33 protein-coding genes and 4 pseudogenes are annotated in these 44,919 nt (G+C 65.0%); 27 read left to right on the plus strand and 10 right to left on the minus strand.

What is annotated here, in order from left to right; genetic code table 11:
- Nucleotides 1–505: pseudogene (locus M3I56_RS33765) on the plus strand (amino acid:proton symporter); the annotation flags it as partial.
- Between the two features lie 61 nt (nucleotides 506–566).
- Here the strand turns inward: M3I56_RS33765 and M3I56_RS41440 are convergent.
- The 4 genes and pseudogenes from M3I56_RS41440 to M3I56_RS33780 all read right to left on the minus strand — a co-directional run.
- Nucleotides 567–944: pseudogene (locus tag M3I56_RS41440) on the minus strand (hypothetical protein); the annotation flags it as partial.
- 110 nt (nucleotides 945–1,054) lie between these two features.
- Nucleotides 1,055–1,825: a PP2C family serine/threonine-protein phosphatase gene (locus M3I56_RS33770; RefSeq protein WP_254357691.1), complete on the minus strand. Its 771-nt coding sequence runs from the start codon at nucleotides 1,823–1,825 to the stop codon at nucleotides 1,055–1,057.
- Nucleotides 1,822–3,165: a type VI secretion system-associated FHA domain protein TagH gene (gene tagH / locus M3I56_RS33775; protein WP_254357692.1), complete on the minus strand. Its 1,344-nt coding sequence runs from the start codon at nucleotides 3,163–3,165 to the stop codon at nucleotides 1,822–1,824. The genes M3I56_RS33770 and tagH overlap by 4 nt, the downstream gene beginning before the upstream one ends.
- 57 nt (nucleotides 3,166–3,222) lie before the next feature.
- Nucleotides 3,223–3,759: a TssQ family T6SS-associated lipoprotein gene (locus tag M3I56_RS33780; protein ID WP_254357693.1), complete on the minus strand. Its 537-nt coding sequence runs from the start codon at nucleotides 3,757–3,759 to the stop codon at nucleotides 3,223–3,225.
- 270 nt (nucleotides 3,760–4,029) lie between these two features.
- On the opposite strand from M3I56_RS33780, the gene tssJ reads away from it, so the two are divergent.
- The 18 genes from tssJ to M3I56_RS33870 all read left to right on the plus strand — a co-directional run bounded on the left by tssJ (nucleotide 4,030) and on the right by M3I56_RS33870 (nucleotide 30,679).
- On the plus strand, nucleotides 4,030–4,566 hold the full coding sequence (gene tssJ, locus M3I56_RS33785) for a type VI secretion system lipoprotein TssJ (RefSeq protein ID WP_254357694.1): 537 nt from the start codon (nucleotides 4,030–4,032) through the stop codon (nucleotides 4,564–4,566).
- An 8-nt stretch (nucleotides 4,567–4,574) separates the two neighbouring features.
- Nucleotides 4,575–5,978: a type VI secretion system baseplate subunit TssK gene (gene tssK, locus M3I56_RS33790; RefSeq protein WP_254357695.1), complete on the plus strand. Its 1,404-nt coding sequence runs from the start codon at nucleotides 4,575–4,577 to the stop codon at nucleotides 5,976–5,978.
- The gene (locus M3I56_RS33795) at nucleotides 5,975–7,330 is read left to right on the plus strand and encodes a DotU family type VI secretion system protein (RefSeq protein WP_254357696.1); all 1,356 of its coding nucleotides are present in this window, start codon (nucleotides 5,975–5,977) and stop codon (nucleotides 7,328–7,330) included. Before tssK ends, M3I56_RS33795 begins: the two co-directional genes overlap by 4 nt.
- Nucleotides 7,327–11,025: a type VI secretion system membrane subunit TssM gene (tssM, locus tag M3I56_RS33800; RefSeq protein ID WP_375541838.1), complete on the plus strand. Its 3,699-nt coding sequence runs from the start codon at nucleotides 7,327–7,329 to the stop codon at nucleotides 11,023–11,025. The genes M3I56_RS33795 and tssM overlap by 4 nt, the downstream gene beginning before the upstream one ends.
- Nucleotides 11,022–11,699 carry a type VI secretion system-associated protein TagF gene (gene tagF, locus M3I56_RS33805; protein ID WP_254357697.1) on the plus strand — a complete coding sequence of 226 codons (678 nt, stop codon included), beginning with the start codon at nucleotides 11,022–11,024 and terminating at the stop codon, nucleotides 11,697–11,699. Before tssM ends, tagF begins: the two co-directional genes overlap by 4 nt.
- Nucleotides 11,700–11,760: 61 nt before the next feature.
- Nucleotides 11,761–13,761, plus strand: a complete 2,001-nt coding sequence (locus tag M3I56_RS33810) for a serine/threonine protein kinase (RefSeq protein WP_254357698.1) — start codon at nucleotides 11,761–11,763, stop codon at nucleotides 13,759–13,761.
- 21 nt (nucleotides 13,762–13,782) lie between these two features.
- Entirely contained in the window at nucleotides 13,783–14,838 is a 1,056-nt protein-coding gene (gene tssA / locus M3I56_RS33815) for a type VI secretion system protein TssA (protein ID WP_254357699.1), read from the plus strand.
- A gap of 121 nt (nucleotides 14,839–14,959) precedes the next feature.
- Entirely contained in the window at nucleotides 14,960–15,523 is a 564-nt protein-coding gene (gene tssB, locus M3I56_RS33820; protein ID WP_254357700.1) for a type VI secretion system contractile sheath small subunit, read from the plus strand.
- 16 nt (nucleotides 15,524–15,539) lie between these two features.
- Nucleotides 15,540–17,060, plus strand: a complete 1,521-nt coding sequence (gene tssC, locus M3I56_RS33825; RefSeq protein WP_254357701.1) for a type VI secretion system contractile sheath large subunit — start codon at nucleotides 15,540–15,542, stop codon at nucleotides 17,058–17,060.
- A gap of 85 nt (nucleotides 17,061–17,145) precedes the next feature.
- The gene (locus M3I56_RS33830; RefSeq protein WP_254357702.1) at nucleotides 17,146–17,637 is read left to right on the plus strand and encodes a type VI secretion system tube protein Hcp; all 492 of its coding nucleotides are present in this window, start codon (nucleotides 17,146–17,148) and stop codon (nucleotides 17,635–17,637) included.
- Between the two features lie 85 nt (nucleotides 17,638–17,722).
- Nucleotides 17,723–18,211 (plus strand): type VI secretion system baseplate subunit TssE, encoded by a 489-nt coding sequence (gene tssE, locus M3I56_RS33835; protein ID WP_254357703.1) that lies wholly within the window; start codon nucleotides 17,723–17,725, stop codon nucleotides 18,209–18,211.
- 14 nt (nucleotides 18,212–18,225) lie between these two features.
- Entirely contained in the window at nucleotides 18,226–20,133 is a 1,908-nt protein-coding gene (gene tssF / locus M3I56_RS33840) for a type VI secretion system baseplate subunit TssF (RefSeq protein WP_254357704.1), read from the plus strand.
- Between the two features lie 23 nt (nucleotides 20,134–20,156).
- Entirely contained in the window at nucleotides 20,157–21,272 is a 1,116-nt protein-coding gene (tssG, locus tag M3I56_RS33845; protein ID WP_254357705.1) for a type VI secretion system baseplate subunit TssG, read from the plus strand.
- Between the two features lie 3 nt (nucleotides 21,273–21,275).
- On the plus strand, nucleotides 21,276–23,519 hold the full coding sequence (locus tag M3I56_RS33850; RefSeq protein WP_309249202.1) for a type VI secretion system tip protein TssI/VgrG: 2,244 nt from the start codon (nucleotides 21,276–21,278) through the stop codon (nucleotides 23,517–23,519).
- Between the two features lie 26 nt (nucleotides 23,520–23,545).
- Complete coding sequence (locus M3I56_RS33855; protein WP_254357706.1) at nucleotides 23,546–24,199, plus strand: hypothetical protein; 654 nt, start codon at nucleotides 23,546–23,548, stop codon at nucleotides 24,197–24,199.
- Nucleotides 24,200–24,218: 19 nt separating this feature from the next.
- Nucleotides 24,219–25,469 carry a tetratricopeptide repeat protein gene (locus M3I56_RS33860; RefSeq protein ID WP_254357707.1) on the plus strand — a complete coding sequence of 417 codons (1,251 nt, stop codon included), beginning with the start codon at nucleotides 24,219–24,221 and terminating at the stop codon, nucleotides 25,467–25,469.
- A complete protein-coding gene (locus M3I56_RS33865; protein ID WP_254357708.1) occupies nucleotides 25,470–30,014 on the plus strand; it encodes an RHS repeat-associated core domain-containing protein in 4,545 nt (1,514 codons plus the stop codon).
- Nucleotides 30,008–30,679 (plus strand): Imm5 family immunity protein, encoded by a 672-nt coding sequence (locus tag M3I56_RS33870; RefSeq protein ID WP_254357709.1) that lies wholly within the window; start codon nucleotides 30,008–30,010, stop codon nucleotides 30,677–30,679. Before M3I56_RS33865 ends, M3I56_RS33870 begins: the two co-directional genes overlap by 7 nt.
- 392 nt (nucleotides 30,680–31,071) lie before the next feature.
- Here M3I56_RS33870 and M3I56_RS33880 read toward each other — a convergent pair whose 3' ends face one another.
- A complete protein-coding gene (locus tag M3I56_RS33880) occupies nucleotides 31,072–31,983 on the minus strand; it encodes a LysR family transcriptional regulator (protein ID WP_254357710.1) in 912 nt (303 codons plus the stop codon).
- A gap of 106 nt (nucleotides 31,984–32,089) precedes the next feature.
- Between M3I56_RS33880 and M3I56_RS33885 the strand changes: the two genes are divergently transcribed.
- The 6 genes from M3I56_RS33885 to aroQ are packed head-to-tail and all read left to right on the plus strand — an operon-like array spanning nucleotide 32,090 to nucleotide 36,404.
- Nucleotides 32,090–33,040: a ketopantoate reductase family protein gene (locus tag M3I56_RS33885; RefSeq protein ID WP_254357711.1), complete on the plus strand. Its 951-nt coding sequence runs from the start codon at nucleotides 32,090–32,092 to the stop codon at nucleotides 33,038–33,040.
- Nucleotides 33,037–33,429, plus strand: a complete 393-nt coding sequence (locus M3I56_RS33890) for a VOC family protein (RefSeq protein WP_254357712.1) — start codon at nucleotides 33,037–33,039, stop codon at nucleotides 33,427–33,429. Before M3I56_RS33885 ends, M3I56_RS33890 begins: the two co-directional genes overlap by 4 nt.
- Nucleotides 33,430–33,431: 2 nt before the next feature.
- Nucleotides 33,432–33,890, plus strand: coding sequence for a MaoC family dehydratase (locus M3I56_RS33895; RefSeq protein WP_254357713.1), 459 nt, complete (start codon nucleotides 33,432–33,434; stop codon nucleotides 33,888–33,890).
- Nucleotides 33,890–35,101 (plus strand): CaiB/BaiF CoA-transferase family protein, encoded by a 1,212-nt coding sequence (locus tag M3I56_RS33900; protein WP_254357714.1) that lies wholly within the window; start codon nucleotides 33,890–33,892, stop codon nucleotides 35,099–35,101. The genes M3I56_RS33895 and M3I56_RS33900 overlap by 1 nt, the downstream gene beginning before the upstream one ends.
- Before the next feature lie 6 nt (nucleotides 35,102–35,107).
- Nucleotides 35,108–35,944, plus strand: coding sequence for a shikimate dehydrogenase (gene aroE, locus M3I56_RS33905; RefSeq protein WP_254357715.1), 837 nt, complete (start codon nucleotides 35,108–35,110; stop codon nucleotides 35,942–35,944).
- A gap of 19 nt (nucleotides 35,945–35,963) precedes the next feature.
- Complete coding sequence (gene aroQ / locus M3I56_RS33910) at nucleotides 35,964–36,404, plus strand: type II 3-dehydroquinate dehydratase (protein WP_254357716.1); 441 nt, start codon at nucleotides 35,964–35,966, stop codon at nucleotides 36,402–36,404.
- 321 nt (nucleotides 36,405–36,725) lie between these two features.
- On the opposite strand, the gene M3I56_RS33915 is transcribed toward aroQ, so the two are convergent.
- The gene (locus M3I56_RS33915; RefSeq protein WP_254357717.1) at nucleotides 36,726–37,538 is read right to left on the minus strand and encodes a class I SAM-dependent methyltransferase; all 813 of its coding nucleotides are present in this window, start codon (nucleotides 37,536–37,538) and stop codon (nucleotides 36,726–36,728) included.
- A gap of 892 nt (nucleotides 37,539–38,430) precedes the next feature.
- Between M3I56_RS33915 and M3I56_RS33920 the strand changes: the two are divergent.
- Nucleotides 38,431–39,080, plus strand: a pseudogene (locus M3I56_RS33920) (HAD family hydrolase).
- 388 nt (nucleotides 39,081–39,468) lie between these two features.
- Here M3I56_RS33920 and M3I56_RS33925 read toward each other — a convergent pair.
- Nucleotides 39,469–39,624 (minus strand): hypothetical protein, encoded by a 156-nt coding sequence (locus M3I56_RS33925; RefSeq protein ID WP_154671546.1) that lies wholly within the window; start codon nucleotides 39,622–39,624, stop codon nucleotides 39,469–39,471.
- 446 nt (nucleotides 39,625–40,070) lie between these two features.
- On the opposite strand from M3I56_RS33925, the gene M3I56_RS33930 reads away from it, so the two are divergent.
- Nucleotides 40,071–40,763: an alpha/beta family hydrolase gene (locus tag M3I56_RS33930; RefSeq protein ID WP_254357718.1), complete on the plus strand. Its 693-nt coding sequence runs from the start codon at nucleotides 40,071–40,073 to the stop codon at nucleotides 40,761–40,763.
- Between the two features lie 557 nt (nucleotides 40,764–41,320).
- Here the strand turns inward: M3I56_RS33930 and M3I56_RS33935 are convergent.
- The 3 genes and pseudogenes from M3I56_RS33935 to M3I56_RS33945 all read right to left on the minus strand — a co-directional run bounded on the left by M3I56_RS33935 (nucleotide 41,321) and on the right by M3I56_RS33945 (nucleotide 44,586).
- Complete coding sequence (locus M3I56_RS33935; RefSeq protein ID WP_254357719.1) at nucleotides 41,321–42,007, minus strand: hypothetical protein; 687 nt, start codon at nucleotides 42,005–42,007, stop codon at nucleotides 41,321–41,323.
- Between the two features lie 608 nt (nucleotides 42,008–42,615).
- A pseudogene (locus tag M3I56_RS33940) lies at nucleotides 42,616–43,689 on the minus strand (IS91 family transposase); the annotation flags it as partial.
- A gap of 21 nt (nucleotides 43,690–43,710) precedes the next feature.
- Nucleotides 43,711–44,586, minus strand: a complete 876-nt coding sequence (locus M3I56_RS33945; RefSeq protein ID WP_254357720.1) for a site-specific integrase — start codon at nucleotides 44,584–44,586, stop codon at nucleotides 43,711–43,713.
- Between the last annotated feature and the right edge of the window lie 333 nt (nucleotides 44,587–44,919).

The raw sequence follows: 44,919 nt of genomic DNA on the forward strand, positions 1-44,919 counted from the left end.
CGCGGCGGTGATCTCGGTGGCAACGGTGATTTCGTACCTCACGGGTCCGATCAGCCTGATGGCGCTCAAGCGTGCCGCCACGGACATCGAGCGCCCGCTCTCCGTGCCGTTCATGAAAGTGATCGCGCCGTTCGCATTCGTCTGCGCATCGATGATCCTGTACTGGGCGAAGTGGCCGCTGACCGGCGAAATCATTCTGCTGATGGTCGTCGCGCTGCCGGTGTACTTCTACTTCCAGCGCAAGCAGGGCTTTGACGGCTGGGGCCAGGATCTGAAGGCCGCATGGTGGCTGTGTGCATACCTGCCGATCATGGCGCTCCTCTCGCTGATCGGCAGCAAGCAGTTCGGCGGCGCCGGTCTGCTGCCCTACGGCTGGGACATGCTGGTCGTCGCGCTGATCGCGCTCGTGTTCTATTACTGGGGCGTAAATTCGGGCTACCGCTCGCCGTACCTCGCGGAACGCCAGGAGCACGACGAAGTCCTCGAAGGCATCGCAGTCCATTAAACTCGACCGCCTGTTGTACGCGCCGTACAAAGGCGACCTCAGCAGGCAGATTTGCTGGTCGGTTTTCCGTCAACGCACCCAGGCCTTGCGTCTGGGCCGGATAGTAGCCTTTGTCTCGGCGGTAGTTATTCGGTGCCAGCATGACTATGGCAATGTCGCGTTTCGCCTGGCCGCGTCGGGTTCCGTCATGATCTTCGCGACGATCAGCGCGCTCAGAAAAACGAGGAATCGCAACCCTCGACGACGACCTGACGCCCGTATCAGGCCGGTGCGGCGGCGTTCGTGCCATCGCTTCGCTCTGCGACTCATCGGCATAGTTTCTGTGCTCGCCGGTGCGGGAGGGACCGACGTCCCGTTGCGTCGTGCAAGAAGTAGATGTCAAAGAAGTATCGATATTCGTCTGGAATAGATAGATGCGTTTTGTCAATTTTGCATCCATCGGACGGCGTGCAAGCCTATGAAACCTCTATTGCGTCGTCACGAAGAGCTCAGCTGTACCACAGGATCGGGTGTCGCCGTTCCGGACATTGCACGCGCCCGAACCACGTCTCACCACGACCGGCGCGCCCTCACGCGCGCCAGCGTGACGTTCTGCGGGCTCCCGGCCCAGACTGCGAGCGCGGAGTAATTGTCGGCGTGCGGCGCGCTGCCCGAATGACGGATCGCCTCGTGCTCGATCAGCACAGCCCAGTCGTCGACGGTATGAACGACGCGCAAGCGATCTTCGAGTGCATCTTCCGCAACGGATTGCCAGAGCCCATCGGTGCAGAGCAAGAACACATCGCCATCTTCGAGCGCGTGCGGCGGGCTGATCGCGGGCGCGATCTGGCCGCGCATGCCGAGCGCCATATGCAGCCAGGCGGGATTGACGCCGTCGCCTGGCAGGCCCGCGTCCAGCAGTTGCTGCCGCACGCTATGATCGCGCGTCTGTTCGATCAGCGCGCCGCGTGCGAACCGATAGAGCCGGCTGTCGCCGAGATGGACCCATTGCGCAATGTCGTGACGCCGGTCGATGAAGAGCGCCACGACGGTCGCACTCATGCGGCCGCGCTCGCAGTCGCGCTGCTGCATCGCGAGAATCGCTGCGTGTGCTTCCTCGATGCACTCAAGCAAGGTCTGCGCGAGCGTGCGGCCGGTGTGCTGCGCCCGGTGGAGGATCCGTTCGACTGCGCAACGCGAGGCGATTTCGCTGCCAGGATCGCTGGAGACGCCGTCGCTCACGACAAAGCAGGCGTAGTCGTCCGTGATCGTGTAGCCAAGTGCATCCTGGTTGCTGTCCCGCTGTCCCGCACGCGAGAACTGGGCGCACGAGAGATTCATGCGTCGGCAGAACGCGCTGGGCGGCGTCGCGCATGATAGTTCCTCACCTCGTCGTCGTACGCACGCAGGAAGGCCCGGCCGAATACGGCGCTGAAGTCATCCTCCACCGCAAGCATCGTCTCGTGGTGCATGCGTTCGTAGCGATTCCACAAGCGCGCCTTGCGCAGCATCGGCAGGAGCTGTTCGTAGCGGGTTGGCTCGCTTCGTTCGGCGAGACGTGAGGGCGAGAATCGCTGCAGCAGGTCGTTCAGGGCGGCGCGCATGCCCGCGACCATGGCGATCTGGTGTGCCTGCAGGTCGTGGAACGCGTCTTCCACTGCGCCGGGCGGCGTCATGAAGCCGGGGAACGGCAGGCCGAACATCTGCCGCAGCGCCGCGCTGCCGTCGGGCAGCAGCTTCAGCGGGTTGTTCTCGCGGTCGAGCAGTACGGTCATGTCGGCTTTCACTTCGCGTTTGAGGATGCTGCGCGAGGAGAGGAGCTCGACAGTGCCATTGGTGAACAGCGCGAGCAGTTGCCCCGCCGTGTGCAATTGCTCGGTTGACCAGTCGCAGGTGGCCTTCTCGAGACCCGCGCCGCGCAGGAAGGCGGAAAGGAGGGCGTCGGCCGAGTCGGGCGCCGTCGAGGCAGTGTCCGCATCCGCTGAAGCGGTGCTGGCTGGTGGCGACACGCTTGCGCTTTTTGCATCGCTTTTGTCGTTCGTGCCAGCCGGCTTCTGGGGTGCCGGTCGTGGCACGCGCGGCAGCGCATCGCGCTCACGCCCGGCCTCCGGCTTTGCGAACGCGCTTGTGCGCAAAGGCGTATCGGCCGCACGCTCGATGGCGCCGCGCAACGCAAATTGCGCCACCTGCGTCGTGACGGGCTGCGCAATGGATGAGTCGGCACCGCCTGAGCGTGCGAAGAGCGCGAGGGGATCCGTGGGGATGGGCGGCGTGTCGTTGAGCACGGCGGTTGCCGTGCCTGGCCTCGCGACTTTTTGCGCGACAGGCGTAGCGGCCGCGCTTGCGGTCGTCGCGCCAGCGTTGCCGCCAACGCCCGCCTGCGCACGCAGCACATACGGGCCGATGCGGATCGCATCGCCGGATTCGAGCGCATGCTCCTCGGTGTATTCGAGTGGTGTGTCGTTGATCTCCACCACCGAGACGCTGCTCAGATTCTTCAGCACGCAGTGATCGCCGTCGATCTGCAGCAGCGCCTGCAGCCGCGAAACCTGACGCGTTTCGTCGGGCAGCACCATCTGGTTGTCGGCGTTGCGTCCGATCGTGCCACCTGGCGGACGAAACTCCACGCTGGTTTCGGCGTGGACCGGTTCTCCTGCGTACTCGATGACGGTCAATTGCATGATGCAGATTGAATCACATAAAGACGGATAAAAATGTGCGCGGAGCGGGACGGTCCATCAGGACGGTGCAACCTTGCGGCGCGCGGCGTCGAACGCGGGTCCCCAGATCGGGTGGCCCTTCTCCGCGGCGGACAATTCGAAATGCGGATCGATTCGCAGGATTGCCTCGAACTCCGAGCGGCACTGGGCAACGCGGTTCGTCACGCAGTAGCTGAACGCCATCAGCTTGTGCGCGTCAATCTGCGTGGAGCGGTCGCCGTCGACGAAGGCGTTGCTGTTGCGCAGTAGCTGGATGGTGCGCTGGTAGTCGCCCGCAGCGTACGAGTCCTGTGCGGCAGCAACGGCATTTGCCGCCGTGCGTTGCGCGGGCGACAGGCTCGTGCAACCGCTCGCAGCAAGAAGCGTCGCGACCAGGGTCAGTAAAAATGCGGCAGCGAGGGCAACTCGCGTGCGATTCGCGCGTAACAAGTTCCAGGTAATCGGCCAGGTCATTTTCGGCGATCCGGTATTTACTTCTTCATATGAGCCGTGAAAGTAATTTCTACGGCTCGTGAATTTTTTATAGAGGTGGCATTCGGAGAGCGTTGCGATCACGAATCGTACGAACTATAGTCTAGTCACATGGATTTTCATCATATGAATTATTACTCGTGAGACACGACCGGCGATAGATTAATTTAATTCCGGGAATATTCGAAAGGCATTGCCCCAATTCCGCTTGCTGACGCGGAAAATTTCGGGGCAAGCGTTCCGGGAGCAGCGACTTCCAACCCCTGAATTCAGGCTTGAATGCAGGGGCGTGGGACGCTTTTGCCTTTGCAATCGACAACGCGAATTCGCGCTGAATTAGAGGGTTTGGACGGTATGTACGGAGTATCATTTAAGCGCGTGCATAATCCACGCGAAGGGATATATTTTGCCCTTTTATTATTGTACGGGTGCGCATCGACAGAGAAAGATTTGCCGGTCCCTTATGCCGTCACCTTTCACGTGGCGGCTGACGTGAATCGCGACTCGCAAAACCGGCCGGCTCCTGTTGCATTGCAAACATTTCAACTCAAATCCGATAATAATTTCAGGAAGGCGGATTATTTCTCTCTGCAGAACAAGCCGGAAGACGCGCTGGGCCCGGAGCTGGCGGGCACGGACCGGATTGTCCTGAGGCCCGGGGAGTCGCGTACGCTTCACTACACCGGCGGCGAGACGGTGCGCAGTCTCGGCATCGTGGCGGGCTACCGCACCCTCGAAAAGCGCCGCTGGAAAATTACCGTGGCGTTGCCGCAGCCCGCCAGCACCAACCTGTTCAAGTTCTGGCAGGGCAAGCCTTCCGAAGCGCATTTCGTAATCGTGGTGCAGGGCGACGGACTCGTCGCGACGCCGGCCAGCGGTGACGCACGATGAACGACCGCATGAATCCTCCTGTCGCGCCTGCCACGGGCAGTGCCGGACTGCGCGACCGAGTGGTGTGGTCCGAAGGCATGTTTTTGCGGCCGCAACACTTCCAGCAGCTCGAGCGCTATTTCGAGCGCTATGTGCACTTGCGCTGCGCGCCGCTGCAGCGCTTTCTGTGGGGCTTCGCATCGCTGCAGATCGACGAGGAGGCACTCGCGCAAGGCAAGGTGATGCTGCGCGCGGCGAGCGGCATCCTGCCGGACGGCACGCCGTTCGACTTCTCGCATCTCGACGAGGCGCCCGAAGCGCTCGAGGTGAGCGCCGATGTGCGCGACGCCACGGTCGTGCTCGCGCTGCCTGCGTCGCGCAGCAGCAGCGCACAGGTGACGTTCGGCGGCGGCGCTCGCACGCCTGCGCGCTATGTGGCGCACGAAGCGGAGATTGCCGATGTCAACGAAGTCCGGCTGGAGCCCGCACTGGTTCAGTTAGGACGACTGAAGCTCAAACTCGCGCTCGCCGCCGAGCTGGACGACGACTGGTACGCAATGGGTGTGCTGCGCGTGGTGGAGCGGCGCGTCGACCGTCAGCTGGTGATCGAGGAAACGTATATTCCGCCGCTGCTCGATGCACATGCCCACCCGCAGCTTGCGGGCTATGTGCAGGAGCTCGACCGGCTGCTATCGCAACGCAGCGAGCTGCTGGCGGGGCGCCTCGCGCAGGCGGGGCGCGGCGGCGTGTCGGAGGTCGCCGACTTCCTGCTGTTGCAACTCGTCAACCGTTACCTCGCGATCGCGTCGCACACGGCGCAGACGCCGGGTATTCACCCGGAGCTGCTGTTTCGCGACTGGCTCAAACTGGCCGCCGACTTCGCCACCTTCACGGCGGCTTCACGCCGGCCCGAGGTGTTGCCGGTGTATCAGCACGACGACCTGCGCGCGACCTTCGGCGCGCTTTTCGCGGAGCTGCGCCGCTCGCTTGCGACGGTACTCGACCAGCACGCGCTGCAGATCGCGCTCGAAGAAGCGGGCAACGGCGTGCGGGTCGCCGTGATCGCCGACACCTCGCTGCTGCGCGATGCGGGCTTCGTGCTGGCCGTGCGCGCCGACATTCCCGCCGAGAGCGTGCGTGCGCGCTTTCCGTCCCAGATCAAGCTCGGCCCGGTGGAGCGCATTCGCGATCTGGTGCAACTGCAGTTGCCGGGCATTGCCGTGCGGCCGCTGCCGGTCGCGCCGCATCAGATTCCCTACCACGCGGGCCACAGCTACTTCGAGGTTGACAAGGGCGGTGACCTCTGGCGCCAGCTCGAACGCTCAGGGGGCCTCGCGCTTCATTTAGCGGGCGACTTCCCGGGCCTTGCGATGGAGTTCTGGGCGATCCGCGAGATGCGTTCAGGCGACACGCGTGAGCGAGACATCCGATGAATCCGCTCAACGATCCCGTCTCTGCCGAACGCGCTTCCGGACACGGCGCCTTCACGGCCTCGCGTTCCGGGTTCGGCCCGGCGCCTGGCGACGAGGCGTGGCAGGCGGACGCGCTTCACGAGCAGGCGAACTGGCTCCCGGGCCCGGCGGCTTCCGGGGATGGCGGCAATCCGCTCGTCGCCGCGGCCAACGCGCTGCTGAACCTGATCCCGCAGATCCGCTACACCGTGCACCACCCGAACCCGGCGTGGCTGCGCGAGCATCTCGCCAACGAGATCCGCCAGTTCGAACAGCGCGCGCGCGATGCGCTCGCCTCGCCCGAGCAGATCGGCGCGGCGCGTTATTGCCTGTGCACGGCCCTCGATGAAGCCGCGGCGCTCACGCCATGGGGTGGATCGGGCGACTGGTCGGCGAACAGCCTGCTCGTCGCGTTCCACAACGAAACGTGGGGTGGAGAAAAATTCTTCGAACTCCTCAATCGTTTGATGCAGCAGCCGCGCGAGCAGCTGAATCTGCTCGAACTGCTTTACTACTGCCTCGTGCTCGGCTTCGAGGGACGCTATCGCGTGCTCGACAACGGCCGCGCCCAGCTCGACGACCTGCGGCACACGCTTGCGCGCGCGATCCGCAGCGTACGCGGCGACTACGACGCGGCGCTGTCCACGCATTGGCGCGACGAGATCGCGCGCGAGGACCCGCAGCGCTTCGCCGTGCCGCTCTGGGCCTGCGCCGCGTTGACCGTGCTGGTGGGCTTCGGCGTCTATGTCGGACTCGATCTCGCGCTGGCTGGCCGCTCCGACAAGGCTTTCGCAATGATTGGCCGCCTCCAGGTGCCGGGCGTGCGCCTGCAGGCGGCCGAGCCGCAGGCAGTGCGCCACGTGCCGCCGCCGCGGCTTGCGGGCTTTCTCGCGCCGGAGATCGCCGAAGGTCTCGTGGAAGTGCGCGATCTCGCCGACCGCAGCGTGATCGTGCTGCGCGGCGACGGGCTCTTCGAGTCCGGATCCGCCACTGTGATCGACCATTATCAGCCGACGCTCGCGCGCGTCGCGGCGGCGCTCGCGCAGGTGCCTGGCGCAGTGGTCGTGGCCGGGTACACGGACAACGTGCCGGTGCACAGCGCGCGCTTTCCGTCGAACTGGGACCTCTCGGTCGAACGCGCGCAGGCCGTCGCGAGCATCCTTGCCGCGCGTCTTGGCGACAGCACCCGCGTGGGCGCCGAAGGGCGCGGCGCCATCGATCCCGTCGCGCCGAACGACACCGCGGCGAACCGCGCGCGCAACCGGCGCGTCGAGATCACCTTGCGCGCCGCGCCGCCGAAGCTCGCGACGCCGGGCTCGGGAGACGCTCCGTGAGCCGCGTCGCGAGTTCCGCGCGGCGCGGGGTGCGCGCGCTGCTGGGCGCGCGCGTCTGGGCCGTGATCGGGCTTGCTGCGCTCGCGGCGCTCATCTGGCTCGTCGGGCCGTTGATCGCGGTGGGTGCGTACCGGCCGCTCGACAGCGCCATGGCGCGCGTGCTCGTCATCGTCCTGCTGCTTGCGGTGTGGGCCGGCCGCGCGGGGTATCGGCACTGGCGCGCCGCGCAGCTCAACGCGCAGTTGCTGAGCCAGTTGCGCGAGCCCGTGGAAGCGCGCGCCGCGCATGCGGAGGAAGCGCCGCACACCCAGGAACTGCGCAGCCGCTTCGACGAGGCCGCGCGCCTGTTGCGCAACGCGCGGCTTGGCGCTGCGCAGGGCGGTCAGGGCGGTCAGGGCGCGCAGGTCGCTCAGGGTCTGCGGGGACGCACCCGGCGCTGGTTCGAACGGTTCACGCGCCAGTATCTTTATCAACTGCCGTGGTACGTCTTCATCGGCGCGCCCGGCTCGGGCAAAACCACGGCGCTCGTGAATTCGGGGTTGACGTTTCCGCTCGCCGAGCAGTTCGGCAAGGCCGCGATCCGCGGCGTGGGCGGCACGCGCCACTGCGACTGGTGGTTCACCAACGAAGCCGTCCTGATCGACACGGCCGGCCGCTATGCGACGCACGAAAGCAATCGGGCGCTCGATCAGGACGAGTGGTCGGGCTTCCTCTCGCTGCTCAAGAAGTATCGTGTGCGCCAGCCGCTGAACGGGGCGCTGCTCACGATCAGCGTATCGGATCTGCTGGGCGCGACGGAGGTCGAGCGCACCGCGCACGCCATGGCGCTGCGCAAGCGCCTGCAGGAGCTGCGCACGGAGCTTGGTATCCAGTTGCCGGTCTATGTGCTCGTGACGAAGGCGGACCTGCTCTCGGGCTTCAACGAGTATTTCGCGCGCTTCAATCGCACCGAGCGCGCACAGGTGTGGGGCTTCACGATCGCGCTCGCCGAGACCGAGGCTCGCGACTTCAGCCTGCGTACCGTGTTCGATCGCGAATACCGGCTGCTGCACCGGCGTCTGAACGACGCGCTGCCGGAACTCTTCACCGCCGAGCCCGACGCGCGCAGGCGCGAGCTCATCTACTCGTTGCCGCAGCAGTTCAGCGGCTTGCAGGAGTTGCTCGGACAGTTCGTCGAGCAGGTGTTTTCGAGCTCGCACTTCGATTCGATGCCGCTCCTGCGCGGCGTTTATTTCACGAGCGGCACGCAGGAGGGCACGGTCTTCGACCGCGCGATGGGCAGCATCAAGCGCTTCCTGAAGATCGACGGCGTGCCGCCGGCGCCTCATGCGGCGGCGAGCGGGCGCAGCTTTTTCCTCAAGGACCTGCTGCAGGAACTCATCTTCAAGGAGGCGCGGCTCGCCGGCACCGATCTGCGCTGGTACCAGCGCCAGCGCATGCTGGCGCTCGTGGGCTACGCGCTCCTCGCACTCCTGCTGGCGGGCGCGCTGGCGGCGTGGGTGGGCAGTTATGCACGCAACCGCGTGTACCTCGCGGCGATCGAGGCGAACGTGCCGCAGATCGATCACGCGCTCCAGGGCGTGACCATCACCGACGCCGAGAACATTGCGCGCGTGCTGCCGATGCTCGACGCGATTCGCAACATCGCGCACGTGGATGGCGTCGATCCGGCCAACCCGTCGCTCGCGTACCGCTGGGGCCTCTTCCAGGGTGACAAGGTGCAGTCCGCCGCTGAGAACGTCTATCACCGCGCGCTCGACGAACTGCTGCTGCCGCTCGCGGCGCGGCGTCTCGAAACGGCGGTGCGCGACGCGCCACCCGACGACCCGGCCTATCTCTATGCGGCCCTCAAGGCGTATCTGATGCTGTACGACAGCGCCCATTACGATCCGGATTTCGTGCAGGCGGTCCTGGATCTCGAGATCGCCTCGGCGCCGGGCGCGAATCTCACGCCCGCGCAGCGCAACGATCTGCGCGCGCACATGGCGGCGCTGTTCGCGGGCCGCGTGGTGGTTTCGCCATTTGCCCGGAACGAGCAGATGGTGGCCGGCGCGCGCGAGAAACTCACTCGCCTGACATTCGCGCAGCGCCTCTATGCACAGCTCGCGCGCACGCTGCGGCCCGCCGCGGCGGCCTGGGACGTGAGCGCGGCGCAGATGGCGGGCCCCTCGGGCGCGCTGGTGTTCCGGCGCGCGAGCGGCGCGAGCCTGAGCGACGCCGTGCCGGGCCTGTTCACCTACGACGGCTACTGGAAGGTCTTCGACCGGCGGCTCGACGCGGCGGTCGATGCGTTCGGCCGCGACGAAGTCTGGGTGCTCGGGCTGAGCGCGCCGGAAGCCGCGACGCCAGCGGAGGTGAGCGCGCGGGCGAAGGACGTGCGCTCGCTCTACTTCGACGACTACATGCGCCGCTGGGACGACTATCTCGGCGATCTGCGCTTGCAGAGCACGTCGACGCTTGCGCAGACGACGCAGATCGCCCGCATTCTCTCGTCGCAGGACTCGCCGCTCGCGCGACTCGCCGATGCCGCCGCGCGGCAAACGACGCTTTCGCAGGGCGCGAACACGGCGAGCGGCGCGAGCGGACTCGCCGCGAGCGCGCAGGACAAGGTGAACCAGGCGCGTGAATCGCTGGCGCAGATCCTGGGTCAACCGCAGGGCGGCGGCGACGCAGCCGGCGAGCCAAGCCGCCCCGAAGCGGTGGTCGACGCGCACTTCGCGGACCTGCGCGAGTTCAGCAGCCTCGCGGCGGGCGGCGCCGGCGGCGCGAACGGCGCACCCGGCACGAGCGCGGCGCTGGCGGGCGTCCTCAAATCGATCGACGGACTCTACACCTGGCTCACGGCAGCCGACGCCGCACTGCGCGGCGGCGGGACACCGCCGCAGTCGGACAACGCCGACCAGATCCGCGCCCAGGCGGGCCGCATGCCCGCGCCGTTCCGGCAGATGCTGGGCGACCTCGCGAACGCCGCGCAGAGCAATGTGACGCGCAACGTCGACCAGAATCTCGCGCAAAACGCGTCGGTCAACATCGGCGACTTTTGCCGCCAGGCTATCGCGGGGCGCTATCCGTTCGCGCGCGGTTCGACGCGCGACGTGGCGCCAGGCGACTTCGCGCGCGTGTTCGCGCCGGGCGGCCTGATGGACGACTTCTTCCAGAAGAACCTGCAAAGCCGCGTGGACGCGAGCGTCCAGCCGTGGCGTTTCATCGGTGGATCCGGCGCGTCCGCTGACAGCGCGCTGCTAGCGTCGTTCGAAAAGGCCGCGGTGATACGCGACGCGTTTTTTGCCGGCAGCGCGCGCGAGCCGACCATCAAGGTGGAGATCAAGCCGCTCGACATGGACCCGGAAATCTCCGAGTGGACGCTCGACGTGGACGGCCAGCAGGTGCGCTACGCGCATGGGCCGCAGGCCCCCGTCACGGTGCAGTGGCCGGGGCCGCGCGGCATGAACCAGGTGAGCCTGCAGATCACCGAGCAGTCGGGGGCGACCGACGGCTTCACGATCCAGGGGCCGTGGGCGTTGATGCGCCTGTTCGATCGCGGCGCGGCGGCGCGCGCTCAGGCATCGGAACAAATGGTGGTTGGCTTCAACGTGGATCATCACGCGCTCGCCATGCAGGTGACGGCGGACAGCGTGCGCAATCCCTTGCGTCTTACCCAACTGGAGTCGTTCTCGTGTCCGGGGAAATCATGAACGGTCCCTGCATCGGCGCTGAATTCGGGTTGCCCGCGTGGTATGGCAAGTTGCCGGGCGCGGGCGACTTCGTTGGCCGCCGCATGCCGGGCCAGCTCGCGCGCACCTGGGAGCGCTGGCTCGCGCAGGGCATGGCCTCCGCTCGCACGGGCCTCGATGTGCGTGCGCCGGTCTGGCGCTTCGCGATTCCCGCCGGCAGCGGCGACGGCTGGGTGCAGCTCGGTTGCGTCGCGCCGAGTCACGATCGCGTCGGGCGGCGCTATCCGATCGTCGTCGCGCAGGCCATTGCACCGTCCGCCCATGCGGGCTACGGGAGACCCGGCGGGCCGGCGCTCGCTTGCGCCGACGCGCGCATCCGGGCGATGGACGCCATCGTTCAGGACGCGATCCGCCGCGCGCATGGACCGGAGGAGTTCGATCTCGCGCTGGCCGAGGGGCTGCGCGACGATGCGGCGCGCCCCCCGGGAGAAGGCGCGCGCGACGGCGCCCGCGAGGCCACGGCCGCGGACGGGGGCTGGCCGAACCTGTGGGAGTACTTCGACCCGAACGGCATGACGAGCTTCTGGTGGACCGATGCCGGAGACGGCGCGCCGCGCACCGACGTCCACACGGGCGGGCTCGACACCGCGCTGTTCCAGCGGCTCTTCGGCGAGCCGGGCAGAGGCGAGCGATGACAAACGCCGCCCCGAAAAACGTGCGGCGCGGCGGCGCGCGCGCCGCGCACGGAGGAGGGACATGACCGAATCGCACTACGCCGAAGCGGCGGCGCACGCCGCGCCGCCTGGCGCCGATGGCGTGCGGCCGTTGCCGAACGGCCACCGCCTCGCCGGGTTCGAGCTCGACTCGGTGCTGGGCAAGGGCGGCTTCGGCATCGTCTACCGCGCGTTCGACCGCACACTGCAGCGCGCGGTCGCGATCAAGGAATATATGCCCGCGATGCTCGCTTCGCGCGCCGGCGACTTCACGGTCGCGCTGCGCGCGGCACGTTTTTCGCAGGCATTCGACGCGGGCCGCGCCGCGTTCCTGAATGAGGCGCGGCTGCTCGCGCAGTTCGACCATCCGGGGCTCGTGAAGGTGCTGCACTTCTGGGAGAGCCACGGCACCGCCTATATGGTGATGCCGTTCTACGAGGGCCAGACGCTCGAGCAGCTCCAGAAGCGCGGCAAGCCGATGAGCGAAGCGGCGCTGCGGCGCATGCTCGCTTCGGTGCTGGGCGCGCTGGACGTGCTGCATCGCGCGCAGTGCTTTCACCGCGACATCTCGCTCGACAACATCCTCATGCTACCCAACGGCAACCCGGTGCTGCTCGACTTCGGCGCGGCGCGCAAGCTGATCGGCGACATGGTCGACGAGACCGCCATGATGCTCAAGCCCGGCTACGCGCCGATCGAGCAATACACCGACGATCCCGCATTCAGGCAAGGACCCTGGACCGACATTTATGCGCTGGGTGCGCTCGCGTATGCGCTGATGACCGGCGAACTGCCGCCGGCGGCGGTGGTGCGCAGCATTCAGGATCAGTACCGGCCGCTGGCGGGCCGTGAAGCCGCTGGCCATGACGCGGAGCACTACGGCGAGCGCCTGCGGGCCGCGATCGATCACGCGCTCGCACTGCGCATCGAGGACCGGCCCGAGTCGGTCGGCGCATTCGCCCAGGCGCTCGACTTGCACGAGGTTTCGCCAAGCGTGTTCGTGCCAGCGGGGTATGACGCGCCCGCCCGCACGGCAGGCGTTGCCGCTGACGTCGCGGGGGCGAGCGCGCAAGACGACGCCACGCACGAAGCGCCCGCGCCGCGAGGAGCAACACCCGCCGTAGAGGCGGCGCCTGCGCCTGTCGATGCCACTGCCACGAACGAAGGTGAGGGAGCGGAAACACCGCCGTCCGCCGAGGCCCCGTCGCATGACGGCGCGGCGCCGCAAGCGCAAAACGCGTCACCGCGAGAGGCCGCTCACGAGCAAGTTGCTCCAAAACTGGCCGCAGAAGTCTCCAGGGAGACTGTGGAACGCCACGAAAGTACGGTATCCGAAGCTTCACATCGGCAGTTCAGTTGGCGCATGTTGCGCATCCCTGCGCTGGTCCTGCTGCTCATCCTCGTAGTGGGTGTTCCCGTTCTGCGCTTCGCGATTCATGCGCCGCCCGTTCCGCGGCCGGCGGTCGCGAGCCGCAGTGCGCCACCCGCGCCGGCGAGCCATGCGCCCGCACTCGCGCAGGCGCTTCCCGGCGCCAACGCGCCGGGGCAGTCGTCCGCGCAGGCGCAGCAGCAGCCGGGCGCGTCGGGGTTGATGCCCGCCGCGCCTGCGATGACCACGGACACGACGGTGGTGGCAGTGCAGGCGGGCAAGGACAAACCCCTCAACGCGACCGATGCAGCCACCGTCGCAGCTGCCGCGGTGCAGCCAGCCCAAACGAACGCAGCGGCCCAGCCGCCCGCTGAAGCGCAAGGCTTGCCTCCGGTATCCGGCGCATCCGCGCCGGTTGTCGCGCAGGCCCCGCATTCTTCGGTGCGCATGCCCGCGTCGCTGCCGCCCGTGCGTGTGCACTTCCAGATCATTCCGTGGGGCGAGGTCTATGTCGATGGCGTGCGGCGCGGTATCAGCCCACCGTTTCGCACGGCGAGTCTGGCGCCAGGCACCCATCGCATCGAGATCCGCAACGGCACGTTGAAGCCGTACGTGCGCATGGTGACGCTCGATGCGGGCAGCGCGCCGCTCGAAATCAGCCATACGTTCGAGTAATTTCAGCAAGGAGACCGCACGATGATCGACACCCTGCTCGCACCGATCAGCGCCGACGCGCCGTGCGGACCGGACCTCGAATACGACGCCGACTTTCTGGCGCTTCAGCGCAGCGCGGCCGGCAAGCCGGACGAACAGTACGGCGAGACCCGCATCGCCGCGCAGCCGCCCGCATGGCGCGATGTGGAGCGCATCGCGCTCGCGCTGCTCGCGCGCACGAAGGATCTGCGCATCGTCGTGGCGCTCACGTATGCGTGGATCGACCGACGCGGTCTGGAAGGCTATGCGGACGGGCTGCGTCTCACGACGTCGCTGCTCCACACGTACTGGGAGCCGCTGCATCCCATGCTCGCCGTGGACGGCACGCCCGATCCGCTGCCGCGCTTCAATGCTCTCGCCGAGCTTGCGGGTCCGCGGGGCTGCGCGCGCGCCGCGCGCGAGCAGCCGCTTCTCGGCGCGCTGAGCGTGAGCGCGGCGCTCAACGTGCTCCAGCAGGCCGAGGGTGCCGATGGCGCTCATGCAGACGCCTACGCTGGCGGACGCGAGCGACTCGTGCGCGAGTGGCGCGACGCGCTCGAGTCGGCCAGCCCGGCTCTGCGTGCGGGGCTCACGATTTGGGAGCATCTCGCGCATTTGCGGCGCATCGTGAGCGAGCGTCTCGGCGACGCGTGGACGCTCGATGCGAGCGCGCTCGAGCGACAGCTCGCCATCCTGGCGACGGCGCTGCCTTCCGGCAGGGCGCAGGAAGCCACGCCGGAAGCGGGCGGCCAAGCACCGCAACCCATGCCGCAGCAGCGGGGCGTTGCGCCGCCGCGCGCCGCTAGCACCGCCAATGGCGCAAACGGCGCCGCATGGCGCGACGCCGAGATATCGAGCCGGTCCGACATCGACGTCGGGCTCGAAAAGATGTGCCGCTACTTCGAGCTGCACGAGCCGAGCCATCCGGCGCCGATCTTTTTGCGCCGCGCGCAACGCCTGCTCTCGCTGAACTTCTACGAGATCTTCCGCGACATCGCACCGGAGAGCGTGCGCGAGCTCGACCATCTGAGTGGTCATCGCAACGAATCGCCGCAGTGATGCGCGGCGATGCAAGACGGCGCGCGGCCCCGGATGCGCAAGGGCCGCACAGGGATCAACGCAGGGATCGATACGGTAATCGATCCCGTGAAGCGCACGGGTTGCGCGGGAGCTGAATCACATGTCTCGACACAAGCCATCGGCAGGAGCCCAGAAGTTCATCGGGCGCAATCGCGCGCCCCGCGTGCAGATCGAGTACGACGTCGAGCTCTACGGCGCCGAGCAGAAAGTGCAGTTGCCGTTCGTGATGGGCGTGCTGGCCGATCTCGCAGGCAATCGCGGCGACGCGCTGCCCGAGCTGGCCGAGCGCCGCTTCGTGGAGATCGACGTCGACAACTTCGACGACCGCATGAAATCGATTGCGCCGACGCTCGCGTTCGAGGTGCCCAACACGCTTACGGGCGACGGCGTGCTCGGCGTGGAGATGGCGTTCAGCAGCATGGACGACTTCTCGCCCGCCGCGCTCGCCCGTAACGTCGAGCCCCTGCGGCGCCTGCTCGAAGCGCGTACCCAGCTCGCGAACCTGCTTTCGTACATGGACGGCAAGCGCGGTGCGGAGGCGTTAATCGCGCGAGCGCTCGGCGATCCGGCGCTGCTGGCTGAGCTCTCCGAGCCCAAGGCGCTTGCCGGGCCGAAGGATGCGGACGACCCGCCGCAACGCGGCAATGATCCAAAGCACGAGTAAAAGCAGGAGGACGAACATGAGCCGGACCGAGCCGCAAAACGCGCTGCAAATCCCAGTCTCCACCTTGCCCGCAACCACGCTCAGCGGCGACCAGTTCGCCGTGCTGCTGGAGCGCGAGATCAGCCCCAAGACCGAGCTTGCGCGCGAGACGGTGCAGAGCGCGGTGCAGACGCTCGCGCGCGAGGCGCTCGAGCACAGCGGCAGCGCGACGCTGTCGTCGGACGCTTACGAGGGCGTGCGGCAAGTGATCGCCGCGATCGACCAGAAGCTTTCCGCGCAGATCAACGCCATGCTGCATCACCCAGAGTTCCAGCGTCTGGAGGCCTCGTGGCGCGGCCTGCACTATCTCGTGAACAACACGGAAAGCGACGAGATGCTCAAGATCCGCGTCATGCCTGCAAGCAAGCAGGAGTTGGCGCGCATGCTCAAGCGCCACAAGGGTATTGCATGGGACCAGAGCCCGCTCTTCAAGAAAATCTATGAAGAGGAGTACGGACAATTGGGCGGCGAGCCATTCGGTTGCCTCGTGGGCGATTATTACTTCGATCACAGCCCGCCCGATGTCGAAATGCTGCAGTCCGTCTCGAAGATCGCGGCGGCGGCGCATGCGCCATTCATCGGCGGGGTATCGTCGGCGCTCATGCAGATGGACTCGTGGCAGGAACTCTCGAATCCACGCGACCTCACGAAGATCTTCCAGAACACCGAGTACGCCGCCTGGCGCAGCCTGCGCGAATCGGAAGACTCCCGCTATGTCGGGCTCGCGATGCCGCGCTTCCTCGCGCGGCTGCCTTACGGCGCGCGTACCGACCCCGTCGACGAATTCGAGTTCGAGGAGGAGACCGACGGCGCGCGGCACGATCACTACACCTGGACCAATGCGGCCTATGCGATGGCGGCCAACATCAACCGCTCGTTCAAGCTCTACGGCTGGTGCTCGGCGATTCGTGGCGTGGAGTCGGGTGGCGCGGTCGAGAATCTGCCATGCCACACGTTCCCGACCGACGATGGCGGGGTCGACCTCAAGTGTCCCACCGAGATCGCGATCAGCGACCGACGCGAAGCGGAGCTTGCGAAGAACGGGCTGATTCCGCTCATTCACCGCAAGAACTCCGACGTGGCCGCCTTTATCGGCGTGCAGTCGCTCTACCAGAGCGCGGAGTACCACGACCCCGACGCGACGGCCAACGCCCGGCTCTCCGGCCGGTTGCCGTACCTGTTCGCGTGCAGCCGCTTCGCGCATTACCTCAAGTGCATCGTGCGGGACAAGGTGGGCTCGTTCCGTGAGCGTCCGGACATGGAGCGCTGGCTCAACGACTGGATCATGAACTACGTGGATGGCGACCCCGCGAACTCGTCGCAGGAGACCAAGGCGCTCAAGCCGCTGGCCGACGCGAGGGTGGAAGTGGAGGCCGTGGAGGACAACCCCGGCTATTATTCCGCCCGCTTCTTCCTGCGGCCGCACTATCAGCTCGAAGGCCTCACGGTGTCGCTCAGGCTGGTGTCGCGGCTGCCGGCGGTGCCTGCCGGAAGTTAAACAGGATGACTGATCAAATGAATCTGGCGGCGTAATTCGCAGCCGGTCTCGACAGGCAAACAGGCAGGCAGACGGGAGAACCGCAATGGGCGTGGCGATGTTTATGAAGGTGGACGGCGCGACCGGCGAATCCGCCGACAAGCAGCACACCGGCTGGAGCGATATCCAGTCGTTTTCCTGGGGCGCGACCCAGCCAGCAGCGATGGCGATGGGCGGCGGCGGCAACGCGGGCAAGGCGAACTTCGATGACCTCGTCGTGAGGGCTTATATGGACAAGGCGACGCCGGCGATCATCAAGCATTGCGCGAGCGGCAAGCATCTCTCGAAGGTGGAGATATCGTCGTGCAAGACGGGGGGCGAGCAGATCGAATTTTCGCGGGTCACGCTCGAAGAGGTGATCGTCACCGCGGCGCGCGTGGTGGGCGCCGATGCGAGCGACGCCACCGACCGTCTCCTGATGCAATACGGCTTCCAGGCCGCGCGCGTGAAGAAGCAGTACTGGGAGCAGAACGCGAACGGCGGCAAGGGCCCCGAGGTCACGATGGGCTGGGACATCAAGAAGAACAGCGAAATGTGAGGCCCGCATGCCGAGTGCTTCCTATCGTCTGGACCCTTCGCGAGCGCCAGCGGACAGTGCCGCACGCATACGCGCGGCGACGCCCATGTTGTTCGACCGTCTGAGGGAAGGCGCGCCGCCACGCGGCGCCGCTCACGCCGACGCGCTGCTCGATGCCGTGCTGCGCGATCTCTCGTGGCTGCTCAACACGGCCTGCGCGCTCGACGAGCGCACCGCGCGCCACTATGCCGAAGCCGCCCGCTCGGTGCTCAACTTCGGCGTACCCGCCCTGGCGGGCACGCCGCTCTCCGGCATCGATACGCAATATCTGGAAAACGCGCTGCGAGAGGCGATCGTGTGCTTCGAACCGCGCCTGCAAGGCGGCAGTGTCGAGGTGCGCTGCGTGAGCGACGCGCCGCGCGCAAGGCGGCACAACGTGCTGACCTTCGAGATTTCCGGGCGCCTCGCCTGTTGCGACCCGCCGCTTGCGATGCTGGTGCACACGGAGCTGGACCTGGATTCTGGCGTCGCGCTGCTGCGGCCGCTCGGCAGTGCCGCGCAGGCTGCGACCGACGATGCCCGCCCGCGACGCTAAGGAAACGCTGCCCTATGGATGCACGCTTTCTCGACTACTACAACCGTGAGCTTGCCTGGTTACGCGAATCCGGCGCGGAGTTCGCGCGCCAGTATCCGAAGGTTGCGGGCGGCCTCGGCATGCACGGCATCGACGTGGCGGACCCGTTCGTCGAACGGCTGCTGGAGGGTTTCTGCTTTCTGACTGCGCGCGTGCAACTGAAGATGGACGCGGAATTTCCGCGCTTCTCCGAGCGGCTGCTCGACGTGGTGTACCCGGATCACCTCGCGCCCACGCCGGCGATGGCGATCGTCCAGTTCGAGGCCGATTCCGCACAAGGCTCGCTGAGCCAGGGATTCACCGTGCCGGCGGGGACCAGTCTGATGGCGGCTGCGGGCGGCACCGCGACGGCCTGCGAATTCCGCACCGCGCAGCCGGTAACGCTGTGGCCGCTCACGCTACGCGCGGTCGAACTCGCGCCCGCGCCCGCGGGCGTGCCGCTGCTTCCCGGCATGCCACGTGCAGGAGCGGGTAGCGGCGGGGGTAGCGGCGCGAGCCGTGGCACCGGGCAACTGCGGGCCTTGCGTATCACGCTGGCAGCGCGCGGCGGGGCGCGGTTGAGCCAGTTGCCGCTCGACCAGTTGACGTTTTTCCTCAGTGGCCCGGATCGTCAGGCGATGCGTTTGCTCGAACTCGTCTGCGCGCGCTCGCTCGGCGTCGCGCTGCGCGAGGGGAAGGAGGGCAAGTGGCTCGGCGCACTGGGACCGCAATGCGTCCTACACGAAGGATTCGATGCGCAGCAGGCGCTCTTTCCGCCCGGCGCGCGCAGCTTCGAAGGCTACCGGATCCTGCGCGAGCATTTCGCGTTCGTCGCACGCAACCTCTTTTTCAGCGTGTGCGGTCTGCGCAGCGCATTGGCCAATGCGGGCAGCGAGAGCGTCGACCTCTTCGTGCTGCTGGACGGCGACGACGCCGATCTCGAACGCAGCATCGACGCGACGCACCTTGCGCTCGATTGCACACCCGCGATCAACCTGTTCCCAAAGCGCACAGAGCGCGTCCCTGTAACGCCCGGCACGAATGAGTACCGGCTGATGGTCGACCGTACACGCGCGCTGGACTACGAGGTGTTCGCCGTGAAGCGCGTGATAGGCCATCGCGCGGGCGCCGACGGCGACTGCGAATTCCTGCCGCTCTACACATCGGCCGCCAACGACGCGCAGGAAACCGGCGCCTGGTTCAGCCTGCGGCGAGAGGCGCGGCTCGTCGGCACGCAGGCGCGGCGCAGCGGCACACGCTCGAACTATACGGGCTCCGATGTCTACGTTTCGCTCGTCGATCGCCGGCGCGCGCCGTTCGACGAGCGTATCGCGCTGCTATCGGCCGACACCCTTTGCACGAACCGCGACCTGCCGCTGCATCTTGCGTCTGGCAGTGCCGGCGATCTCACGCTGAGGATCTCCGCGCCCGTGAGCCGCGTGCGCATCGTGCGCGGTCCTTCGCCGCCGCGCCCGCCGCTCGCGCACGACGACGCGACATGGCGGCTCATCGCGCATCTGGGGCTCAACTATCAGCCGCTCGCCGACATCGAGGAGGAGGCCGGCGCCCAGCGGCTGCGCGAGCAACTGGAAATCTACGCCGATCCCGCCGATGCGCCGCTCGCGCAGCGCATTCGCGGCATTCGGGGTCTCGCGTGCCGGCCGGTGTTCAGACGCCTGCCGGTGGCCGGGCCGCTCGTCTACGGGCGCGGCGTGCGCGTGGAGATGACTGTCGACGACCATGCGTTCGCGGGCGACAGTCCGTACGCGCTCGGCGCGGCGCTCGAGCAGTTCTTCGCGCGGCATGCGTCGATCAACGCGTTCGTCGAATTCGCGCTGTACTCGGCGCAGCGCGGCGAGATCGCCGAATGGCCCACGCGGATCGGCCGCAGGCCTGCGGTATGAATCGATCATCAGGATTACGGGACATGAGCCAGCAAGCGCTGATCTCCGCCGGCCAGGACCGGTACCAGAGGTTCTGGCGGCAGCTACGGGCCGCGCCGCACGAGCATGACCTGTTTCATCTGCTGCGCTGGATCGACGCGCTGGCAGGCGGCGAAGCGCCGCTCGGCGAGGCGCAGCATCCAGCGGGCGAGCCGGTGCGGCTCGGGCAGACGCCGTCGCTGTCGTTCGCGCCTTCGATGGTGGCGGCGGTTGATGGCGACGAAGACCGGCACGCGCAGGACGGACCGCCGCGCGTGCATATTCACGGCTTCGGGCTGTTCGGGCCGAACGGTCCGCTGCCGCAGCACATGACGGAGTATGCGTACGAGCGCGTCCACAGCTTCGGCGACAACACGATGGGCGCGTTCGCCGACCTGTTCCACCATCGGCTGATCGTGCTGCTCTATCGTGCCTGGGCCGACGCGCAGCCGGTGGTCGGCCTCGACCGGCCCGGCGAGTCGCGCTTCGACCGCTATGTTGCGAGCCTCATCGGCCTCGCCGGCGCGCGCAACGCCGCGCCGCCGTTGCATGCTCGAGACGCGCCGGGACGCCACGCGAAGTCCTTTCAGGCGGGTCACTGGGTGCGCCAGACGCGCAACCCCGAAGGGCTCGCGCAAATACTGCGCCACGACTTCGGCGTGCCGGTGCGCATCGTCGAACATGTCGTGCGCTGGATCGCGCTCGGCGAGCGTCAGCGCAGCGCGCTCGGCGCCGTGCGAGGCCCACGGCGCGGTGGCGGACAAGTCGCGCGCCTGCGTGCAGCGGGCGCGGCGCTCGGCGAGGGCGCGCTGCTCGGGCGTGCGGTGCGCGACGCGCAGGGCAACTTTCGCATCGTGCTGGGGCCGCTGCCGCTCGCGCGCTACCAGGCTTTCCTGCCCGGTGGCGCAGACTCGGCCCGGCTCGTGCATTGGGTGCGCGAGTACATCGGCGCCGAGTTCGGCTGGGATCTGCAACTCGAACTGGCCGCGTCCGAGGTGCCGTGCGCAGCGCCCGGCGGTGCGGGCAGGCTCGGTTTGTCGACCTGGCTCGGGCGGCGCCTGAGCCGTGAACCCGCGCGCGACCTCGTGGTCGATCTGGTTGCGCGTGCGCAGGGAGGCTGACGCGTGGCGCGCATCTTCACCCTCGAAAGTCCGCCAGGCGACGAACTCAAGTTCTACCGCCTGAACGGCGAAGAGGCACTCGGGCGTCCGTTTGAGTGGCGCATCGAGGCACTTGCCGCGAGCCACAACGTGTCGCTGCGCGAACTGCTCGGCAAGGCGTTGACCGTGCGCGTCGAACTGGCCGGGGGCGGGGAGCGCTACCTGAACGGGATCGTTTCGCGCGCCTCGTTGATCGGGCGCCATGCCGAGCGTTACTACGCGTACGAGTTGATCGTGCGGCCGTGGCTCTGGCTCGCGAGCCGCAGCGCCGACTGCCGCATCTTTCAGGAAAAAAGCGTGCCGCAAATCGTGCAGCAGGTGCTCTCTCCCTATGGTTACCCGATTGAGAACCGGCTGACCGAAACCTATGCGCCGCGCGAGTACTGCGTGCAGTACAACGAGAGCGATCTCGACTTCGTCTCGCGGCTCATGGAGGCGGAGGGCATCTATTACTTTTTCCGCCATGAGGCCGCGACGCACACACTGGTGCTGTGTGACGCAATGGCTTCGCACCGCGATCTGCCCGGCTACGCGACGATTCCGTATATCGGTCGCGACCGCGCCGCGATTGCCGACGAGGAGCATATCGACAGCTGGCAGCCGGTTCAGGAGGTGAGCGCGGGGCGGCGCGAGGCGAGCGACTACGACTATACGAAGCCGCACGCTGACCTGGGCGTGCAGCGCGCCGAGCCGCGCGGCCACGATCACGACGATTATTCGGTGTACGAATGGCCGGGTGGCTATCACGACGACGCGCACGGCGCCCAGCGCAATCGCGTGCGCCTGGAAGAGCTGCAGGGTACCTACGACCGCGCACAGGCGCATACCGACGTACGCGCGTGCGCGCCGGGGTACCTTTTTGAGCTGGAACGCTGCCCGCGCGCCGACCAGAACCGCAAATACCTGATCGTACATTGCACGTACCGTTTCCAGGAGAATCCATACGCAAGCCACACCGGCAACGAGCCCGTGCTGCACGACGCCGATCTGCTTGCCCAGCCCGACAATTTGCCGTACCGCACGCCGCGCACGACGCGGGTGCCGCACACCAACGGCCCGCAGACGGCGGTCGTGGTCGGGCCGCCTGGTGAGGAGATCTGGACCGACCGCTACGGCCGCGTGAAGCTGCAGTTCCACTGGGACCGTTACGGGCGGCGCGACCAGGACTCGTCTTGCTGGGTGCGCGTTTCGAGCCCCTGGGCGGGCGGTGGTTTCGGCGGCGTGCAGATACCGCGCATCGGCGACGAGGTGATCGTCGACTTCCTGAATGGCGATCCCGATTATCCGATCGTGACCGGACGCGTCTACAACGCCGCGAGCATGCCGCCCTGGAGCCTGCCCGTGAGCGCGACGCAAAGCGGGTTGCTCTCGCGCTCGACGCCGGGCGGTACGCCCGAGCATGCGAATGCGCTGCGCTTCGAAGACCGCAAGGGCTCGGAGCAATTGTGGATGCATGCGGAGCGCAATTTCGACGCTGAGACAGAACTCGACCATTCGCTTTCCGTGGGGCACGACCACACGCACACGGTCGGGAACGATGAAACGATGCAGGTGAAGAACAACCGGCAGAGGAGTGTCGGGCAGAACGAGACCGTCAACATCGGGCAGCATCGGGTCGCACAGATCGGCCGGAACGAGACCACCAGTGTAGGCGGAGACCATAGCGTCACCGTGAAGGGCAACAGTACGCATACGGTCACCGACGGCAATCACAGCTTCACCGTGGCCAAAGGCACGCATACCGTGCAAGTCGAGCAGACCAGCACGCATGCGGTGGCCGCCGGCTCGCGCATCGTCGAAGTGGCCGTAGGCGACTACAGCGTGACCGCGGCGAACGCGGTTCTCGTGTATGGCAAAAAACAGGGTGTGGGCATCACCGGCGACGGCGGCGTCGGCATCACGGGCAGCAAGCTCGGCGTCGACGTGAACGGGAACGATGGTGGTGTCGGCATCACCGGCGATGGCAAGGGCCGGGGCGTGGCGATCACCGGGACAGGCAAGGGCGTCGTCATCACCGGCACCCCTTTTACCGAAGTCTATGGCACGACGAACGTGGACATCTCGGCCCCAACAGTCAACGTGGGCGATCAGGACGTCAAGCAGGTCAACATCAACGCGAAGAAGATCGTCATCTCGACGAACGGCGCGAGCATCCAGCTCGACGCGTCAGGGATCACGATTCAAGGGACCATCGCCCATATCAACTAGTCGCGCAGGAGAACAGAGAGGATCTTATGGACGCTCACGCAGATCAGACCGATGAAGCGATGGCAACGCAAGTCGCGTACACCGATGCCGACACCATCGACGATGTCACGCGCGCGAAGCTGCGCGCCCTTTTCGATGCGGGCACCGCCCCAGGTCCGGCAGCGCCCGCGCGAGTGCCCGCCATGGAGGGGCTGCTTGCAGCTGAGGTGACCGACACCCATCATCCGGACAGCCCGGGCCGGGTGCGGGTGCGCTGGCACTCCGCCCTGGGTGAGGCTCTGGAGTGCTGGCTGCAATGCCTGAGCGGGCAACGGCCGCGCAGGGGCGATCGCGTGCTCCTCGAGCAGCCGTCAAACTGGCCGGAGCCGCTGGTCACGGGGATTCTCGCGCCTGCGGCGGCTGGGGGCGAAGCGCCCGACACGCACGCGAGCCAGACCGTGAAGCTCGCGCCCGACGAATGCGTACAGATCGACGATGCACATGGCAAACCGCTGGTGCAGATTCTCGCTTCGAGCGCGGGACCGGTGGTGCGCCTCATGAGCCCGAACGTCAACTTCGAGGCCGCGGGCAAGCTCAGCCTGCGCGCGCAAGCGCTTGAGCTGGAGGCGGGCCGCGGCGGCGTCGATATCCGCACCGAGGCCGATACCGTGGTGCGCAGTCGCTACATTCGGCTGAACTGAGGCACGAGGGCATCGGGAGATGCAGCGTGAATTTGCCGCCACGGATGCTGCGCTGGGCGCGTTCATCGAGCAGCCTGATTATCCAACGCTCGTGCTCGGCGCAACCGATCTCGACGTCGTGTTCGCGTTCAGGATGCTGCAGGAACGCGATCGGCGAGACAGGCAGCGCGTCTACCTGCTGTTTCCGTTCGAATGCGCCGCGTCGGGCCGCTTTGTTCAACAGTGCATGGCATCGCTCGCCGCGCAGATTGACGCAGAGAACCAGGCGCGCGCGCAAGAGGGCGTGATGCCGTGGGCCGAGCTCCCGCTGCTTTGCACCGATCCGACGCCGCACCCCGCCCGGCGGCTAAGAGCGGCGATCGAGCATGTGCGCACACTGGTTGCGGAAGGTGTCGATATCGTCTGGGGGCTCTTGCCATCGACCCTCGAGGACGCCACCGGCTATCGCGAAACGGTGTTGCCGCTGCTCGCGCTCGATGGCTTCGAGGCGTGGATGGACGGCCACCGCTTCTGCGTTCGCGACGATTGTTCGCGGCGTTTCCTGTTGCCGCAGGAGTTGCGTGCGAAAGCGCCACACGTGCTCACGCTTGACCTCGACTTTTCGCCCGAAAAAGCCGCTGACGCCCTGGTGGGCGCGATGAACGACTCGGCCCGCCCGCTGGCTGAGCGCATACAGGCGGCGATGCAGCTGGCCGCGCTCGATCTCACGCACGGTCGGCTCGACCAGGCGCTGGCGAAGTATCGCCTGCTGTATGGCTGGCATCGCGAACAGTGCAACCCGCTTGGGCAGGCGCTGGCGTTGGGCGGAATCGGCGATGTCGCGACACGCAGCGGCCAGCACGCCGATGCGAGCCGCTGGTATGCGCATGCGCTCGACGCCGCGGCGGAGAGTGGCAACCTGGGCGTGACGCTCAATATTCTCATGGCGTCTGGAGAAGCTTGCCTGCGCCTGAAACAGCCCGCGCGCGCGGTCGAATATTTCGAGCTCGCGAGCCGTGGTGCGGACAAGCTGATGTTCCCGCACACGAGCGTCGCCGCACTGGAGAAGCTCGGCGTGGCCCTGCTGGGTGCGCATAAGACTGCCGAGGCAGCACGCACGTGGACCGAGGCGAAAGCGCTGTGCGAGCGCTTCGGTTGCGAGCACCAACGCCACTCGCTGCTCGACCGGCTGGCAGCCCTGTATGCGCAGGCCGGCTTGAAGACGCAGGCGAAAGCCTACGAGATGGAGAAAGATCGGATTCCTTCATATCGTGGGGGAGCGCGTCGATAGATGAGCACCCCGCCCGTCAATCCGGCCAGCCCGGCTAACGAGCCGCCCCCGCCGCCTGCGCCGTTGATCTCGCCGACCGGCAATACGTCGGTCGACGCGCTTGCCAGTGCGGTCAATGCCGGCGCGCAGCCGTTTCAGCAGCTCGGTAACCCGAAGGCCAACACGCTTGACCGCGTCACGAACGTCGTGAGCGGAGCGGTGGGCAGTCTCGGCGCGCTCGACCAGCTGCTCAATACGGGCATGGCGATGATTCCCGGCGCGAATCTCGTACCCGGCATGCCGGCGGCGTTCATCGGCGTGCCGCATCTCGGGGTGCCGCATGCGCACGCGCACCCGCCGAGCGACGGCGTGCCGATGCCGAGCTGCGGCGTGACGATCGGAAGCGGCTGCCTGAGCGTGCTGTATGGAGGCATGCCCGCTGCACGGGTGCTCGACATCGGCCTCGCGCCCACCTGTGGCGGCTTTGCGCCCATCTTCGAGATCTGCACCGGATCGAGCAATACCTTCATCGGTGGCGCGCGCGCGGCGCGCATGGCGCTGGACCTGACGCGTCACTGCAATCCGCTCGGCGTGAGCGGCGCGGGGCACGCCGCGCAGGAGGCTGAGAAGGCGAGCGCACTGAAGCGTGCGATGCACATTGCCGGCATGGCGGCGCCGGTGGCCTCCGGCGGGCTGACGGCCGCCGACCAGGCCGTGGATGGCGCCGGGGCGGCCACCGTCGAAATGACGGCGGCGCAGACAGCGGCAGACGCGATCGCGATGGCGATGAGCAATCTGATGGGCAAGGATCCGGGCGTTGAGCCAGGAATGGGAACGCTGATCGATGGCGACGCGAGCGTCCTGATCGGCGGCTTCCCGATGCCCGATGCGCTTGCCATGCTGATGCTGGGTTGGGGACTGCGCAAGAAGGCGCACGCGCCAGAAGATGCCGGGGAGTCCCGGCGCACGGAGCAAGGGGAATGCAAGGGCGGGCACCCTGTCGACGTGGTCAGGGGCACGGCGGAGAATGAGTTTACCGACTATGCGGCCGTCGACGCGCCCGCCTTCAAATGGGAGCGCTACTACCGTAGCGACTGGAGCGAACGCGACGGCGCATTGGGTTTCGGCTTTCGTCACAGCTTCCAGCATGAACTGCGACTGTTGCGCACGCGTGCGATCTACGTCGATGGCCACGCCCACGCGTATACGTTCAGGCGCGGCGTCGCGGGGCGCTACGAGGGCATCTTCGCAGGCTACGCACTACAGCAGCAAGGCACTAATCGTTTCGTGATCCTATATGGGTCGCATAGCGAGCTCACGTTCGAGCGCACGAGCGAAACGCATGGTTCGACCCGACTCGTGCGCCATGTCTGCGACGGTGCCGAAAGCACGCTGCGCTACGCAGACGACGGCACGTTACGGCACATCGAACAATCGGCGCAGCGTGATGGGCGCCGCCGGCTGGTCGATTTCATCTACGACGCACACGGCCATGTGGTGCAAGTGCGTCAAACCAATGCGCAAGGCGCCGTCACCTGCATTGCCCGGTATCGCTACGATGCCGCCGGTTGCCTCACAGCGGCAACTGATGCGCTCGGCGCGTCCATGACCTACGGGTATGACGAGTTGCGCCGCATGACTCGGGAAACGGATGCCAATGGCTACTCGTTCTACTACCGTTACGGTGGTGACGGCCGTTGCGTCGAGAGCGTGGGGCAGGACGGCCTGTGGCGCGTCCTGCTCGATTACCAGCCTGGCCGCACGGCGGTCACACAAGCCGATGGCGGAAAATGGACCTACTTGTACGACGATGCGCGCACGGTGACGCACATCATCGACCCCTATGGCGGCGCGGCGGAGCGCGTGACCGGCATGGATGGGCGCATCGTCGAGGAGGTAGACGCCGCCGGGCGCGTGATGCGCTGGCTTTATGACGAGCGCGGACGCCATACGGGACGCATGGACGAATGGGGCAACGTGTGGCCGGCGTGGAACGGGGTACAGGCACTGCCGAACCCCTTCGCACATCGTTTGCCACAGACACACCTCGGGCTGCAGTGGGGAGAGCCGGCGCAACACAAGGTGGGGAATACGATTTTGCTGCCCGAGGCTATCGAACGGATCGTGGATGACCTGCCCGGGCGCCGCGTGAACGCATGCGCCCTGAAGGAAACAAGGGACGCCAGCGAGCGGCTGGTGACACGCATCGACGAATGCGGTAAAGCCGAGCATTTTGCGTATGACTCAGCTGGCAATGTGCTCGAGTATCGCGACAAGGATGGCAGGGGTTACCGCTACGGCTTCGCATCCTGGAACCTCTGCGTAAGCGAGGAGGATCCACTCGGCGGTGCAGTGTCATACCGTTATACAACTCAGGAGAAGGTCTCGTCGGTTGTTGACGCGAACGGGAATGAAAGCCTGTACGCCTACGATCTGAAGAACCGCATTGTCGGCGTTACGCGGCACGGGGTGGTCCGCGAGACCTACGCATATGATGGAGGAGATAGCCTGGTTGAAAAGCGCGATGGCGACGGCAACTGGCTGCTGCGCTTCGAGGTGAGCGAGTGCGGCCTGCATCGTAGGCGCGTGCTGGCGAGCGGCGAGACACACTGCTTCGAATACGACGAGCGAGGAAATTTCACGAGGGCGTCAACGGACCGCGCCGACGTCAGGTTCACGTACGACGCGCTCGGGCGCTGCATCGCGGACAAGCGCAATGGACGCGGTGTCGAGCACAAATATATCGGCGCGCGTCTTGCAGAGACCACGTACTTCGATCGATTCACGGTGCGATACGAATCTTGTGGGGACGGTGACATGTCGATTCACGTTCCGGGCGGAGCTGTCCACCGGCTTCACCAAAGTGCCGATGGCAAGGTCCTGCTGCGTCTTGCCAACGGCATGAATCGACTCTACGCGTATGACCCGCAAGGGCGATGCGTCGCACGCCTGACGTGGTCCGAGGGACGCGCGCAAGACGTCCATTGTGCGGAGTATAGCTACAGCGCGACAGGCGAGTTGCGATGCGTCATCGATAGTCAGAAGGGCAGGACGGAGTATCGATACGATGCCGCCCACAGGCTGGTGGAGGAGAGTCAAGACGGTTGGCCGGTGCGGCGCTTCGAATATGACCGGGGAGGCAATCTTGTCTCTACGCCGTCCTATCCGTCTATCCAGTGCATGGAGGGAAACCGGCTGGCTGCCGCGTCACGCAGCCTGTTTCGCTACGACGAACGTAACCGTCTGGCCGAAGAGATTCGCGCGCCAGAGGCGCATACGGTATACCGCTATAACAGCATGGACTTGCTGGTGGAAGTGCACTGGAGCGATCGCGACGAGGCGTGGGCAGCGCAATACGACGGGCTGTGCCGACGCACTGCCAGCACAATCGGCGCACATCGTATCGACTATTACTGGGACCGCGACAGGCTGGCCGCGGAGTCCCGTGCGGACGGCAGGCTGCGCCTGTACGTCTATCCGGACGAGATGGCGCTGGTGCCGTTCCTATTCATCGACTATGACTCGCCGCAAGCCCCGCTCGATAGTGGCCGGGTCTATTACGTTGTGGTTAATCAGGTCGGGCTTGCGGAGCAGATTGATGATGACGAATGCAGGACGGTATGGCGCGCGCGAGACATCGATCCTTATGGGACGGTTACCGTGGCTGACCACGGCGAGATCGAATATAACCTGCGGTTTCCAGGCCATTATTACGACGCGCCAACGGGTTTGCACTATAACCGGTTCAGGACGTACAGCCCGGCGCTTTGCCGCTATTTGCAATCGGACCCCGTGGGACAGGCCGGGGGCGTGAATTTATACGCATACGCTGCCAACCCGCTGGTGGCGGTGGATATCCTGGGGCTCAAGGATTGCTGTGGCGCTCCGGGAAATAACCATTTCGACGATTGCGAGCATGCAGGCAATGGCCGCGCTGCCGAACGGCCTCCGGATCGACAGAAGTCAAAGCAGCAGCTCGACGCGGAGCGCAAGGATACGTCAGCCCAGTCGTTTGTCACGAAGGGCGCGTCAAAGGCGGGCGAGATTGCCGATGATCTGCACAGGCAGACCGATGCGACGGGCCGGGGCATGTGCACTGCCTGTGGGGACCCCGAAGATGGGGCTCGTGTGCAAAACGGGCAAGCGAAGAAGCAACCGCAGGAGCTTGATCCACGAGGCGAGCATCTTTCGGGCGAAAACATGGTTGCGCTGATGGAAGAGCTCGGGATGCCTATCAAAGGGCATCCGGCCGATGGTGATGTAGTGGGGAGAACGAATGCGTCCCATGCGGAAATGCTGGCCGGACATGACAATCATTTTTACGGGCGGGAGCCGAATGTCATTGGCATATCGAGACCCTCATGCGGCATGTGCCGGGACTGGTTGAGGAGGCATGCCCAATATACGCGTGTCACGCATATCGTCAGCGACCCGGAATACCAGCGAATCTATCACCCCGATGGGACCGTCGACATTTACCATAGCGATGGAGAATACGTCGGTAAAGTGTCCAGCAAGGTCGATCCGACGGCCACCCGGCAGAATTACGAGGGTATCCCATGGTAGAAAAGACCCGCGAACTTGTTGCCGATTGCCGAGCCATTGTGATCGCGTCGCCCACGCACCACTTGCCACTGAACGCAAGACAGCGTTTGTGGGCCTCCTTCGGTGAGCGGCTGGACCCGGCCGAGGTACGGGCCGGAGCGATATCGCCGGGTCATGACCGGCGTGGCAGGCTCGCGATATATGCGGTACGGAGCGTTCTGCCGTGGTATGCGGCAGACGAGGCGCGCGCCGGTGCAGACCTGGTCAATTCGACGGATCACCCCACCAAAATCCTCGACGTCGCCGAGCGCCGACTCGACCGGATTGACGACTGGGCTTCGACCGAGAGAACCGCTTACCGCTATGGGAATATGCTCCAGTACATTTACGAGCTTTGGCAGGACTATGAGGTAGCGTCGCTGATTTTGCTTGGCGCAGGCGGGGCGATCGGTTCATGCATCTGCGATCACCTGTGGCTCGAAGCAGAAGACGAAGGACCTGATACTGAAGGGTGGACGCCGGAAATGTACGCTTGCCTCGCGTTCTGCGATGGGGCGAGCCCCTGGGTCCAGGACGAGACGCAGGGCGAACGGCAGGGTGAACTCAACGCTCGCCGGGAAGCGTTCTGGCTGCAGTACCTCGCGAAGGCCGCCGAACTTGCTGTTGCAGCTCACAATTTTCGCTAGCGATTATCACAGATGCGGTAAGGTGTTCGATAATTCCGCTAGTCCGCTGCGTCATTGAATTGGCACCGCTCGAATCCGAGACGAAGGTTCGTCATATTTCCACTTGATTGGCTTCGGGTTCTTGCTGTGCTCGCGAATGTAATGCATCAGTTTGCGATCCAGATCCTTCACTGAACTGAAGATGCCGCGCACGCTCACTTGACACCGGGTCCGCTAATGGGTGTCAACGATCTATGAACCCAAGTCGAGCGTCTCTTCCTGGCCGACCACGGGCGGACGGCGAATGCATCAAACCGACCCAACCCGGACGCTCGCTCATAGACTGTGGCAACGGCTGGTTGCAGAGGTACAACGGTCGTATTGTCCGTGAAATGGCGCACGGCGCCTTAGTGTCATTTACACGGCGATACTCCAAACAGCTGAAGGACCACACTACGCAACCAGCGATTCCCGGCCTCGTGATGATACCGGGCATGCCAATGTTGCCGGACGGCGAAACCATCCACGGAGATGGGGCACGAATGTATAGCCAGATCGTTGGCCTGCGCGAGCGTTTCTCCAATGTGGCGTGGCAGCGTGGCGACCAGATCGGTCGTCTGGACGATCGTTCCGAGCCCGAGGAATCCCGGTAACTGCAGCACGACGTCACGCTCGATCCGCTCGCGCGCCAGCGCCAGTTCCAGCAATTGCGCACCCGTGCCCGATTCGATCGCGACATGTCCCTCCGAGCGGTACTGCTTCAAACCGAGCCGCCCGCGAACGCGCGGATGATGCAGGTTCGTCAGACATACCCAATCCTGGTGATAAAGCTGCTGCTGGTAGATGCCGCCGCTTAGCCAGGGGACGTAGCCAATAGCCAGATCGGCCTCACCCGACTCCAGCGCCCGTTCCGTGTTGCCGTCGATTCCCGCCGCCTCGAGCCGGATGCCGGGCGCCTGGGCGCGTACGTGCGCGAGCAGTCTCGGCAGCAGCGTGATGTGGCTCGCATCTGTCATGCAGATGCGAAAGCGCCGCTGCGCCGTCGCAGGATCGAACGCGATCTCCCACGCGACGAAGCGCCTGAGCGATTCGAGAATCTCGCGGCAAGGCCCGATCAGCGCATCGGCCTGCGGTGTCGGCGCCATGCCGCCGGGCGTGCGGATGAAAAGCGGATCCTGCAAACACTCGCGCAGCCGGCCGAGCCAGATGCTGATGGTAGGTTGGCTTTGCCCCAGTTGCTCGGCAACCCGCGTGACGCTGCGCGTGTCATACAGAAGGTCGAACAGCTGTAGCAGCTTCAGATCAGGCAAATCGGTCGGCATCATGGCGTAGCGAGCATTATTGTCTGGTGCAATGACGCCATTGTAGTCATTGCATTGCCGATATGGGCGGCAACTCCTATCGTGTGCCTACACGTCAAGGAGAAGCCCTGTGAAGATTGCGATTCTCGGCGCCGGCGCACTAGGCTGCGCGATCGGTGCCACCCTCACGGAGGGCAGCCACGAAACCTGGCTGCTGGACCGTTCGCCCGTCCATGTCGAAACGATGCTCCGCGACGGTCTGCTGGTCGACGACGACAACGGCACGCGGCGCATCGCGGTGCGCGCCGCGACCCAGGCGAGCGAAATCGGCGCAGCCGACGTGGTGATCGTGCTCGTCAAGTCCTTCCACACCGACGCGGCGATGCGCGGCGCACTCGCGCTGATCGGGCCCGAAACGCTCGTGCTGTCGCTGCAGAACGGCCTCGGGCATGAAGACGTGCTCGCCGATATCGTGGGCCGCGAGCGCGTGCTGGCGGGCAAGACGTATGTCGGCGGCGTGTTGCGCGGTCCGGGGCATATCCAGTCGGGTGTCACCGGCAAGGCGACGTACATCGGCGAACTCGATGGCCAGCTCACGCGCCGTGTGAAGACGATCGCCGAGGCCCTCAACGCAGCGGGGCTGATGACCACAGTCAGCGACAACATCATGGGCACGATGTGGGACAAGCTGCTCGTGAACGTCGCTACGGGCGCGATTACGGGCATTACACGCCTCACTTACGGCCAGCTCTATGACGAGCCGCTGCTGAAAGCGACGGCTCTCGCGGCCATCGGCGAAGCTATGGCAGCAGCCCACGCGGCGGGCATCACGTTGTCAATGACCGACCCCGAGCAGGCCTGGACACTGGCGGCCGAAGGTCTCTCTCCGACGTTCAAGACGTCGATGCTGCAAAGCCTCGAAAAAGCCTCGGTCACCGAGATCGATTTCATCAACGGTTCGGTGGTGCGCTGGGGACAACGGCTAGGCGTGCCGACGCCCGTCAACGCGACGCTGGTGGCCTGCATCAAGGGGATCGAACGCGCGATGGCCGATGAAGCGCGCAAGGAGACGACGGCATGAGCGGCTCGAAGGCTTACCTGGAACATGTCGCGATCTGGGTGAAGGACATCCGGTGGCATATCCGCTTCTTCGAAGACGTGCTCGGCATGACCATGCGCGAAGTCGACGGCACCGTCGACGCGCCGCGCCAGTATTGGACGCTCGGCGGTCTTCAGTTCATTCATGCGCCGCAACACGATGGCCCCGAAGGGCGCCTCGCGCATCTGGGCGTCATGTGCGAAGACCTCGAAGCCGCTTTGGCAGTGGCCCATGCCTTTGGCATCAGCGAGATGCCGCAAGGGCGCAACTGGCTGCGTCTGCCCGACGGCCTGGCCGTCGAACTGATTCAGGCCAAACCCGCGTCCTGTGTCGCGCAGGCGCTGAACATCAACCCGCGCGCGGAGGCGTGAGCATGACGATTATCGAGAAGTTCTGGGACGACGCCCGCGAAGGCGACGAGTGCGTGAGCCCGAGCTATACCGTGACGAAGGAACGCATCCTCGCCTATGCCGACCTCACGGGCGACCATACGCCTGTGCACGTGGACGAGGTGTATGCGAACGCGAGCCACTTTGGCTGCCTCGTCGCGCATGGGTTGTTCGGGCTCTCGATTGCCGACGGCCTCAAGACCCAGAGCGACTATCGTTTTCTGCCCGGCATGTCGCTCGGCTGGACCTGGGATTTTCTGCTGCCTGTCAAGGTCAACGATGTGCTGCACGTGAAGTTTCGCGTCGGCGCCATGCGGCCCAGCAATAGCCGTCCTGGATGGGGCATCGTCGTGCTGCCATCTGAGCTGATCAATCAGGATAACAAGATAGTTCAACGCGGCGAGCATCGTCTGATGGTGCCGCGCCGGCCGGGAGCGTACTGATGCAGGGCCGTCCTCTCGAAGGCATTCGCGTTGTCGACTATAGCCACTTCCTCGCCGGTCCCTACGTGGGCCGCTGCCTTGCGGCGCTCGGCGCCGAAGTCATCAAGGTCGAGCGTCCCGGCAGCGGTGACGCAGGGCGCCAGCACGCGACCGTACTGGACGGCCAGCAAAGCGGCTATTTCCTGCAATTGAACATGGGCAAGCGCGGCGTCAGCGTCAACATGAAAGATGCGCGCGGCAAGGAGTTCATGCGCCGCTTGTGCGATTCGGCGGACGTGTTCGTCGAGAACTACCGTCCCGGCGCGCTGGACAAGCTCGGACTGGGCTATGCGGGGTTGTCCGCGCGCAATCCGGGCCTCGTCTACTGCTCGATCTCGGCATACGGCCATACGGGCCCCGACGCGCATCGCGCCGGATTCGGCCTGATCGCGGAGGCGAAGAGCGGCATCATGCAGATGGTGGGCACGCCGGGCGAGCCGCCGCCGTTGCTGCGCATTTCGCTCGGCGACATGTACACGGGCATCCACGCAGTGGCGGCGATCAACGCGGCGCTGCTCGGCCGCGTGAAGAGCGGCCGCGGCCAGCACATCGACATGGCGCTCTACGACACACTCGTCTCGATGCACGAGTATGCGGTGCAGTGCTACACGCTGCGAGGTGTGGTGCCGGAACAGACCGGTCACGACATGCCGACTTCGACGCTTTATGGCGTGTTTCGGGCAGCAGACGGCGACCTCGTGATCGCTGCGCAGGTGGATGACGCATGGAAACGTCTCGCCGCGTTGATCGAAGCGCACGGCGGCCCCGCCGGATTTGGCAGCGATGCGCGCTTTCACGATAGCGTGGGCCGCAACACGCATCGGCAGGCGATTCTCTCCGTCGTGCAGCCGTGGGTTGCCGCGCGGCCAGTCGCGCAGGTGCTGGAACTGCTGGATGGCATCGATGTGCCTTGCGCAAAGGTGCAGCGCATCGACGAGGTGCTCGACGATCCGCAGATCCAGGCGCGCGGCATGGTGGTCGAGCAGCATCACCCGCGCTATGGAACGCTGCGTTTGCCCAACCTGCCTTTCCGCTTTTCTGATTGCGACACCACCATTCGCGACGTCGCGCCGGATCTCGGGCAGCACAACACGGAGGTCGCGCAATCGCTCGGCTTTTCCGCCGCCGAGATCGACGCGATGCAAAGCGAAGGCGTTCTCTACTCGAAGTGAGACACCATGACTGACCAGTATGCGGTGATCGGCCACCCGATCGGACACACGAAGTCTCCGTTGATTCACGGCCTGTTTGCCGAAGCGACGCAACAGGCGATGTCCTACGTCGCAATCGAAGGTCCGCTCGATCCTGACGCTGGCTTCGCGAAGGTCGTGCGCCAGTTCGCTGCGGACGGCGGCAAGGGCATGAACGTCACCGCGCCTTTCAAGCTCAAGGCCTTCGCGCTCGCCGACGAGCGCAGCGAGCGCGCGACACTGGCGGGTGCCGCCAATGCGCTCAAGTTCGAGAACGGCCGGATCATTGCCGAGAATTTCGACGGCGTTGGCTTGTTGCGCGATATCGAAGTCAATCTCGGCGTCCCGCTTGCCGGCAAACGCGTGCTGATGCTCGGCGCGGGCGGCGCAGCGCGCGGCGCGCTGCTGCCGTTTCTCGCCGCGGGTCCCGCCGAACTGGTCGTCGCCAATCGCGATGTGTCCAAAGGCGAGGCGCTGGTCGCCCAGGTCGGCTCGCGCGGTTCGGGCTTAAGCGCCTGCGGCTATGGTGATCTCGCGACGCGAGGCCGCTTCGACCTCGTGGTCAATGCGACCTCCGCAAGCTTGACGGGCGACCTGCCACCCGTCCCTCCGGGCGTGTTCAGCCCGGATGGCACTGCCTACGAGCTTGCGTACGGAAAGCGGCTCACGCCGTTCCTGCGGCTCGCGCGCAACGCCGGCATACACGGTGTCGCCGACGGCGTGGGCATGCTGGTCGAACAGGCGGCCGAAGCCTTTGCATGGTGGCGCGGCGTGCGCCCGTTGACGGCTGCGGTCATCGACCGCCTCACCGTGCCGCTCGACTGAGTGCGCAAAGGAGAACCCGATGAAGAACGTCCTGATGCTTCATGGCATCAATCACAACATGTTCGGCAAGCGCGACCCGGCGCAATACGGAACGGTTACGCTCGCCGACATCGATGCCGGGCTGCAGGCGCTGGGCGAGGAACTGGGTGTGCAGGTCGAATCGTTTCAGACGAACAGCGAAGCGGCGATGTGCGAGCGCATCCATCGAGCTTTCGAAGAGGGCGAGGACGCTGTGCTGATCAACGCCGGTGCGTGGACGCACTACAGCTACGGCATCCGCGACGCGCTCGCGATCCTGACCTGTCCGGTCATCGAACTGCACATGTCCAACATCCATGCGAGGGAATCATTCCGGCACCATTCGGTGTTCGCCGATATCGTCAGAGGGCAGATCTGCGGTTTCGGGATTGAGAGTTATCTCCTCGCACTGCGGGCCGTCCATGCGGAGATCCGTGATTGAGCGGCGCGCCGGAATCGCAACCCGGTTACTACCACAGTGATAAGTGATGCGGCGCATGACGGCTCTCGAATGAAGAAAGGACAGTCAAACGTCTCCTATTCAATGCGCCTTAATGGCTGAAAGTGGCCGGCTAGTGCCCGACGACAGGCCGCGGCGATTTTCTCGGCACGGCGCGCGATGCAACAGTCATATCACGACCCGTTCCTGCCCCTGAGGTACTTTCGGCGACTGTCACTACCGCGCTCCAAAGCGGCCCTCCGCCCCACGCCGCCGGGTCTGACGTAACCAGATTTCACCGCTCCCTGTTCGCCCCGGGACCATTCAGGGTTTTCTCGCCGACACGAGTACACACGGCATCGGGACTTGCACCTCACCGTTGTTCGTATACGCTGCCGCATCGCCGGACACAGCTTTCTGGATTGAAGCCAGCGCTGCCGGCGACTGCGCCTTCAAGATCGCCGCAACGCGCACACCGCCGCACATCAGGACGTCGAAAGGCGTTTCGGGCGCGCGGATACGCAACGTTTGACTGACTTCCTTAATGCTGGGCTCAACGAAGCCCGCATCAAGCAGCGCACGTTCCGATTCGTGCGAGTCGCTGAAGCGGAAGAACGGAGGCCCGGGAGGTAGTTCGACATCCATGCGACCGTGCTTCTCAATGGCCTTGAGCACCATCCCGAATCCAACGGTCTGGTCCGGCGGTGCCCAAACCGTAAACGAGATTCTGCCGCCCGGGCGCAGCACGCGAAACGCTTCGGCGAGCGCGGCCTCGGGACGAGCGAAATGCAGCATTCCGAAGCTGATACCAACCGCGTCAAAACTCATATCCGGAAAAGGCAGATCTTCGGCGCTCCCGGGACGGAATGTGAGGTCAGGGAAAATGCGTCTCGCTTGCTGGACCATCGCGTCCGCGAAATCGACGCCAACTACATCGGCGCCACGACGCGCCGCCGCTGCCGCAAGATAGCCGGGTCCTGACGCGATATCAAGGAACTGGACGCCGGCACGCACTTCAAGCGCATCGAGCAACGCATCATTGGACTGCGTCGTCAGTTCGCCAAAATACGAGTGATAGGGCTGTGCGACTGTTTCCCAGCCCTGACGCTCAAAGGCACTGAATTCGTCTTGTTCCATGTCACCCCTCCATCCGGGTTCACCGTATCGGGCTCCGACATCGGATTGACGCGAGCCGAGCCGACGCATGCTGGTCAGGTTAGTGCCACTCGGACACTTGTACAAGACTGCACGGGAGTTCCGGAATTCATCGTGTCACGCCATCACCATCGACCAATACAGTGAACCCCGTATGACATCGTGGCGAGACAGGCAATCGCATTCGTGATGCGCTTCCCCTGTCCCCCTATGACCGGACGGTCGACAGCATGCGTCCAGTGGCTCCTCCTGGCCGATATCGACAGTTGTGGCGGCGGCGAGCTGTGACACTAATGTGCGCTGCGGTTGTTGGCGTTCGCTATTGATGCTAGCGATGTTCACAGATGTTGCTAGTGGCTAAATCTTCGGAATCACCGTCCGACAAGGCTTGTAGCGACTACGTTGACGGATCGCGTGTGTTGCCGTACAGCAACAAGGAGATCAAAAAATGTTCTCTAATTCTGCTAATGCGCCTTTGCACGTCCGTAACGTCCGCTGGCGCCGAAACGGATGTTGATGAGTGTGCTGCGCCAGTATCCGCCCGTATTGCGATAGCATTGATGAGCCAGATATGTTGCACGCGCAACGGGGACCCTCTCATCGACGGAGCTGGCCTTTGAACTTTCGTGCCTGATTTCAGGGCCGAATGCAGCTCTTGACGTAGAAGTCCAAACGCGCGGTTTAAGTCGCGTCAGCTCGGGGCTTGGAGCATTTTGGTGATACGCCGGGTCGATGCTCTGCCGCTGCTCGTTCTCGCGCCTTCCTCTCCCTTACGCTGCGCTAGCAGAATTAACGGACAAGTTAGCGCTTCTGTGAACACCATTAGCGGCAACCGCGAACTTCAACAATTGTGTTCGACATAGACGGAACCCTCGTGGATTCGGTTGACCTGCACGCGCTCGCCTGGCAGGAAGCGTTCAGGCAGTTTGGCCATAGCGTCAGTTTCGAGCAGGCGCGCAGTCAGATTGGAAAGGGCGGCGACCAGTTGATCCCCACGTTCCTGTCTGACCATGACATCGCGGATCACGAGGCAGCACTCGAAGAATGGCGATCCGCGCGATTCAAGTCCGAGTATCTCGCCAGCGGTCGACCCTTTTCGTGTGTGCCGGAGCTTTTTCTGCACGCTCGCGATGCCGGGCGCAAGATAGCCGTTGCCTCTTCTGCCAAGGAACACGAACTGCAGAAGTATCTGGAAATCGCCGGCTTAGCGAAGCTGATCGACGCTGCCACCTCGTCCTCCGAGGCTCGAAGCCCGCGCCCGATATCTTCGAGGCGGTTCTGGCAAAGCTGCACGTTGAAGCGTCCAACGCTCTAGCTGTGGGTGATTCTCCGTACGACGCCCAAGCCGCCAACAAGACCAGATTGAATTGCAGAGGACTGCTATGTGGTTGCTTCATCGAGAAAGACCTGCGCGCCGCCGATTGCATCGACGTCTATCCGGGGCCGGCCGCGCTTTACGCGTGTTTCGATTGGTCTCCTCCATCGGCAACGCGGACATCTATGTTGGGCCGTGGGGCGCGTTAGCCTTTCCGCGCATAGATCAATGACGCAGAGGCTCCGATTTGCGCCATGCGCGCGGCGCCTTCGATTGGCGTGTTGGCCGTTCCACGGTCAGGCAGGCAATTAACCACGTTACGGCGACTCGACGTTCAGGACGATCCGTGCGCCCGCTGCACATCCCATGTGGATGGCGACGGGCTTTCCAATCGTGTGCGCCGGCGCTTTGGTGCACGCTCAGGGGGGAGAAATGCAGACGTTCTTTCCGTGCAGCAATCCGGCGTGCGACGAGGGATTGGAAACGCTCAAACATGAGTTTGGCACTGCCTGCCAGCAGTGCGCGTGGTGCCGCGGGATGGGTGGGGACTGGCGCGAGAGCGCCGAGGACGACGACGCCTGTCTTTGACGGCGGGGATCAGCCGTTCAGTTGCGACTCGACGTTGAGGACGATCTGTGCGAGCGGGTTGTTGTCTGCGGACTGGGGCGCGAACTTGATCTGGGCGAACGTGACAACAGCGAAAGCGACGACGACGAGGGCGGCAGATGCGGCGATGCGGGGAATGTATTTCACAGAGACTTCCTTTCGAGGTGTAGGCAGAAACTGGCGAAGCTGACAGGGGGCCGAATCACTTCGGCGCCATGGCTGTCGACAACCGGCAAGGCCGCACACGGGGTCCGATCGCGCCTGGCGATCTGGACCGCACTGCAAAAAGAGGGGCGACCGAAACCCTGCCACTATAAAGGTTCTACCCGTGTGTGCAGTGCGACACCCGGTCGCCAGTGGGTGCTTAATTCTTGAGCAGCGCTTCGTGATTGAAAGGTTTATGTAGGCCGTAACGAGCAGTGCGGCACTGGACATATCGCGACTGCGGCGCCGTTCACGATGGGCGCGCGCTCCATGGATCGGCCGGCAAACTCCGCCTGCGCAATGCCTTGCCGGACGCCGCCACAAACGCTCCCCGATGCCTCATTGATGCAGAATCGGCGCAATGGCCACAACGACACGACCTGAATACGATGGACGACCCAGAATCGCTATCCCTGGCACTGCCCGACGGCACTAAGGTCTCTGCGCTCCTCCGAGTGCCGGAGGACGCGCGAGCCCTGTATGTCTTCGCGCACGGTGCCGGGGCGGGCATGCAGCATGCCGGCATGTCGTCATTGGCCGACGCGCTTGCGGCGGCCGATGTCGCTACATTGCGCTACCAGTTTCCGTACATGGAGCGGGGCTCCAAGCGGGTGGACTCGCCGGCCGTGGCACATGCTGCCGTGCAGGCAGCAGTCGCAGAGGCCCGCCGGCGGCTGCCAGCCCTGCCGCTCTTCGCGGGCGGCAGGTCGTTCGGCGGCCGCATGACGTCCCAGGCCCAAGCCATCTCCCTGCTCGACGGCGTGCGTGGCCTCGCTTTCGTCGCATTCCCGCTGCACCCGGCGGGCGCGCCCGGCGTGGAGCGGGCACGGCACCTGGCGGACGTCACAGTGCCGATTCTTTTCCTGCAGGGCACGCGCGACAAGCTGGCCGAGCTTCACCTGCTGAGGTCGGTCGTCGAGACGCTGGGGCCACGCGCCACGCTGCATGTGGTGGACGACGCAGATCATTCGTTCCACGTGCGCGCGTCCTCCGGCCGGACCGACGCGGAGGTCGTGCTCGAACTGGCACGGACGATGTCGGCGTGGTTCTTCGCCGAAGGAGAGTTCGTGCCAGTTACCTGAGCAAGCGCAGGAATGCTAGTAGCAGAGTCGGGACGGCGAGCCGGCGAACTCGCCGTGCTGCACTCGCCCGCTCTCCCTTCGTTATCCGCAGATGGTCTGTCGCATAGCCACGATAAGCGACGCCTGTCGCGTCAGAGGGATGGTGTCGGCAACTTCGCTGCTGTAGTTGGCGCTCGTTGGTGGAAAGACCCTAAGTCGTATCTCACGCAATTCGTGGCGTCGAACTGTGTCGGTGGATGAGTCCAAGAAATCAGGCGCGAGTCGATAAATCTACAAAGAATTCAACTGAACCGAAGATCGAGTAGAGCCCGATTGGGAGTGCGTGAACGTCCATTAAGGCTCGAGAAGCAGCCGACTATGTTTTTGGCTCTAACGTCGCTTCCTGGCCGATGAGCGCCTGATGCGAACAGCATGCATCGCTCGAACCTCGCAAGGCAGCGATCGACAAAACGCGACCCTAAGGGGACAGTCGCTCCACCCGTAAGCGGACATTCAAAGCGTGTTCATCGGCGCAGTCGATCTCCGTTGCGCGGGAAACATTTCTATCGCGCCCGCGATCATGCTACGGAGGTGGCTTTAATCAGCAATTCGCCGAGGCGTATTGAAACAGGGTCTTCTGGCGAACGCCGTACTAGAAAGCGGTCCAGTTCTCGACGTGCGCCAACTGCGTCGCCTGTCCTTGCGAGCACAAACGCGAGCGCGATCGGATGCTGAACATAGTTGTAGAAACCCAGGCCTCCACTCGATAGATAGCTTCGCAGCCATTCGAACGCCGCGACGACGTCCTCTACCGAATTGACCCGTCGCCAAAATTCGTCTGCTCGCACGATCGCGGCTTTCACAACCGGTGCCGATTTTTGAGCGACCATCTGCTCACCGCGAAGAAGGCTTAGATCTAAGGCCCTGTCGCGTGCATCGACAGTGAGATCAAACTTTGCAGATTTATTGGTTCGGTGCCATCGAACAGAACTGCCCGATACGTGCGGAACAAAGTCAAAGGACAGCCCCCAGCTAGGCGCTATAACACCGCCTTTCCATGCCGGAAATGCAAATATTTGCCGAATGGGCGACCCGTCGAATCGTACCCACTTTAGCGGCGATACTGTCTCGAATCCTCGCTCCTCCAATTCGGCATCGACATCAGGAGAGATAATGCGATGCGCAGCCTCCAAGGTCACCATGTCGAACGCTTCGTCCTTTTGAGTATGTTTCCGGATGTGCGTGATCCACTTGCTGATGCTCATCTTCACAACACTATGTCAGGAGAGGAAAACCGTCGCCATCGGCCTGAGTTGACAGGGCGTGGCCGTCGTTTGGTGGTTACAATTGTCGGCGATCCAGACCGCGCTGTCGAACGGTCGCTTGTGGCCGACCACGGGCGGACGGCGAATGCATCAAACCGTTAAGGGTTATTCGATGCCTGCCATCGGCCGCAGGAATGTGACGGTGCCTCTGCGCGTGTTGGCAGGCGTCGAATAAGGCTCGATGGAGGAAACCGCGGGGCGCGCCGATGCGCTCGGAGCTTCGCGGCTATGGCGATTGATAGGTCAGGATGCTGTGCGGTGTGGGATGCGGCGCGGCCAATCGGGATGTGGGATGGGCGCTGACGCGGTGGCGAAGCGGTGCAGTCGTGCAAGCGCGATGGTGAACCGAGCACGCGAGGCAGGTCGCGAAGTGATATGCGCAAACGTCCGCTCGTGGGCCGCATTGACGCGAAGCCGACGTTCGACATGCAGATCGAGGAACCGTGGAGCTCATGTCTGACCCCGTCGCATCGGCGGTGCGTGGATCGGGGCGGTGCGGATGATGATGTCGATGACGATCATTGGCGCGCCGCAGTGGCGGCAGATAAAGGTGGGCCGGGTTTCGATGGTGGCGTCGTCCGGTGTGACGGGCTGATCGCGGGTGCGACGTGTAGCAGATCGCGCACCCTGGCGAGACTGGCGCGGCGCACGGGGTTGGCAAGCAGTCCGTAGTGGCGGATCCGATGGAAGCCGCCGGGCAGCACATGGAGCAGGAAGCGGCGCATGAATTCGCCAGCTTCGAGGGTCATGGCCTTGTAGCGGGTACGCCCCTTGGCACGGTAGTCCTTCCACCGGAATGTCACGCCGCGTTCATCGAAGGAGATGAGACGCTGGTTGGAGATGGCGACGCGGTGCGTGTAGCGTGAGAGGTACTCGAGCACCGCCTTCGGTCCGGCGAACGGGCGCTTGGCGTAGACCACCCATTCGCAGGTACGCAGCGGCGCAAGCCATCGGGCAAAGGCGGCGGGCTCAGCGAGCCCGGTGTACTCGCCGAAGAACTGCAGCTGGCCATGCCGGTGGGCCACTTCGAGCGCTTCGAGGAAGCGCCGGCGGAACAGGCGTGAGAGCACGCGTACGGGCAGGAAGAAGCCGGGCCGGCACGCAATCCAGCGCTCGCCATCGGGCGAGAGTCCGCCGCCGGGTACGATGCCGTGCACGTGTGGATGATGCGTGAGTGCCGAGCCCCAGGTGTGCAGTACGAGCGTGGCACCAATCTGGGCGCCGAGGTGTCTGGGATCGGCGGCGATCGTGCGCAGCGTGTCGGCGGCGACGTCGAGCAGCAGGCCGTAGATGATCCGTTTGTTGTACCAGGCGATCGCACTGACGGGCGCCGGCAGCGTGAAGACGACGTGGAAGTATTCGACGGGTAGCAGATCGGCCTGGCGTGCCTCCAGCCAGCGGTGTGCGGCGCTGGCCTGGCACTTCGGGCAATGCCGGTCCCGGCACGAGTTGAAGGACACCTCTGTCCTTGCGCAGCCTGAACAGCGCAGCACATGCCCGCCCAGCGCCGCGCTACGGCACTGTTCGATGGCCGACATGACCTTCAGCTGCCCCAGGCTCAGCCGTACCGTGTTTCGCCATGCTGGCCCGCGGGCGCGGAAGATGTCCGCGACCTCAAGCACGGGACGTCCTGCGGGGCCAGTCTATTCGGAGGGCAGGAGCTCCAGTGGACTGGTGACTTCGCGCAGCAGGTCGGTGGCTACTTGCGCGTAAAGCGCAGTCGTCTCGAGCTTCTTGTGACCGAGCAGCACCTGGATGACGCGGATGTCGACCTTCTGTTCCAGAAGATGGGTGGCGAAGCTGTGACGCAGCGTGTGCATGGACACGCGCTTGTCGATTTGCGCAGTCACGGCAGCGGCGTGTATTGCGCGGTTGAGCTGCTTCGGGGTCAGCGGGTTGACGGGATCCATGCCCGGAAACAGCCAGCCACCATCGAGCATCTTCCCCTGGGCACGCGCGACGCGCCACCAGACGCGCAGGCGTTCGAGCAGCACGGGCGAGAGCATCGCGTAGCGATCCTTGCGGCCCTTGCCCTGTTCGATGCGCAGCGTCATGCGCTGGCTGTCGATGTCGCCGACCTTCAGCGCGACCACTTCGCTCGCGCGCAGGCCGGTGCCGTAGGCAACCGAGAGCGCAGTCTGGTGCTTGAGATTGCCCGCCGCGGCAATGAGCCGGCGGACCTCATCGGGGCTTAGGACGACGGGCAGCACACGGGGCACGCGCACCGGCTGCATGCCAGCCATCAGTTCGGGCTGCCTGAGCGTGACTTCGAAGACGAACTTCAGCCCGGTGATCGCGGCATTGAGAGAAACCGGCGAAGTGCCGTGATCGACCAGATGCAACTGGTAGCGTCGCAGGTCCTCGGCGGAAGCCGTGTCGGGAGAGCGGTGGAGAAACCGGGCGAACTCTCGCACGAACCTCAGATAGGCGTACTGGGTCTTCGGAGAAAGCTGACGCATGCGCATATCGTCGATCATGCGCTGGCGCAGCGGGCTGACGGCTGGTTGGGAGGAGGTCATGATTCGGCTCCTGTTGAAGAACGAGGCGGATTGCCTCATTCGCCAACATAGAACCGCGCGCCCGGCCTCTCCCTGACCTCAAGCGGCGGACCGTAGCCCCTACCGCGTAAGCGGTTTAGTGTACGCCCGTGATGGCGTGCCATTTGCAGGGTGCAAGTCCCTGCCGGAGTTGGCCACAGCTCCGTAGCTGAAGGTAACTGCGTCGTCGTGAGACGGGGTGGGGAGTAACCGGAGGCGAACTGTCGGTCCGTAGGCTAACGAACCTGTTTCGGCGGAGTATCGCGGCGAGCCTGCACTAAAGTGGCGAAGCCTGGAAGTAACACAGCACGCTGT

This window comes from Paraburkholderia sp. CNPSo 3281 (assembly GCF_024206515.1).
GTDB classification, from domain to species: domain Bacteria; phylum Pseudomonadota; class Gammaproteobacteria; order Burkholderiales; family Burkholderiaceae; genus Paraburkholderia; species Paraburkholderia nodosa.

Excerpts from the sequence above, each read along its gene's own strand:
- M3I56_RS33890 (WP_254357712.1), top strand. The coding sequence starts at position 33,037 with ATGAGCGGCTCGAAGGCTTACCTGGAACATGTCGCGATCTGGGTGAAG.
- tssF (WP_254357704.1), top strand. The coding sequence starts at position 18,226 with ATGGATGCACGCTTTCTCGACTACTACAACCGTGAGCTTGCCTGGTTA.
- M3I56_RS33830 (WP_254357702.1), top strand. The coding sequence starts at position 17,146 with ATGGGCGTGGCGATGTTTATGAAGGTGGACGGCGCGACCGGCGAATCC.
- M3I56_RS33770 (WP_254357691.1), bottom strand. The coding sequence starts at position 1,825 with ATGAATCTCTCGTGCGCCCAGTTCTCGCGTGCGGGACAGCGGGACAGC.
- aroQ (WP_254357716.1), top strand. The coding sequence starts at position 35,964 with ATGAAGAACGTCCTGATGCTTCATGGCATCAATCACAACATGTTCGGC.
- M3I56_RS33870 (WP_254357709.1), top strand. The coding sequence starts at position 30,008 with ATGGTAGAAAAGACCCGCGAACTTGTTGCCGATTGCCGAGCCATTGTG.
- tssE (WP_254357703.1), top strand. The coding sequence starts at position 17,723 with ATGTTGTTCGACCGTCTGAGGGAAGGCGCGCCGCCACGCGGCGCCGCT.
- M3I56_RS33900 (WP_254357714.1), top strand. The coding sequence starts at position 33,890 with ATGCAGGGCCGTCCTCTCGAAGGCATTCGCGTTGTCGACTATAGCCAC.
- M3I56_RS33860 (WP_254357707.1), top strand. The coding sequence starts at position 24,219 with ATGCAGCGTGAATTTGCCGCCACGGATGCTGCGCTGGGCGCGTTCATC.
- M3I56_RS33855 (WP_254357706.1), top strand. The coding sequence starts at position 23,546 with ATGGACGCTCACGCAGATCAGACCGATGAAGCGATGGCAACGCAAGTC.
- M3I56_RS33865 (WP_254357708.1), top strand. The coding sequence starts at position 25,470 with ATGAGCACCCCGCCCGTCAATCCGGCCAGCCCGGCTAACGAGCCGCCC.
- tssK (WP_254357695.1), top strand. The coding sequence starts at position 4,575 with ATGAATCCTCCTGTCGCGCCTGCCACGGGCAGTGCCGGACTGCGCGAC.
- M3I56_RS33935 (WP_254357719.1), bottom strand. The coding sequence starts at position 42,007 with ATGAGCATCAGCAAGTGGATCACGCACATCCGGAAACATACTCAAAAG.
- aroE (WP_254357715.1), top strand. The coding sequence starts at position 35,108 with ATGACTGACCAGTATGCGGTGATCGGCCACCCGATCGGACACACGAAG.
- M3I56_RS33945 (WP_254357720.1), bottom strand. The coding sequence starts at position 44,586 with ATGACCTCCTCCCAACCAGCCGTCAGCCCGCTGCGCCAGCGCATGATC.
- tagH (WP_254357692.1), bottom strand. The coding sequence starts at position 3,165 with ATGCAATTGACCGTCATCGAGTACGCAGGAGAACCGGTCCACGCCGAA.
- M3I56_RS33795 (WP_254357696.1), top strand. The coding sequence starts at position 5,975 with ATGAATCCGCTCAACGATCCCGTCTCTGCCGAACGCGCTTCCGGACAC.
- M3I56_RS33810 (WP_254357698.1), top strand. The coding sequence starts at position 11,761 with ATGACCGAATCGCACTACGCCGAAGCGGCGGCGCACGCCGCGCCGCCT.
- tssG (WP_254357705.1), top strand. The coding sequence starts at position 20,157 with ATGAGCCAGCAAGCGCTGATCTCCGCCGGCCAGGACCGGTACCAGAGG.
- M3I56_RS33930 (WP_254357718.1), top strand. The coding sequence starts at position 40,071 with ATGGACGACCCAGAATCGCTATCCCTGGCACTGCCCGACGGCACTAAG.
- tssB (WP_254357700.1), top strand. The coding sequence starts at position 14,960 with ATGTCTCGACACAAGCCATCGGCAGGAGCCCAGAAGTTCATCGGGCGC.
- tssA (WP_254357699.1), top strand. The coding sequence starts at position 13,783 with ATGATCGACACCCTGCTCGCACCGATCAGCGCCGACGCGCCGTGCGGA.
- tssJ (WP_254357694.1), top strand. The coding sequence starts at position 4,030 with ATGTACGGAGTATCATTTAAGCGCGTGCATAATCCACGCGAAGGGATA.
- M3I56_RS33915 (WP_254357717.1), bottom strand. The coding sequence starts at position 37,538 with ATGGAACAAGACGAATTCAGTGCCTTTGAGCGTCAGGGCTGGGAAACA.
- M3I56_RS33895 (WP_254357713.1), top strand. The coding sequence starts at position 33,432 with ATGACGATTATCGAGAAGTTCTGGGACGACGCCCGCGAAGGCGACGAG.
- M3I56_RS33880 (WP_254357710.1), bottom strand. The coding sequence starts at position 31,983 with ATGATGCCGACCGATTTGCCTGATCTGAAGCTGCTACAGCTGTTCGAC.
- tagF (WP_254357697.1), top strand. The coding sequence starts at position 11,022 with ATGAACGGTCCCTGCATCGGCGCTGAATTCGGGTTGCCCGCGTGGTAT.
- tssC (WP_254357701.1), top strand. The coding sequence starts at position 15,540 with ATGAGCCGGACCGAGCCGCAAAACGCGCTGCAAATCCCAGTCTCCACC.